This window comes from Microcoleus sp. PH2017_09_SFU_O_A (assembly GCF_020738625.1).
GTDB lineage: Bacteria > Cyanobacteriota > Cyanobacteriia > Cyanobacteriales > Microcoleaceae > Microcoleus.
Genome location: NZ_JAEQCF010000016.1, coordinates 1 through 54,554, shown reverse-complemented (window position 1 = coordinate 54,554; position 54,554 = coordinate 1). Strand labels below are relative to the sequence as shown.

Sequence of the window (54,554 nt, the reverse complement as noted above, 5' to 3'; positions counted from 1 at the left end):
TCTTTCTTAGATATAAAGCAATACAGTTGACTAATATACTGCTATTCGTGAAACTCCTCTGAAAAATAGATACTGCAATAAAGGTACGTAGTTGCGCTTGAGCGCTCTTTCTTAGATATAAAGCAATAAGGACAATCTTAAGTAAACTGTATTGTATTATAAAGAGCGCTTAAGCGCAACAACGTACCTAATAATTAACATCAATATTGACTAATATTAAACTAGAATTCGCTTAACCACGATTTCTTGGCAAAAAAATACAGCTTTAAAAAATCCTTGCTACAACAATTCAGTTAGACTTTTTCAGTGCCATCGGACTTGCATTCCGAACCTTCCTTCTTCTGACTTCACGCTTGACTTCTGTCAACTGTCCACTGTCAACTATTAAAAAAAGTCCCGTTACTTTCAATATGAATTGGCGGTACTCCAGCAGCCCTCAATTCTGTGGCAATTTTTCGCCCCGCCGCCCAAGTTCCTCCCTGCAAAATCTTCACCAGTGGCAATTTTGTCGCACTCAAATCCAGCTTGTATCGCATAGCTGCTGCAATTTTATCTAAAAGAATCACAGTGACCGATCGCCATTCTACTACAACTTCCGAACCCGGCAAATACCTCTGCTCAAAAATAGCCGAATCTTTTGCCCGTAACAGCCCCATATCCAAACACAAACCGCCGTTACGATACCCCGCTAATCCCGTCAACTCGTCCAATCCCACGACGTACAAACCGAGTTCTTGCAGCGGTTCCAACAGCGAATAAGTCAACCACTGCGAGAGTTGGTGAAACGGCACAAATTCATCTCCCAGATTTTCTCCTTGCAAAGCCCGATGCCGCCAAACCTCACCTAAATTAACGCCACCAATGGCATATTTTCCCGGCCAATTTTCCCCAAAACCTGTCAAAACAGCGCTCAATATTTCAGCACAATCCACAGTTTTGACTCCAGAAACCAGACTGTCAAGCAAGTATTGTGCCAAATTGCCGGGACGCTGGTTCTCGCTGCCAAACAATAATGGATGTTGGCAAATTGCATTCCCCAAACGCTGCAACAATTCTAATCTGCCTGTTAAACCAACTAGCGGATTGTCTCGACTTACTTGAAATCCGGCCGCTAAGGTTTCTAATTTTAATTGAGAAAGCCCGCGAAAATCGGCTTGCCAAGGAAAATCTGGATTGCTGGAAAAAATACCCTGACAAAACATCCGAAAAGTGGCTACTGCCAACCCTTCTGAACGGCGATAAACTTCTTTGGTTTCTGCTTCGCAATACTGCCAATCTGCGCCGGTACTGGCATCGAGTAAAACGCTGACAATGGCTAAATCAAATTTTATCTTTGCTTGTTCTATGACTGAAAATTCTGTTAAAGCTGCATCGAATTGAGCGAGGCGCGGTTGGTTGCCGGCTTCAAAATGCCGCCACTGACTGTGAAACGGAATATTAAAATCGGGATACTGTTGGCGGGTTGTGTCGATTACATAATTTGCTGCTTTGTCGAGTTCGGATAAATCGACACAGAAGAAATTGAGTTTATTTTCGGAGGCTAAGTTAAAAAGCCGATCGCACTTTTGGCGAATCGCAGTTGGTGTTCTCAGATATTTTACAGCCTCTAGCTCAATATTATTCAACTTCATCGAAAATTTTTGGTTTGAAACCCCGTGCTTTGAGCATCGGCTTTACATTTTGGCTAGGCTTTTCCTAGACTAGCCATAGTTCTAGGGAAAGCTCTATGTACCTGACTCAAAAAATCAGATACGCGGACTTGCCACCAAAGAGTTTAACACCTTGCGAGAACTCTGTCGGTTGAGTCAAAACCTTTACAGTGTATGGTTTTATACAGTCAGACAGTATTGCTTCCAATCTGGCAAACACCTTCGCTACGAGTGTAACTATTACTACTGCAAGGGAAACGAGGACTATCAATAGTTGAATACTGATATAGCCCAACATACCCTGAAAGTAGTCGATCGAACTTTGCGGAGTTTCTAGGACTTGATAAACGCAGTCAGAGAGGGAAACTATCAACAGAAAGTTCAACTCCCTCACTATCTCCCGACACAGGATTATATCGTGTCCGATCGATTAACCGTAATTACATTCGATCGCACGTGCCCACGAAAGTCCGCAAAATGGAGCGGACTTTCGTGGGCACTACCAACTATCGTAGAACGGCAGCCGAGTGTTAAACAACTAAACATCGGTAAACATCATTTTCCTGAAAAAAGTCAAACTGACTGTAATCTAACAGATTATCTAAAATCGCATTTTTATCGATTTTGATCAGCTTGTATTCCCACTTCGAGCCACTAACTTCGCGTTTTATTTGATCTGAAACTATTACCGAATTTTTTTCTGTACCCGGAGATACTATTTTACTTAAATCTTCCAGCCTGTCGGCGATGTTAATATCTTTTCCGTAAGTGCAAGACCGAAATATATACAAATTTCCTTTAGCAACTCCCACCGACAAACCGCAAGGTATTTTATGGCCGTGTATAAAAAGTTTCCAATTTTCGCACAAACTTTCCATGGCCGCTAGGGCTGAGTGAGCTTCTGGGAAAGTCAACAAATGCGAATCGCCAACAATACTGCGAATTGTGCCACCGTATTCTTCGCAAATGTTTTTTTCAAAAGTATCAAAGTTGGTGAGCAAATATTCAACATCTCTGATAGAATTAGATTCTTGATAAGCAATAAAACCTCTCAAATCCGCTTTAATTATTGCTTGATTTTCCACAATTCGCGTCTTGTAACTTTGGTCAACTTTGTAAACCTTTTCAGGTTCGCTCATCCCTTTCAAGGAAAACTCATTGACAAAAGATGTTTGCACTTCTGCTTTGTTGAGCGCCAGCCATGCTGCTTGGGACAAATATATTTCATCCTGGGGAGTTACTGATTCTATACGCGCTGTTAAATTGACCGTATCGCCAAAGATATCTTTATCTTGATGCAAGACATCTCCCAAGGTAATCGACACGCGAATAGCCAATCGTTCGTCGTTCGATTTGCTAGATTGTTGGGTTCTCAATTCTTGCTGCATTTCTAAGGCTGCCATCGCGGCTGCTGTGACGCTGGGAAAAATCAGCCAAAATGAATCACCTTCGCCTTTGATCAAACTTCCTTCATTTCTGGTACTAATATCTGAAATAAAAGTTTTATGCTCGTTCAACAAACTACTTAAGTCCGACTGAGATAATTTTTTAACTCGGGCGGTATATCCGCAAATATCTGTTTTTACGATCACAGTAGAACGCAAATTAGCCATAACCTACCCTGACTGATCAAAAACCAGTAATAAATTTAATTTGGCAAAGACGCAACTGTTTCCGAACAGTCGTGTCTTTGCCTTCTGAATCTCCTGGCATCGCGTCCGATCGCTTCTGCAAGAATTGTAGCATCTGGCACAGGGTCTGGCGTGTAGTAGGCGGCGGCTTTTTTGGCGACGATTTCGACTTGTGCGCCTGCGGGAATCCAATCTTCGAGGATGGGGAGGCGATCGACTACTTGAATGCCAGAATTGATAATAGCATTGTATTTGAGATGGCTCATGGAAACTAAACGGTCAGTGCGAGGGATACCCAACCAGTGCAGCACGTCTGGCATTAGTTCTTGAAACCGCATATCTTGAAATCCTGCAACACATTGAGTGCGAGTAAAATAGTCATCAGGGCGATCGCCACCTTCGAGCCTTTTGGGAGCATCTCAGTTTTGCAAAAAGCATTTTTTTATTATAGTGCGAGCACGCAAGAGCTCGCGTATTCTACAACTCGCGAGCGGGGACAGCACTTATAAATGCAAAACTGAGATGCTCCCAGCCTTTTTCTGGCATTGTACACCAAAAACTTAGTTACTTCCCCCAAAGCTCTGCCTTGCTTGCGGAAGTAAACAATTACCCCAGAACTACCGGATTGTGCCGTTTGGATGCAAATTTCGATACCCTGTACCAAATCAGGACGGCAACAAGTGCAGATATCCGAACTAAACACGTCAGAACCCTTGCATTCATCGTCTACCCGTACCGCCAACTGCTTCTGTGGGTCAGAAATATGCACGACATTGCCAATAATATAAAGCAACACGGCTCAGTTGATTTTAGATTTGGGGATTGGGGAATGGGGATTTTTCATTTAAGATTTTAGATCGAGTGATATGCTTGGGTAAATGTTAATTTTTTCCGAAGTGAGTAACACCAAATCCGGTAGCATCAGAATGATTCATCTCTCTATTCTCGGACTCTGTGTCCTCTGTGTTCTCTGTGGTTAAATCATTCCGATGTAACGGTCAACGATATAACGCTATATACATGAACGCGATTTTTTATGAAAGCAATCTCTGTGTCTATTTTTAGATTACTTTTGCTCTCCCTGAGGGGCTTATCCCAGCAGCAAAATTTGACAGATATCATGTTCATTAAAGCTGCTATAATGTTATTGTATAACCCAATAGAGTTCATTTAAGGAGAAGAGGGCGGATGAGAGCATTGACACACTGGATTGTTTCATGAATTATTAGCAGATACGCGCCCCTACAATAGACATCTTCAATAACTCTCAACTCAATAAAATATTAACTAGAAAATTTCATGTTGCCAGCTACATCTAATTATTTGCTAAAAAATGGTCGCGTACCCGAATCTCTTCTAGAGATGAAATCGATCGCCAATTCAGCGTCTACTATCACCACAACAGCCGATCGCAATTTTTGTCTGGTGGATCTGGAAATTGCCAACGGCGCGATCGCCCAAATCATCCCCACAGGTACAGAATCTTTATCCCAACTTGCAGATATTCCGATGGTAGACTTGCAAGGCGGCTTAATTTTCCCGTGTTTTGTCGATATGCACGCGCATTTAGACAAAGGACATATCTGGGAACGATCGCCCAATCCCGATGGAACGTTTGCTAGCGCGATCGACACAGTGCACGCTGATGCCCAAAAATACTGGAATGCAGAGGATGTTTACCGGCGGATGCAGTTCGGCCTCCAGTGCAGCTACGCCCACGGAACCAAGGCGATCCGCACTCACATCGACAGCGCAGGAGAACAGGGAACCGTTAGTTTATCAGTATTTACAGCCTTGCAGGCCGAATGGCGCGATCGGCTAATTTTGCAAGCAGTTTCCCTAGTTTCCCTCGACTATTACCTGACACCCGAGGGCGAAAAATTAGCAGACAAAATTGCCCAAATCGGTGGCATTCTCGGCGGCGTCGCCTACATGAATCCCGATTTAGACAAACAACTCGATCGCGTATTTAGCTTAGCCCAAGAACGCGGTTTAAACCTCGACTTCCACACCGACGAAACTGACGATCCAGAATCAACGACACTGCGAGAAGTCGCAAAAACCGCTATTAGGCATGAATTTGCAGGTCAAATAATCTGCGGGCATTGCTGTAGTTTAGCCGTACAACCGCCAGACTTAGTAACAGAAACTTTGACATTACTCAAGGAAGCAAATATTGGCATTGTCAGCTTGCCGATGTGCAACCTTTACCTGCAAGACAGACAATCTGGGTGTACACTTATGCTATGCTTACTGAAAGTAGCTCCCTACTTTAGGAGCCTACTTGGGAAATAGAGTCTACCTAGACTAAATCTAGAAAAAATCTAGAAACCACAGAACCTTGACAAACCAATAGTTTCAGGAGAGAAACACCAATGAAAGCTCAACCCAAAGTTCAGACAGCTTGCGACATCACCATTGGAGTTGACCATGGCTCCCTACGATTACAGTTTCCGTCTCGGCACAGTCCGCTATGGGAAGCGTTAGACGGCAAGCCACTAAAAGGTAAACCCAAGTATCTGCCACTAGGGCGACACGGTTACAAAGACAACCCTGAGGATTGGAAGCGTGCTACTCAAATTGCCATCGCAATGGAGGCTGATTTAGACCATCCTGAATGGGAAAAACTATTTGACCCTACCCTTGCTAAATATGGTATAGGCGGGGGCAAATATGCCAAGCTAGCTGATGTACTTCAGATGCCAGGTGCACAGGCTACAACACCCGAGATTACCGTAGGCGAGATGTGGGAAGCGTACCTTCAGTGGAAAGAAACAACCATTGAAGAGACTACGTTTAAAGTAACTTTCCAGACACAGTTTTCAAACATTATTTACGGTAAAATATGGAACAACCAAACTAAGCAACACGTCCAATCCGACCAGAGTATTAGCGACATACGCTTAAGCGATGGACAGAATGTGATGTTTGCAATCACAAATACCACAATAAACAGAAAGACTTACTTTATCAATGAGTTGCGACTAGCTTTCGAGTATTGCAAATCAAAAGGTATGCTAGTCAATCCCACAACCGAAAACCCTTTTGTCAGCGATAAATTCAGCGCACCTGCTATCACAACTCAGCAAAAGTACGCATCCAAAATAGTAAATGGGGAAGAGAAACAATGGCACGAGGTGACGGACGAAAAAGCGCTAGAAGAGGATAGACGCGCATTTACCAAGATAGAGTGCGACATCATTATCAAGGCTTTTTATGGGTCTAACAAGTCTCATTTTGCAGCCTTGATCGAATTCTATTTTCTAACAGGATGTCGCACATCAGAAGCGTTAGCCCTCTGTTGGCATGATATAGATTTTGAAAGAAATCTAATTCGTTTTAATAAATCATTAGGTGCTTCCACCCACAAAATAAAAGAGACCAAAACGGGCGAGGCAAGACTATTCTATTTCAGTGACAATTCTCGATTGAGAGAGTTGCTGATCCAACTAAAAGGCGAGAGCTTAAGCAATCTTTGCTTTCCGAACAAAAAAGGTAAATACATTCCAATCACCTCTCTACAAGAGGCATGGCGGGGATTCAAAAAAACTAGAGCCCTAGCTGATGGTACAGAAAAAACTTACTACTACCCCGGTGTAGTCACTCAGTTAGTTGAGGAAGGCGTCATAGGAGGGTACTTACCGCAATATCACACTCGCCATACCTACATCACCCTTACTGCTCACGCTAATGCCCACAATAACAACGCGCTATTACATATAGCCACCGCCTGCGGTAATAGCGTAGACGTGATACTGAGGCATTACCTTGGGGTAAGCGAATCAATACAGATAGTTGAGGCAATGTAACCCCCTACCCCCTTTAATCAGGGGGTATTTTTTTGACTATTTTCCTGTACCTACTGTCATTTTACAAAGTAAGGCCCTACTTTAGGAGCCTACTTGGGAAATAGAGTTAGATTTAGCCTCACTAGCCTCACCGCCTAGAGGCGTAAGGCTTTCTAGGCTCACCGGACTAGCCTCACTAGCCTCACTAGCCTCACCGCCTAGAGGCAAGAAATGACCTAAGGCTGCCAGCGCGGCTTCCCAGGTCGAAGTCTTGGATAGATTCCCAAAGCCTTTAACGAATTCCTTTTCAATGCCAAAGGAATTCGCAAGCTCTTTCAGCTTGTCAATCTTGCGTTGCAATGCCATAATTGTTGTGTTCCGACTGTTGCTTCTTAACGGTTCGGGGAAGCCGTGGTTAGGGGGGTTCTGCAAAAACCGCTCTACCGCGCATCAATCTTCCTTATCTATATGAATAACACTGTAGGCAACACTTGTCAATAGCTAGTGAGGCAGGCGGTGAGGCTAGTGAGGCTAGTGAGGCTAGTCCGGTGAGCCTAGAAAGCCTTACGCCTCTAGGCGGTGAGGCTAGTGAGGCTAAATCTAAGGTAGAGTTGGCGGCTTCAGAAAAGGCGATCGCGAAAATGGTTGAGGATTACGCTTCTGATGAAGATTTCACGTACGGGGCAATTCGGAGTTACCAGCAGGAAGCCTTTGATTGGTTATTCAGAAAGAATGACCACATTAATGTTGCCGGCCATTTTTATCGGTTTGAAGGTACGCACTATAAAAAGTGTGAAAAAGCACCGCTAGTCAAGCGGGTATCCACATACCTGAACGGTTATATCGAAAAAGTGAAGGGGATTGAAATCTGTACGCGCGCTAATCCCGAAAGTACAAATAGCGTATTGGCTTGGGCTGCACAGCGCTTGGGCGTCTCGGTTAACGAAATTAATCCTGATGGTTTGAATTGTGCCAATGGCGTTGTAAAAATCAATCCTGACGGCTCTCATTCACTTGTGCCACATGATTCATCTCAGTTATATACATTTGTAGGGAGCAAGTATGACCCCGATATTAACCCTACAGATTGCGATCGCCTTTTGGAGTGTTTGGAACCAGCACAGCGTGAGATATTTCTGAGAACCATTGCTGCTGCACTGTGTTTGCCAACAGTAAGGGCGAAAATAGGAAGAATAAAGGGCTTGCTACTGCATGGTGACGGCAACAATGGTAAAGATGCGCTTCGTGCTGCTGTAGCGTGTATTTTAGGTGAAGGGATGACTGGGAAAACACTAACTGATTTCAAGGTTTATGATAGCGGGCGTAAATTCCCCCTTGCTGGACTTGAGAATTCACTTTGTAACTGGGCTAGCGAAAGCGCAAGTGACATCGAGATCGACAAACTACAGGGGCTGAAACAGGTAATCACTGGAGATCCAATCGACATTGAATACAAAGGAATTGGACAATGGGGCTTGACCCCGAGATGTGTGTTTCTCGCTAACTGCAACAAACTCCCAACTATCTCAAAAAGCAGTGAATCCCTGACGAGTCGCTTCTGTGTAATTGAGTTCAGGAAGACTTTTAAACGCAATGCCAACGCTCGCAAAAATGAGCTAGAAGCAGACTCACGGTTTAAGTATGATGCGGACTTTATCGCTAACAATGTTGCACCTGCGCTACTTAATAAGCTACTAGAAAGGTTGCCACTAATATTACTTGAAGGGATTGACTATGGCGGTACAGAGGGCGAGTTGAAACCCCGTAGTGCGAATCACTTAACCAGGTTTATACACGAGCAAGGTATTACCTTTAGTGCTAATTCTGACAGCAAAATGCGGGTTAAGGATTTATGGGAATTACTGGAGACCTGGTACGTGGATAACGGAATTCTTGAATTTCAGAACAACATACCTGTATGGGATGAATTGCCTGCTGGGGATAAACCTTGCAAACTATCGCAGCACCTATTTGCACGTCTAGCAGAGATATTTCCTGGTATTGGTAAGGGAAGGTTTACGTCTGATTCTGATGCAGGGCTGAAGGGACAAGCTTATTTCACTGGAATTGCGGTAGGGGAACCAAAAGCTGAAACGACTGATTCAGAGGTTGTTGATACCATACCCGTAGTTGATTCGCTTGTGACAGTGCTTGACAGTCCATCAGAAAAGGTGAAGGTGAACAAAGCTGGAACAGGATATGTCGGCGTACAGCTTGAAATTCAAGATAGCTTACCACTATCACCGTACTTAGTGAACCTGCTTTTAGGTGCGCTCGACTGAGTGTTCTTTCATTTAGTAAAGTAGGGCGCTACTTTAGGCGCCTACTTTCAAAAGTGCAAGCACAACAAAAAACCCTTGCTTACCAGGCAAGGGCTAAAACCAAGCAAAAATGATACAGATAGTCCGAAGAGAGAAGCGTTGTATATATTTATACTACACTACCTGGACTAGAACCGATAAAAACTACGGCTATTGCGGTTGAGTAAATAATCAACGTATAAAATATTACCGTCTACGCCCCTTCAGCTTTTTTATCAAGGGCTGCATAAATTCCTTCATATCCCCCTTTGGCGCTAAGCCCAAGTTTTCCCGTTGCAGCATCATATCTAGTTCGCTAGTCCGCACTAATTCTTCTATTTTGGATGCTAGGGCATTTTTAATAGTTCCCTTAGCGCTACCCTTCTCTTTCTTGCCACCGGGGGATTTACCTCCTGGTTTCGGTTTGCTGCTAGATGGTTTCTTGGTAGCCATGATGTAGTACCTATAATTTGCTTAATGCCGCTGCGATCGAAATGGATTCGGGGCGGAACACCCATTTTACAATAGGAATCTTACTAGGTTGCAGCATCGTCCCCAAAACTTTCTCTACCTCATTATCAGTTTTCGGCTTGCTGATATCAATTTGTTTGGGTTGTTTTTTGCCAAAACCTTTATGAGCTTCATGAATCGTAAAACAGACAGGTAATTCCTCTGTGTCTAAGTCAGGTGTCATGCCGATAGCTTCGCTCAAAAAATCTACCTTACGACTAAGTTCTGCAATTGCTGACATCATTTGAACTTGCTGCATAATTGATGAAATTTCGTACTTCTGGGTGGTATCTCCGTTCGACATCGACTCTGCCACCATTTCGTAAACGCCAGACGCCCAAGCAGTAGCATTAACATTTTTCCATTCACTCCCCAATGGCTTGCTGACAGGATTGATTATCAAGCCATTGGCGAGCATTCTGAATAGCGCTTCGCATAGCGCGTAGTAATCCTCACATTCCTCGTTGCCATTACCGCCTGGTACTAAGAATTGCTTGGCAACCTTAAACTTTTTCTTCATTTTGGCGATGCCAAGATATTTGTAAATCTCTTCTACTTTGTCGCAACAATTCATTGGCTTGTACCTTTGTGGATAATTGGGCAAGTTTTGGGGAACTTGTTGTTGGGTAGGGACAGCATCGTATTCTCGAATCTGTTTTATAGTGATGGAAACAAGTGTCCAATCCTGGTCGGTCTCTGCTCTCATATAATATTTTGAGACGAGTTGCGTATACATCCAGCCTGTATGACTATTCGCGCAATAAACATTATATACACTTGAACGTTCAAAGCGTTGGAGTGCTTTACTAGGGTCGTCAGTACCTTCGCTTGCCGTCCTGAAGAACACCTCAGCCTCCCCCGATAAGGTGGGCGTAAAGCTGTCTTCACCAAAGCAATTGCCTACTGTTATCAATGACTGCGGATAAGGACTTTCCCGTTTACGATAATATGCTACTAACTCTCTTTTCCCAGTTTGCGGGTTATATCGAAAGGTAGGTTCATACCAGCCCTCAACATAAGTCCATTCCCAATACCGCGCTCCTTTCTTAAATGTTGGCATCGGAACAGTCGATATAGAATCGGGCTTAGATGTGTCTAATTCAATTGGCTTTTCTATTATGGCTTTCTCGCCATCGGGAGCAAATGTCACACCGCCCCTCGCCCCCGGTATTTCATACCCCAATCTTATAGAAGTTTTGCCGTCTTTGTCGTTGGCAACTTCAATTTTAAATCCTAAAGCTGAAACACCCAATTTACTCGACTCACTGCCATTACCTTCAGCGTTGACGCCAAATCCCAAAACGTTAACACCAAAAGAAACATTTTCTACGGAGACTCCAGTTGGAGTACGTTTTATTTCTCCTCCAAAACTGACGCCGAACCCTTGCTTAATACCTAGGTCTACCTCTGCTTTTGCAGATTGTTCAGCAGGATTAATATTGATGGATACTCCCGGTGCTCCTAATTCTGCTATCCCTGCTGCTGCATCACCCACTGCTGATATACCACCATAGCTACCAAGTTCCCGCGTACCAGACACCCCTAGGCTACCTACCTCGGGTGTCAATTGAGTCGGCTTGCTCCCCATATCAATTTGTTCAGTTGGACGACGGGAGCTATCTTTATCAAGGTTGATTGACCTACTTCTTTTCATAGCACTTAAAATTCCATAATTAAAATGCGTATCCAAAAAGGTGCAGCATCAACAGCGGACGCCGTGTCGTTTTTCACTAATATTGAAACCGTTCCTGCGACTTGCACAATAGCTGTCATAGTAAGCGCCCAATAACCTGTATTGGCATTATTGAGAACAGGTACTACATGACAATAAGCTCCCAGCGTTACACCTGCAACCGGGATATCGAAAGAGAATAACCCTTGGCTGGCAATGCTAGGGAAGTCAACTGCCTGCGCGTGCGATCGAACTGATTTAATAGCTGTGGAAGCGGGCCCAATTTTCAGAGGTTGGGAAATAAGAAACTCTGTTGCAGATGAATACCAACGCCAGAAAGGAGCACCGGGTTGTGCTGCATAAAATCCTATATCCCCTGTGGCAGGGTTGTGCATTAAATAATTTGCATTATACGCCCCTTGAAAATGTATACCCCCCCAACCGCTTTTGAGAATAGCTGAAATAGCTACGCTTCCATATATACCAGTATTGACAACACCGAACCCCCCTTTATCTGTTTCTAATGGCAGTGTCAACCTTTCTACCGTCCCCGCAGCAACACCTCTGCCAAGCAGCGAATTAGCGGGGACATTTACAAGCCTTCCTTCTAATGCCAATTCTAGAGAGGCTATTCTTGCACTTAATTCTGAAAAATCATCGTTTTTTTTTGAAATATCAACGGTAGTCGCAAATTCAATCTCTATGAAATCGGTTTGTTTGAGCAACCCATTGCCGTAGTCAATAAGTTGGATTCCGAGAGCATCGTTGTATTCGAGTAACCGCACCTGAGCTTTTGCTAGATAAGGAATAAGCAAATCGAAATATGATTTGCGTCCGGCGTTAGTAAGAATAATTTCAGCCTTTTCGCGCCATACCCCAGTGTTATTTTTCCGACTCAAGACCCTCAAACCAACTTTCTGACTTGCTAATTCTGCTGCGGTAAACATTGCTAACTTTTCTGCTTCTGATTCATCCCCTTCATAATTAGGAAATTTCATGAGTTGAAAGCTTTTAAGGCTTACGTTGCAGAAGCACGCTTCCAGATATACGGCAGCCTTTTCTCCGGTAAGTAATGGTTCGTCGCGGAAGTGTACTATTTCCGTAACTACGTTTGTAGTAGTAGAGCTAAGTGCAATTGAAAATGTCCGAGTTGATAGTGTCATGTATTTACAAAGTAGGGAGCTAAAGTAGGAGCCTACTTTAGATTAAGTCATTACAATAAAATCCGAAAAGCCATCCCCAAAACCTTCTATAAAACCCTCTAAGAAATTGCCTAATGCAGGATTTTCCTCAGTAATGGCTTCTACTTTGTTGTCAATTGCAGAAGCAATGGTAAATGATTGACCCTCTTGTAGCCCCCAGTTAGCAATGGCGTCGTCGATTCCTTTAATGCCTGTACGAACGTTATTCCTTGCCCATTTGCGAAGTTCCATATAACCTAATTTAGCCGCTAAATTGCGAGCGTACCTGACAAAGGTATTAGCAAGTTGACTTAGCTCCTCGACCAGCTCTTCTTGTATATCACTACCCGCCTGTTGTGCCGTAATACACAGCGCTGCCGATGCAGTAATGTTTATGGTCATTTTGGGGTTGGTTTTGCCACCACCTAGTGCAAAACCAGCAAGCATTCTGCCTGTCGATTCGCCAACCGTGTTTAAGAAAGAAAGGTACATACTTTCTAGTTCGGCGATTATTGAAGCATCCGATTGCTGCCAATCAAGATTGTATAAAACATTCGTAGTTCCTATAATAGCTTGTTGAAGCGTAGGCAACATTAATCCCAAGGTAAAGCCACCAATCTTGACACTACCCAATGCTGACCACATAGAAGCAATACCGCCTGACGCAACTGCGGTGATTCCTGTAGCGCTACCAACAAACCAACCAGCTACCGCAACGGCAGCACCACCGCTAATAGCTCCAATCGGATCGTTTTTAAGCCAGTCACCAAATATTCCCCAGTCACCCCGCATGATTGCAGAAAATAGTTCTTTACCACCTTCTATCATGCGGTTGCCTAAATCTAATGCAGCCTGTACACCACTTTTTATCGCATTCCATACTTGCGATGCAGCGTCCTGTAGCCATTTGCCTGGACTAACCCCTTCGGTGCTAAAGGCAAGCGCTGAATTTTCGATCGTCACGCCGTATGTTTTTTGAGTCATCTACTGTTCTCCCTAGGTCAGCAACCATTCTGTTGCTGCTTCAGCAACACTACCACCTGCAACAATTGTAGTAATATAGGGCAATTGAAATGTACCGGAATACACGCGTGTATTTGCGTTAAAAGTACAGGTGACATTAGTCAATGTTTGAGTGTTTTTAGCACCGTTGTTTTGCCAAGCAATGATGTATAACACCACGTCAATGAAATACTGAGACAGTGTGGTTGATTTGATTGTTCCCAAGGGGTTGCCTGCATTGAAAGTAGTGTTAGGCAGATAAGGCATGGTAACATCGGTAAATGTACCTGTCGCAGGAGTCCAAATAAGATTACCTGGAATGGTGAATTTGCCATCCATTACAAATGAATCATCTTTTGTTGATTCAAATCTATTAACGGATTCGGTGTCTGCGCGTTCAGCGTTTTGGTACAGATGTACCAATTGCCAAAGTTGCCCTTCTATGGTTGTAGCATTAATCGTACTTCCTGTACCAGGTGTTATTACTGCCATAATATAAGTAGGGCGCTAAAGTAGGGAGCTACTTTGTAAAATGAGTCTACTTATATAAAATAACATTCTTTTTTACCAAAGGAATGGATTTATTCATAAGTGGCAGTCTTAAGGTGGCGGAGTCAAAGTAACAATCGGCAATTGGTCTTTTTTCGTCAGGTCTAACAGGCTTACCTACAACAATTATTTCCTTCTCTTTTTTATATTTTGTTGTAGAAGTGCTGGCAGAAGAGTTAAATCCATCTTTGTCGGGTATAGTATCGATAATTTTCAGAATAGCCGTAAATAGGTCAATACCATCTTTTTGATTTTTTACATAAGCATAGCCTTCTAATCCTTGTAAACGGGCAATTTGTCCAGAGTAAGACAAACACTCTTTACCTTTTTTCCACAAATATTTAGTGTCACCAAAAATAGTTTTTATTTTGTTAGCCCACCGTTTTATATCAGCAGGAGTAACTTGCTTGGCTAATTTAATCTGAGCAATTTTTGCATCATCAGTAAACCCAGCAAGTCGTAGCCACTTTTTCCCAACTTTTTTATCTTCGCTGATAAAAGAAAGTTCAATTAAGGGAAATCCTTTAAGCGGTGGTTTGCTATTTTTCCCACTCACAGTATTGTCGCCAGCAGCGTTTTGATACCCAATCGCGACAATATGTGCAATTAAATCGCGAGTAGTACCAGCTAAAATATAACTTTCCGATTCATTATCCCTGTCTGGGAAATATTCAATGTAACGAACACCCGATTTACTATCTAATTGAGTAAGCTCTAAATATTTTGGTTCAACCCAATCAGATATTCTAAAATTGGTAACTGCTTGATTGCGATTTGGAATCCCCCGCCTCCATTCGTTCCACCATTCGTCCCAATCTATGCCCCCAGTGCGAATAAGCTCCTGAATAGCAAAGAGTAGTGATGGCTCTTCATTGGTAAGTTTCAGATTCTCCGGTTTAGGTGCAGGTTGTTTGGGCATAAAATAAGGTTTAAGGATAATGTGGTGAAATATTTGTAAACCTAATAGGTTTCTGCTTACAATAATACTTGATTTTATTGTAAATTTTACTGTAATACTATTTGTATATAATTAAAGGACGCAAAAATGGCTAGACGATATACATGGCAACAACTCGAAAAGCGCGCTGCAATATCAAAAGCTCGCGAGACTTATTTGGATGCACAGAAAAAATCGCCTACAGTATCCAAGCCCTACAAACCAGAGGGCGACAAAACAGAATTAGCAGCATATTCATTTGAAGACCCGGGCGTTATAGTTACAATTCCAGTGCTAGCTGCAACGGCAACAAAAATTAGTTCGATCATGGCTGATGCGGGTGTTCTTACTGCCTCTGCTGCTGCTGCGCTACCACTGACTGTATCATCACAGTCATTCAAGGAAGCACATAAACAAGTTTTGCGAGTAACTATCCACGAGGCAAAAGCGACGCCAACGGTAAAAAATACTCCGTGGGGAACAAGAGTTGTAGACATGATAGACAACAGTTATAGTTTCCCCTTTTCGTTAGGTGCTGATTCAAGCCCAACGGTAAAAGAGGCAAAAACTGTTTTTAAAGCATTATTCTCCACAGGGGGGGGGAAGGGGCTGTTGAACAAGAAAGGTAGTTATGCCACGCTTTCTTTTCGGGGAAAAGTGCTCGCTACTGTAAAACCTTAATATCATGGTTAAAATATCAGCAGTAGCAGAAAACTGGAATATTGTTTGGCAAACGAATCTTGATGCCACCGGGACAATACCTTACTCGCGAGTCTTTTCCCCAACCATTTTAAGTTCACCAGTTGTAGCGCTTTCGGTGACAACTACTGCTGATTATTGGAAAAACCAAGCTATTGGGTATGCCAATCAACAAATAGAATCAGGCTTACTAGGAAACGGATTGGCTAGAGTCAACAGTAAACGAATAATAATCTCAGGCGAATTAAGTATAATACATTTTCCGTTTACTGTTGACTACCGCCTATCAATCGATTTATTTTCTAAAGTAGCAACTACCGTTGCAGTCAGTGTTTACGAATATACAGGAATAATTACATGAAAGATATAATGCTCAAAATCGATATCGCTCTACTAGGTACAACCGTGGCTATTTTGACTGGCGTCCTGAGTGGCTTAAACGTTGTTTGGCAAGCAAAGCGTCAAGCGATTGTTGATTCGCAAAAAATATTACACGCACTTGATTTGATCGAACAGCGACTAAACCATATTGAACAGCGACTAGATAAAACGGATAATTTTATTGCCCAGAACAGTGGATTTACCGGAAGAGACCTATGACAAATAAGAGAATGTACAACATAGTCGTAACAGGCGTTGGCTCTACAGCTATTATTTCGAGCCTTGGGGTGGTGCTGCTAGCCCAGCAAGGTAAATCTGTGTCGGGATGCTTAGAGCTTGCTTTAGCAGCATTAGCGAGTCTAACCGGATTGCTGGTTACACCGCCTGAAAAGTAAATCTTTGTGTTTCAAGTTTAATACTTTTACATTTTACAAAGTAGGCTCCTAAAGTAGGGAGCTACTTGAAGGAATACATAAAATAATATATATTTATATTTATATTTATATATATATTTATTTATATTTATTTATATTTATTCCCTCCCTCACACCGCCCTTTATTATGTTTTTTGGATTGAAAAGCGTGGTGTGGTGTTATTTGTAATGTCCCATTTTTGAAATTAGGTGTCAACCCCCTTGTAACAATTATTTACATACAAGAGGGTTCATTTTTATTTGCTTATAAAGTGAATCCAGAATAAACCATCGGGTATGCAGGTACGCTCGATCAAGTCGTAGCTGTAATGCAGGTATTCACCACTTAAATCAGTTCGATAGCCGTCTGAAAACCATTCGCCGTAAGGGTCATGAACGATAAACCCCTTTTCGTCGTAACCAGTCAGCACAATAATGTGCCCGTATTCCGTAAAGTATCCATGCGTAATACAAGGATTACCCTCGCTTAAATGTGCCTTTACGGCGTCTATAGTTGCTGTTGCGGTGTAAAGGCAATTTAAGCCGTAATCGCGCACCACAGTAGCTAAATCTTGCGGTGAATGCCTGTCAAGGCGTCGCTTCTCCATGTATCCGTACAATTCATCTTCTAGCTGTATCCCTTGCTGATGTGGTGTCACACCCCCCCACAGCAAGCACATCGCAACAGAAGTGACGTTACAACTACCAGTTGGGTTACGTTTGTTGTCCAATTGTGAAAGGTACGGTACATCAAGCTTTACAAAGTTTTTCATAAGTACGTAGTACGTTTTGCGTTACATTGGCTACGCCTTAATTGTAACGAACTGTAACAATCCAGTTCGATTTGCTCGATGAAACTAATATCGCATTTCATCGAGCAAATCGAACTGGATTGGAGAAACATTATTGCTAATACTTCAAAATCTAAATTCAACAACACCTCTATCTACTACTGCACTAAAGCTGGAATTGTTTTAGATCAACGCCCAACTACGGGCGCTCTGGCTAAGCATATTGTCCGATTTGCCAGTAAATGGGAATACAGGGTTTATCGCGAATTAGTCCAGATGGTTGGTGTTGATAATGTTGGACTTCAATCCAAAATTATCCTTAAAGATACGACGGGAAATACAGGGCGCCTAACATATGTGTGCGACTTCCTTGTTTATAACTTCTTTTATGTAGAAGCCAAGGGATTCTTAACACCAGAAGCACGCTGCAAATTGAAAGTATTGGAGCTTCTGCACCCTTCTATCGCAGCACGATTACTGATAGTCACGGAAAAGCCTCAACGCTTATTTGGTGCAAAATGTCCGCCTACATTGTCGGTCGCAGAATTGACAAAGACAGTCAAAAACTTTGAAAAATATCGTATCCAAAACAATGACAAATGACACCGCAGCGCCCGCAATTGCCGATGTACCAGTTTTTAACTGGAGAGAAATTCGTTTAGTTTCTCACCAGTTAAATTTGACGATGCTAGAACCCGACGGATATCGGCATATCAAAGTTTGTCACCTACTGGATGAGAACACGCACACAGAACCGCAACAAGCACGAATCGTCGTTTTCGATGAAGAATATGTTCGGCAAGTGATTGCAGGTCTGATTGTCCCGCTAGTATTTGATGCAATAGAAAGCAATAGACTAACGGAATTTCGACACAGAATAGTCCTCTTAGTAGGTGACGTTACAGCATCGCTTGAGGACATATTCTTTAATGCGCTAGCCGAGGGGCAGAAGCTCACAAAAAAAGAGTGTTTGAAGAGTTACAAGAATAGCTAGTAAACTCTTTGACTCTATTCTTCAAGTAGCTCCCTACTTTAGGAGCCTACTTTAATACATCAACAATCATCAACAATCATCAGCAATATGACAATTTGGATGTTTGCAGCAACAGAAAAGTATCCAGCTAGATTAGATGTCAATGAAAATCTAGTTGAGGCAGATACTATCGGTGTAAAGGAAATGATTGCACACGTAACACCCGACAGTGTTGATATGTGTATGATACTGTCGGCATCCACAACCGGCGTCATCACAAAAGAAAAAGGGTTTTTACCTGCTGGTGTTAAGTGCAATCTCTCGTTTAAAAAAGACAAAAAACAAGTATACGACCAAGACAGCAAAAAGTACGTTGAAGCCCCTGTATCCAAAAACGAAAACTATTTGTTTGTAGTGTTAAAACAATACTTTGAAAACAATCCTGCTACAGGATATACAGGTGTTATCAAGCCGTGGTTAAATCCTTACTTCTGGAAATTAATTGACAAGAATACTGAACAAAGTAGCATAATGGCGGAGGAATTCAAGGATGGATTATTCAACCTTGAACCTTTAACAAGCAATCTAGCCATCCTGACAGAAGATGACAAAAATAAACTGACAGCAAGCTTCGGGTCAGGTAACGCTTATAACAAAAGTGGCTACACAAAAGCTGAATCAGAAGCAGAAAAATTGCAAGCACGGTTAGCTTTTTTAAAGGCTCAGACTAGCTGCTTATTTGAGTGGCAAACATTGGGAGAATTAGCTTTGATAATAAGGGCTGATGCGGACAGCGACATCGGGCTTAGTACGAAACTAGCAATTGAGCTAACAGTAAAATTGATGGGAAATAAACAATGAATGATCGACAATTAGAAATGATTGATTTTGCTCGAAAGCTTCATTCTGATACAGAATCGGGAGTCAACTATTTTGAAACAGAAAGTGACGAAACCCTTGGTGATGCAATTACCAGGCATCTGAGGCTCGTAACCGCAGGTTTACACGAAGCCGAATACAAGCTACTTGCAAGCTTCGCAATGATGCAATCCACGCTATGCAGCATTATTCCCGTAATCCAGCTTTTGGGTGATTCCGGCTCCGGTAAATCTCAAATGTTGTTAGCCATTGAATTACTAAGCGGTCAAGAGCCGATAGCAGGGGGTTCTACGGGGGCAAGTCTAAAAAACCACATCAACCTCATACGATGGGTTGACCCTACAGTAATGACTTACGAGAAAAACTGCTTGTTACTGGTTGACAATACTAACTCTGACACGTTTGATTCAAACGACTGTTTGGCAGCCTTCCTAAATGGCTACAACCGGAAAACCGACAGGCAATTCATTAGCAATGGCAAAGGTGAAAACATTGAGTTCCGTACTTTTTGCCCCAAATTATTTACTAGCGTTTGGCAAATCGAAAGCAAGGAGTTGTTGCGCCGTACCTTGGTAATCAGAACCAGAAAAACTAAAGATTTGCAAAACACTCTAGAATTGGATGCTATTAATTGGTCAGTTCCCGCAGCGGAAATCAGAAACTTTTGGGAGCAACCTAGCAATTGGAATGAATTTGCCGCCACTAGGAAACAGTTGCAAGCAAGTCAAAAGCCTCGACACAGTAAAGAGTATTGGACATTACTGAGAGACTTGCTTGCAACTGGCGTTACTACAGGGGTATGGCATGACATTGAATCAGCAATATCCGAAGTTGCTGACTGGCTTGACATCAGCACAAAAAAGAGAATCCAAATAGTCGATTCTGTTATCATCGAGGCAATTGAGCAATATTGTGGCAAAAAGCGCAACGATTGGGGAGTTCTTAGCTCCATAATCAACCTAGATATACCTCCGAAAATAATCAAGCAAGGTATTGATTCAGCGGTGTCAGACGGCATTCTAGAGCGTCCAAAATTAGCAGCAGTTCAAGAATGCCTAAAATCACTAAATTTTAAGCCTTTTAGGGACGAATCCGATAAGTTTGTGTATCGTTTTATCGGCGAAAACAAATGAAGCCTTTTATCGATATGTACAACGAGTTGGGTATTAATCCTACGGATACTTGGCAAGAAAAATACTTGGGGTTTTTTGTCTCCTCAAGTAATGTAGAAGCCCTAGAACGCTTAAACTGGCTGGCAAATTACTTTGACTGCTTGACCACAGAGTTGAAGACTGACTCCGAATTTAACGAGTTTGCCTCAGGTCTGTTATCGGTTAATGTCCAATTGTCTGAGAAAATAGCTTGCCTCCTATCTACGATTGTAGGTAAGTAGGCTCCTACTTTAGCTCCCTACTTTGTAAAATGAGTCCGAAATGACTTTAAACTATGCCTTGTCTTCTTCGGTTTATTTACAGGAGTTCAAAAATGAGTCAATTACTGGGGTCAATCAACGTTCTTTTGGATGCTCAAAATAGCAGGTGCCGGATTGAATGTGTCTTGCCGTTTGATGAAGATGGTCTCTACTATTACTGGACGATCGACAACTATGAACCAGGAGGCGTAGACAATAAATTTGCCACCGTGGAAGAAGCTATCGCTTCACTCATCCAATACCTCGAACCGATTTTACCGCCTAAAAACGAAGATTTTTATGAGGATTATGAGTACGAACAGGAGGTAAATGATGAGTGAAGCGCTGGGCAAATCAATCAATACTCTCTTAGCTGCTCAAAAAAGCAGGTGTGAGCTTGAATATCTCACTTCAATAATGCCGGTCAACAACAAATATGGTGTCATTTGGTACTGGTCAATCGACCGCGCTGAACCAGTAGACGTAGACAACACATTTGCCACCGTGGAAGAAGCTATCGCTTCACTCATCCAATACCTCGAAACTTTTGTCCCGCCCAAAGAGGACGATGATGATGAGGATAATGATGATGATGAGTATGAGTATGAGTATTAACAGGCTCTGCTATCCAGGAAACCCTTTACATGATGAGTGAAGCACCAAATAATACCGATGGTGACAACTCTTCATCGGTATTGACACTAGACGATATCCTCAAGCGACTAGCTCATCTGGAGGCGATTGTTGGAGCCATTAACGCAACACCTGTTCGGCTAGACAATCGCTTGAGAAAAGTTGCAAGCTTTAATGTTTCTATCTTAGTTTTTGAAAGCTTGTCGGTGATAGCAATAGAACGAGAAATAACTCGCTCAGAACTGTTGCGCCACATTGTAGAAACATGGCTTGCAGCTACAACTAACAACGGTCGCCCAAAAGTCACTAAATCTAAGCCGGTTGGTTTTGATAAAAAATCAAAAACACCTACTGACACAATCACTGAACTGGAGTTTTAACCGCGTGAACATCAAAGACTTTGTTGATCAAATCAATGAATCAGACGCCATAGGATTGGTTATTCATCCTGTAATTCTATCTCTAGACTCTTCTTGGGATTTAGCGGGGGCAAATACGAAATATTACTGGGCTACTCAGTATCGAGAAAGCATCCCTTTCGATACTGAGTGGGAAGCATTCCTCGACTTTCTGGCATCACTGAACTGGGAAACCCCTGAGCTTTGGAATGCGGACAATACCTATGCCTGTGACGAGTCTGAGCCACCATTCTAGGAAGGCCTGTGTCAACGTAACGCCTCGACCTCGACTAGAACAATACATCAAATAAGAGAGTACAAATCAATGGCAAATCAACCACCGGGAAACCCATCGCCTTCTTTCGTGCCTTTACCACAGCTAACAATGGTTGTCATCAAATCTGCTGCAAAGCATCGGAAAATTACACCGCAGGAGTTGATCGAAAACGCGGTAGCATTATACCTGAAACCTAAAAGCACAGAAGATAAGCTGATTGAATGCTTGGAACGAATAGCATTGTTAGAGGAGTGTCAACGTGCTGACAAGGCTAAGATAGCTCAATTGTCCAATGAATGCTATCAATTGGCGGAGCGAATAGCTGCTGCTACTCACTATTTAATGGACGAATTGGGGTAATCAAAATGATGCAAATTCTATTGCGGAATCACGATCAATCTCAGCGTCTCAAAAAGATAACGTGTACCGAACTCAGGCTTCCCGAGGTGATTGAATGGCAAGGTAGATTTTACCGCCATAACGGTCAGCGGAGTCTCTTCGTAACAGACAAACAGACAGGTAGTAGACAATGGTGTAACGTACCCTTCTACCGCGAGTGTCGAGGAGCTAGGCTAGCAAAACTCATCTTTACACCCGCCAAGGATTAGAAGTCATAAATAGATAGGACATACCCCCTTTAATCAGGGGGTATTTTTTTGACTAGAATCCTTCTAGAAACTGCGGGCTTACAAGTAAGCTACCTCAACGGCTGTAATGACGCAAATACGTTAAGTAAATAGAAAGTGTCTAGAAAGTACAGGCATAATGGCTGGAAGGGTAGAAAAGTCGTGCTTTCTCCTATTCCAGACAATCTGGGCGTACACCGAGGTGGCGCGGAGTGACTGTCTTGCATGAACTAAAAGCAGCAGGAATTCCCGTCGCAGTTGCTAGCGACAATTGTCGCGATCCGTTTTACGGATTTGGCGATCACGATGTTTTGGAAGTCTTGAATATGGCAGCCCGTATCGCCCATTTAGATCGGCCTTGGGAAAATTGGCCGCGCACAGTCACAACCACAGCAGCCGACTTAATGGGATTGCCGAATTTGGGACGAATCGGAGTTGGTTTACCCACAGATTTGATTTTGTTTAAGGCGCGGAATTTTAGCGAATTGTTATCTAGATCGCAGCGCGATCGCACAGTTTTGCGGCAGGGTAGAGCAATTGATACAACTTTGCCGGATTACCGGGAACTAGACGATTTGTTGCAGGAAGACTCGGCGGTTGAAACCGCGTCTATAGAAACAAAACCCGCCTCCGCGGGTTGAAGAAAACTCGACGGTTAAAATTATTTAATCTTCTTCAGTCCGCGGAGGCGGACTTCGTTTTTGTAGACGCGGTTTCAACCGCCGTCTTATGCGGTTAAAATTATTTTATCTTCTTCAGTCGGCGTCCGGCTGACTACCCTTCGGGAAGGCTAACGCCTACGTTTTTGTAGGCGCGGTTTCAACCGTACTTCCTATCTTGTCAAGTGACAACAGATTTGATATAAATATAAAACCTGATGCAATCGAGGATGTTTTAAGTGAAAGCAGTTATTTTATTGTCGGGAGGGCTGGATTCCTCAACTGTTTTGTATCAAGCGAAAGCCGACGGCTGCGAATGTTACGCGATATCCTTTGACTACAAGCAAAGACACCGGCGAGAGTTAGAATCAGCACGGGCGATCGCACTTTCAGCACAGGTTAAGGTGCATCAGGTGGTAAACTTTGACTTGACGCAGTGGGGCGGTTCGGCTTTGACAGACAATCAGATAGAATTGCCGATCGATCGCAATCTGGCAGAAATGTCGCAAAACATCCCCGTTACCTACGTTCCAGCTAGAAATACCATTTTTCTCAGCTTTGCCCTCGCCTACGCCGAAACCCTAGGAGCTCAGCGAATTTACATCGGTGTCAACGCTTTAGATTATTCCGGCTATCCCGACTGCCGCCTCGATTACATCCAAGCCATGCAGGAAGTATTTCGGTTGGGAACCAAGCAGGGAAGGGAAGGAGAAGCTATTAAGATTTTCACACCTTTGATAGAACTTAAAAAAACCGAAATTATTCAATTGGGCAACAAGTTGGGAGTGCCTTGGACACAAACTTGGTCTTGTTATTCAGGTGGCGAAAGTGCCTGCGGCGTTTGCGATTCTTGTCGGTTGCGGCTGGCTGCTTTTGACGAATTAGGATTAAAAGATCCGGTGCCTTACGCTTAATATTGCAGGTTTGCAAGGAAGCATCTGAGTTTTGAAGAGGGCGAAGCATGACCGCATATAAGTTATTAGTTATAATCTCCTATTTTCTACGGTCATGCTTCGCCCCTACGGATATATTTGCCTTGCGCCAGATGCACCCTTTCAATCCGCACTAATTGATTGTTTAACTCACTGAAATTAACCAATTTGTAGGGTTGGCAATGCAGATAGATTGATTTTGAACACCGCGAGTCTCGTCAAGTTTAAGGGTTTTGATTTTGAAATCAAGCTCTCGATCAATTTTCTTTGCTTGAAATATGAAAAAATCTCAAGCAAAATAGCGATTTCCTGCTTTTTGTGCAATTTAAATTTATTCCGCCGAACAGTGCTGGGTAGGGTGCATGTCACTTGGGCAAATATGTTTGTAGGGGCGAAGCATGACCTCCGTCAATATCGGATGATAACTAATAACTTATATGCGGTCATGCTTCTTCAGGCTTCAAAAACCAGATGCACCCGCTGGGTACATACAGCCAGCACTGTCTAGCACGATCGTTAAATCAGGCAATTTTAGGCTAATTTTGAACAATAACAGTCTCTAGCTTCGGTATTTCGGCTAAGGAGTTCGGTTCCAGCGACAAGTGCCGTTTTTTGACCTTACCAGCGTGGTATATAGGCGTTGCACAAAGTCAGCCAACTATTTAATTTGAAAGTCTACCTACAAGTACGGTATTGACTCGGAAATGGCTGCGAAGTTTATTATATTTATCAGTATTTATACGATTGAATCCTGGAGTTTTAGGAGATTATAGTTAAGATCGAATGCTTCAACAAACAATAGCGATCGCTATTATCGCCATCATTTGCTACCAAATTCTAGATTAAATCTACTCCGGCATTCGCACAATTGTCTCTCGCAAAAAATGAATGTGTGACTGAAAAGCCATCAGCATCTAACCTTGACAGAATAAATACTAAATCAATGACTACTCATCCTTCTTTGCTCAGCTCCATATCATTCGATCCGCTATCACCATCGGTAGACTTATCTGTTTCCTTCGCGCAAAAGTATCTACAACAGATGAAAAGCGGTACCCCTGCGGTTGTGGGTGAGGATAAATTTATCGAACGACGGCGTATCAGTATGGCAAAACAAATGTTGACATCGCTGCGTTCTGTGAGTGCAAAATCCTGGACAAAAACTGACTACCTATTGGCAGAAACGTTAATTGAACACGGTATAGATACGGATCTGATCGATCCTTGGTATATTTCTGGTGGTATTCATCAAGTTTATAAGTTTGCGATCGAAGCATATAGCGAGCAATTGTCGCCCTATCGTATAGTCAACAAGGTGAGCCCAGTTCTCGGACAAGTCCGACAGCACGTTACAGCAATTGATCCCCGCGTGATTGGCTTTGTGGCGATGCAATATCACTACACGGGAACGCAGTTGATGGACTTGCTCCCTGAGGGAGAACAGGAAAATTTTGGTAACTACGTCAAGATGCTAGACGATCATTTATATATGCCACTGCAACGCGCATACCAAGCTGCTGCAAAGCATCCACCGAATGCGATTCCGGTGCAATCTGTTCGCCTGCTGATGTCGAAGATGAGCTATATTGCTGAACGGGTAGTCGATCGAGTGAATCAACTGTACCCACGCTATCGCTGTTATTCTGGGCCCCTCAACAGTCAACATATCCGTACATCAAGTGTTCGTGATGTCGAGATGTTTCAGGTTTATATGTGGGTTTGTTTGCTCGAAGGCAATTTGCACGCGCTAGAAACCGAACTATTTCCCCTGTGCGTGATGATTTACCCTCGACTGAATGTCAGTTGGGAGCTCGTCAGCCAGATGACTCACCTACTTCGTAAGGAGATTGGGGCTTGTCTGTCACCCGAACAAGCGCAGTATTGTGAACCCTTCTATGAGATTCTGCGCCGTATGTTTTCAGAGGAAGTTTTCCCGAATGCTTGATACCGCAAAAACTCTTACGAACAGCACAAAGCTTGATATTAAAGGACTTTAGCTTGTTCCTCCAACATTAGTTATTGTCCTGTTTATTTTGAATTTCGTGTGGCAGCGCATTCATTCAATGGGACTAAAAGCATATCAGCTATTTGCGATCGTCCTCCCCATCAAAATCCAAATATAATACCAATTCAAAAAAATGTTTCTACAATAATTCAATACGGTTTACTTAATATAGTCCGAAGAGAGGAACGAAGCAATCTCCGTATCTATTTTTCAGAGGGTTTTACCCCCAGGGCGGTCTTAAGTAAACGGTATTGTACAATAATTGAGGTTGAGTTTGTTTGCTGAAATCTTGTCGGTGGTGCGTCGCCATAGCTGATTGTTCATCTCTTTTAAGGTAAGCTTTCTGGCGACACACCCTACCAATATTGTTGCATTTATTTTTTTAATTGGTATTAACTAGAAAACTTCGCCGCACCTCTCAAACCGCCATTCGATCGCCCTTTTCCCCCAACTTCCCCGCCCGCCGCTGCAACTTCACCCAAAACTCGATCGCCCGCCGTCGCACTCAACAACTGAATTTGAATCTGATCCAACCGCGGCCCGCACACAGAAACTACTGTAAGTTCCGCATTTTCGCAGCGCCAAACTTCCCCAACCGCCGGCATTCTTTGCAACTGATAACTCAGAAAACCTCCGATTGTCTGATATTCGTCTGTCACCTGCAAGTCCAAATTCAATATTTGATTGACATCATCTACATTTAACTGCGCTTGCGCTAAAAAAGTGCGATCGTCCAATACTTGCAAAGCTATTTCTTTGCTGTCGGGCGACTCGTAAGTGCGGCCGATAATTTCAGCGATCAAATCCCTCAGCGTCACCAAGCCGGAAATGCCGCCAAATTCATCGACGACGATCGCAATTTCTTCCGACGAACCCTGCATCAAAGGCAGTAATTCCCCCAGCAGCATCATTTCCGGCACAAATCTCACCGCACTAATCCAAGTTACAATCGGCGTGTCGGGAGATAGCAAACCTTCAGCTAAGGGTTTCGCCAGTTGTTTGAAGCCAATAATCCCGATAATATCGTCTAAAGAATCTCCCGTGACGGGATAGCGGGAATGGTTGGAAATCGCCATTTCCGAAAGCAAAGTTTGAAACGTAGCCGTCTTGGGAAGTGCCACAATGCTGGGCCTGGGTACCATCACTTCTTCTACGCAAACTTCGCCAAATTCAAACACGTTATTCAGCAATTCTCGCTCTTCTGCTTCCAAGCCGCTTGATTCGCTGGAAGTCGCTATAATTAATTGCAGTTCTTGGGGCGTAACTGGCTGGTGCGTGCGCTCGTATTCGATTCCCGCAAGCTGCAATAGCGATCGCGTGGATTGATTGAGAAACGACACAAAGGGATTGAACAAGCGGGAAATCAATAAACTCGGAGGCCCTAAACTTCTGGCTAGCTGTTCGGAATAAACCAAGGCTACAGATTTGGGCAGGATTTCGCCGAGTACGATTTGCAGGTAAGCTAGCAGGAAAAAAGTTACTATTGAGATGCTGGCAGAATGGGCGATCGCCGATTTGATATAGATTGGTAGCGGCAAATAGCCGATCGACATTCGGATCAGTACGGCGATCGTATCTTCTCCAATCCAGCCGAGAGCTAAACTAGAAAGAGTGATTCCCAACTGCATTGTTGAGAGCAATCGCTCGATACTGTGTATCAAAGATTGAACAGTTATCGCCGGAACATCGCCGGCCTCGACTAATTGATTGATGCGCGATCGGCGTACCGTCACCATCGAAAACTCAGCCGTCACGAAAAAAGCATTGATCGCAATCAGCAGCAGCACTGACAGCAACCGCGACAGCACCTCTGCCCAACTCATCGCAGGTAAATCAGCTATCTCCTGAACTCTAGCCCCTAAAAGTGACACAATTCTCCCTAGAACAACTTTCTCGATCGAACCTGAGAATCAGATACATTTAACCCGGTAAATCCCGGACTAAGCCCAGAATAGCCGTGTATGGCAAAACAGAAAAAGCAGCAAGCTCTCCTGTCAGGGAGGTATCTCTCAAGGCTTTCAACAAAATATTGAAAGCGCCATTTTTATCCCTGTCCAGAGTGTGTCCGCATTCTGGACATTTAAAGATTTTAGCTCCACCCAATTTAGCGTGGATATGCCCACATTTTGAGCAAGTTTTCGATGTGTACTCTTCTGTTACGTCTACTACAACACCACCATGTTTGGTGGCTTGATGCTTCAACATTTGCTTAAAACGATAATGGCTCAACGTGACCATCGCTCTAGCAGTTTTAGTCGCCAACCTACGCCTACCTTTCTTAACCATTTGCTGTGTTTCAAAGGTTGGCAAGAAAATTAGTTTGTACTTGGCTGCAAAATATTTTGCAGCTTTTTTGTGCAATTCATTAACTAAGTTCTTGATTTTGATTCTAATTTTTGCTGCCGATTTCCGCAAGCAATACCTCAGTCGCTTGAATTGCCTCCCTTTACTTAGTCCAATGCGGGACATTAATTTGTCTAGATGTCTTGCTAGCCGATAGATGCGACCAATATCGTTTTTTCCTATTTCGATAAAGTCACTGCCGTCAAAACCAGTAACAAAAGTCCTAACACCTGGATCCAGTGCGACAGCTAAATCACTATCGATCGGCTTTATTTTTGGTTCGTCAATCACATAGCAGATAAACCACTGCCTGTCGATCAAACTGAGTGTTGGCTCGTGTTGCATTACCTCAACGATTGGTTCGGACGCTTTAAAGGTTAGCCCTTTAGTAGCAAGCGGGTAAAAAGCCCCGAACTTCCAGTTAGATGTTTGAAATCGGATAGTTTGAGATGTGTCTAAACGGCTTCTAAATTTTGCCGTTCCTTTTGCCTTTTTAGCAGCTTTGTGTGCTTCAAAAGCTTGAAACACTGCCATCTGTCGCGGGTTGTAAGGTTGTTCGCAAACCCAGTCGGGAGCCGAATCCATTATCTTTTTTCTTAAATCATACTTGCCTATTTTTTCGTCCTTAAGAATAGCAATTGCTTGGTTGTAACACCACCTACTTGCCGCAATCCAAGTCCTCCATTTTGCTGCTAGCTTGGCTTCCGGGTAAACTCGAATCTTCTTTGATAGCAGATTTGTATTTTCCCAGACCGTAGAGTCGGCTGCTAAAGACGTGGATGATAGCAAGGATGTCTTCAACCATTTCTCGTTCACAAGACAACTCGTTTCTGCTGAGAACCATGAGTTGGCAATTGTTTTGTTCGCAGATCCATTTGATGAGCTCACCACCGAACCTTGCGAGTCTGTCTTGATGTCCGACCACAACTGCTGAGATATCTCCCGACATGACTTGTCCCAAAAGGGCAAGCAGCGCTTTTCTTTTGAATTTGAGTCCGCTTCCGATGTCTTTGAAGACCTTGGCTTGCAGGTAGATACTTTGGAGGTAGCTGACTTGTCTGTAGAGGTCTTCTCGCTGTTTATAGCTGCTAACCCTGGCGTAGATGGCTGTAATTCGGTCGTGTCTGCCTCCGAGAACGCTGTCGATGTCGTAGCGTCGCTGGTTGGATGGGGTTCTGATTGCTGATATTTTGCCGACAAGTTCCCAGTTTCTAAGGGTTTTATCTGAGACTTGCAGGATTTTGCAAGCTTTTCGCGGTGTGACATATTTTGTCATCGCTAGGTGGTATTTTTGTTTTCAATCCATAGTGCCAGCTTTTACAATGATTTACTAGGAATTTCTAGGAAATTATTTACTTTATGTCAACAGTCTGGAGGTTTGGTCTCCTTTTGTCTCATACCATTGTCCGAAAATAATGCAAATGTAAGCCCGTGCTCCAAACACTTAATTCATCAGCCATTCCAAATCCCAAATCCAATAATTACTTTGCCACTGGAATGCCAGATATTTGCAACTGTAATTTTTGGCCTGGATAATCTGTTAGCGTCAGCGAAACTTCCTTAGCATTTTCCAGCAAAGCTGTGGGAATACTCACCGTACCGTAATACACCTGCCCGTTGGGTGGAAGTTCCGCCGGCAAATCCTCAGCAGTCGCCGAAAGAGCCCGCCCTTGATTGTCAGTGACGTTCAAGAAACTGTAGAGAAACCTCACAGCTTGGGAACCTTCGTTTTTCATGCTCACGTCTAGCAGCATCGAGTTGCTGCGCTGGCTGGCGGCGCTCACTTCCAGAGTTACTCCCCCGTCGCGACTGTTTAGGGGAAACTTGGCGCTGGTATTTGCCGCAGCCGGTTTTTTGGCTGTGGCAGGTTTAGAGCTTGCCTTGTCTGCTTTAGTATTTGTCGCGGCTGTTTTTTTGTCAGGATCGCGACCTTCTACCCGCGCTTTGACGGTTTTAAGAATGTCTTTTTCTTTCAAAATGCTCACTTGGTCTTTGCTAGCCGCAGCTCCCTGCTTACCGCTGCCAGCATTGTTGCTGGGGCGAACATCAGGTTGAGTCGTTCCTTTCAACGCTTCGCGACCTATAGTAAATCCCCAAACAGAACTCGTCACACCTGCTCCAAACATTAGAGTTAGCAGAATAAGAGTCAGCACTACCGTCGAATTCACCTTTCTTCCTCCCTAGAGACTCCCGTCATAACTATACTCGGCTTGGCGGTGAGAGGAAAGGGAGGCCAGGGTCTATACTGCATTATTATGTATCTCCATAAAAGGAAACCGTTGCGCCTCAAAAGTGGTTATTCTCCCTGGCATACCTGCTGACATTACAGGATAGAGGCTGCTGATATTGTTCTTTCGCTTACCCGCCTCAGTGGGGGGTTTAATTTGGGGATTGCTCCCTCTCGGATTGCTCCGGTAATGTTAGCTTCGACAAAGTTAGTGGTCGGTACTTTCTCGCTTGGCACTGTCTCCCAAATGACTGTTTAACCTAAGAGTTTTAGAGCTACGGACTAGCTACGCATCCGTAGGTAAGAACGTGACATACCCGACACTCATTTTGTAAACAAATAGAGTGCGGGCTTCCTCTTTCAACGGGAGAGCCTTATTCGCAGCCCTCTCTAAGCTGGTCTTATCCTCCCTCCGTAGGTTTTACTCACCTTTATGTGGTACTCACTAGCAAGATAATTACTTATCTTTTCCGGCAGACTCCCTGTGTCCCAAGGAGTAGAATTGTTGATTTTTTCACCCATCCATCAGCTCTTTTACGGCTTAGCTGGATATTGGGGCTACCAGTCAGAAACTGATAGGTGGTGTCTAGCCTTTATACAACGGAAAGTTCGCCCACCACGGCTACTCTTATCATCCCCGCTTAGTTCGAGCCTATCATGGATTCGCTATCGCTCAATTTGTTTGGTGCTCGTTTTCATCCCGTCACTCATCCTGTAAACGGATAGAGTGCGGGACTTCCAACTCGTATTAGTTAAACGCCTTGCCACTAACGCAGGCATTACTGACTGAGTCTGGTCAACTAGGGCTATGTTTCAAGCCCCCGTTATAGTCGGTACTCCGATTTAACGGTGGGTTGTTGACTGCCTATAAGTTGATTCCAAAATCGTAGAAACTGCTAATTCCGGTCGATCGACTCCAGCACAGAGGTGATACAGGCGATCGCGGGTTCGGCAGATCTAAAAGATTTTGATTTTTGTTCTCTAGTTCTAGCACGGACTGGGAAATTATGTTATACTACTTTTGAGTTGGATCGACATAAGTCGATCTAACGGCAGTTGGCCGAGCGGTTTAGGCAGCGAACTCATAATTCGCCCCAGGCAGGTTCAACTCCTGCACTGCCGATTTTAAGGTACGTAGTTGCGCTTGGGCGCTCTTGTCTATACTACTGATTGGAAAAACTGAGAATCTGTTTCGGCCGTTAAGGTACGTAGTTGCGCTTCAGCGCTCTTTCATGAAGCAAAGAGCGCTAAAGCGCAACTACGTACCTAAGTCAGTTGTGTCCCGGATGTTTCGAGGCTAACGAGCGACATCAACCCTTAATCAATTCCACTCCGTCGCGCCCGTCAAGTTCTTGAACATAAACCTTAACTTGTTCTTCCTTGGCTGTCGGCAACTTTTTACCCGTAAAATCCGGCTGAATCGGTACTTCTCGGTGGCCGCGATCGACTAATACCGCCAACCAAATTTTCTCCGGCCGCCCGTAATCGTTTACCGCATTCAAAGCCGCTCGAATTGTTCTACCTTTATATATAACGTCATCTACCAACACCACCGTTTTGCCGGTCAAATCGAAAGGAATTTCTGTTTTAGCAGGTGTCCGCATCGCAACTCGATCCAAGTCATCTCGGTAAAACGTAATATCCAAAGCACCCACGCATACTTTGACTTGTTCGAGGACTTCAATTTGAGCTGCCAACATTTGAGCTAAAGGCACTCCTCTAGTATGAATCCCCAACAGCACTAAGTCCGAAGGAGCTCCTGATTTTTCGACAATCTGGGAAGCGACGCGGGTGAGAGTGCGCCTCACTTCATCCGGGGATAAAATCTTAATAATTTTAGTCATTGCTGGCTGCGAGCTAATGGTTGGCTGTTGGCGAATCGAACAATTTTAGATTTTAGATTTTAGATTTTAGATTGACTGGACAAATTAATCTCAGGGTTGGAACAATTATTAGATGTGAGACTTCGGCGTTAGTGTCAGCGTCGAACGATTTTAGATTTTAGATTGACTTGACAGTTGAATCTGGGAGTAGAACTACTAACGTCGAAACTTGTTTGGCTCTTCCAGAGGGAGCATCTCATTTTTGAAAAAAGCATCTTTTATTATAGTGCTGTCCCCGCTCGCGAGTATTATACCGCTCGCACTATAAATGCAAAACTAAGATACTCCCCTTCCAGACTCCTGTCGGAGGGCTGTATCTGTCTGCGGGTCAGGCCCATTGTTAGGGAACAAAACATAATAAAGTATAAACAAGCAATGATAGTCCCAACCAAATCAGAAAGCAATACCGAGTTAATTGCAATGCTTGGTCAATTTGCTGCGGTGCGATCGCACGAATCGACTCGCCTAACAGCGGTTTGTGTTTGATAACTCCCCGATAGGAATTTGTACCTCCCAGTTGTACTCCCAAGATGGCGGCGTAGGCGCACTCGCTCCAACCGGAATTGGGACTGGCATCTTTAACAGCATCTCTCTGACAAATCTGCCAAACGTAGATCGGTTTGCCAGATATCAGGGCTAAAGTAATCACTGTTAGCCGACAAGGAATCCATGTCAGCACGTCTTCTAGTTTGGCGCTAAACCATCCTAAATCTGTGTATGGTGCTTCTTTGTAGCCGACGGTAGAATCTAATGTGCTAGCTGCTTTGTAGGCGATCGCACAGGGAACTATCGCCAGATCCCACATCGAGTCAGGAGCGATCGGTCGATCGATAACAGTTAATAATAGATGCGGCAGAGCGAACCCAACTAATCCATAAAATAGCGGGGCACTCACGCCATCTACTGCATTCTCTGTTACAGTTTCTAACAATGCTCGCAGAATTTCTGGCTCAGATAAGTTTTCGGTATCCCGACCGACGTAAAGGCTCAACCTTTCTCGCGCCTTGACTAGATCTCCAACATTTAAAGGCGCTAGCACGTCCTCAGCAGCAGCCCTCAAACTGCGACCGGCAAAACAGCTAGCCAGCAAAATGGTTTGTAGGGCAATGCCTAAAACAGGATGCACCCAACTAGCAGCAAGGACGATCGACCAACTGACAGTATAACTGCCTATAATCAGCCCGATCGCTAGTATTGTACCAGCACATCGTAGCAGCAGTTGGTGCCGCTCGCCTGGGGGACGATCGCCAGAGAGAGGCATTTTGTCTGCGGGATTGTTCCATATATTAAAGACAAATCGAGTATAGCGGTCGATCGCCCAACCCATCGCCTGCACGGGATGCGGCCAACCCCAAGGATCGCCGATCGAATAATCCAATACCGCAGCTAAAATCAAAACAGTAAATTCATCCGGCATTATTATATATGGTGTTCAACATGATAGTCCCTTCGATCGCTAGTGAGCGATCGGGTAGCTGCTGTTTTAACTGCTGCTACATCGAGCGGAGTGTGATTTTTTAGAGCCGATTTTAACTGCTGAGATGACTTTCGTCGTGCAGTTCGTGTACGTTCTGTTCCCAATTAACACCGTCAAAGGGTAGAATCTGAAATTGGGAAACGGCATAGTCGTCAAGACAGCGGACGTTGACATCGAATTGATCGGGATGCGATCGGGGACGATAGAACGAGTGAATCCCACAAATCCGGCAGAAAGTATGTTTAGCAGTGCCTGTATTAAATGTATAGGTTGTCAAAACATCTTCCCCGCAGAGCAAGGTAAAACGTTCGGGCGGCACAATCAGGTGCAAAAATCCTTTCTTTTTACAGATAGAGCAGTTGCAGTCAGATGACGAGTGTTTGTCAACCGTGACTGTGAAGCGGACAGCACCGCAACGTGTGCCACCAGAGTAGGTAACAAGTGTTGCGTCCATGTGAGTTGGCGATCGAATGAATGAACTTACCATCTAAATGATAAAGCTAGTTTCTTCTCCGAGAGCAGCTTGCCAACTGCGGACATCATAGTATAAGTCTTCGAGGGAAATACTGTACAGCGCTTCGGCCAGTTTTTTGTGCAATCGGTTCCACAAACTGAATGTTACCCAGTCCTCTGGTTGGGTAGCGTCAGGAGAATGTCGAGGTAAAGGTTCAATAGTTTCCCCTACAGCCTCTAAGATTTGTCCTAAAGAGATTTGAGCTGGCTCCCGAGCCAATTGATATCCTCCCTGGGAACCCCGAACAGATTGGACTAAACCGGCTCGTCGCATTTCAATCAGCAATTTTTCTAGATATGGAGCGGGTAACTCCTGTCGGTTCGCAATCGATTTCACCGATGTCGGCCCGAACCGAGGTTGCAAACTTAGATCCAGTAGAGCTTTGACACTGTAGTGTCCGCGTGTGGTTAACTTCATGGGATTTTAAGAGCGGGGCAAATATTCAGCTAGCTGATAGCTGATAGCTTATGCTACCTAGTTTAGAGATTGCTCGCACGCTCCTGGCAGCTACTCCTCAAGAAAGACTCCACCTTGTTAAAAATATTTAGACAATAGTGGTTAACAATTGAGCCGATCGGTGTAATATAGTTTTATCAAACAATTGGGTTTAAAGCCCCATCCTAAAAAGACGGCTTTCATGATAGAGTAGACTTTGTTGATTCGCGAGATATAAAAATCCGGTCTCAACTCTCTTATTTCAAAAAATCTCAAACAGGTTGGGGCATCAACCTGTGGGCGAGGTGATGTTAGACAGGTGAAGAACCTGCAATCGCTGTTTGAACCCAGAATCCCAGCGCCTTTAGGTGGGGGAGTATGTCAAGACCGGCTATAAAGCTAAACTTTCTTGGTCAAACCAAAAACCAACCGAGAAAAAATCCGTACACCACTTGAATATTTCAGGACTCAGTAAATGGCTAAAAAGAAAAATATCGAACCCCTTGAAGGCGAAGATCTGATCAAAAAGGTCAAAGACCTAGAGAATCTGACCAAGGAAGAAAAAGCTAGAGCCTGTGGCTACTATACCGTTACCAAGAACGGCGTAGAACGGGTCAACATGATGAAATTCCTGAATGCGCTGATTGATGCAGAAGGCATTCAGCTAGATGGGAAGCAAAACGGCAACGGACGCGGCGGACGCTCGGCTAGCTATCGGATTAGCGTTCAATCTAATGGCAACTTACTGATTGGAGCTGCCTACACCAAGCAGATGGAACTCCAGCCAGGAGATGAATTTGAAATTTCTCTGGGACGCAAGCACATTCACCTGCGCCAAATCGATCGCGAAGAAGTATCCTAGGTCTTTACAATTTGCTTTGAATTCTTGCTTGAACGGGTTGGTTTGACTTCAAGCATTGACTGCTGGCAGAGAGTGGGCTCTGAAATTTTGTTCTGAAATTTTTCAGTGCGCCTAAAACAGTATGGATTCTATAGATGGCAATGGCTCGATAAAAGTCAGTGCTACTACTTTATATTTTCTGAGAATACCTATTCTCGCCCCTCGCTATATCCGTTTGGACAAGCGGGGGATTTTCCGCGTAGCTGTTGATAGTTGACAGTTGATAGTTGACGGTTGACAGTTGCTCGAACAACGGGGTGCAGCGGCTTGTGCAAGGCGAATATATCCGTAGGGGCGAAGCATGACAAGAGTCAATATGAGATGATAACTAATAACTTAGGAACGAAAATTTAATAACTTACACTCTTAAAAGTGGGATGGGCGTCCCGCCCGTCCCTTATAGACGGGCGGGACGCCCATCCCACAATCATTAAAATTGTAAGTTATTTAATTCTCATTCCTTATAGGGAGCATCTCAGTTTTGCAAGAAGCATTTTTTATCGTAGTGCGAGCGTCCCCGCTCGCGTGCTTGTACAAACAAGCACGCGAGCGGGGACGCTCGCACTGTAAATGCCAAATTGAGATGCTCCCTCCTTATATGCGGTCATGCTTCGCCCTATTCCAAAACCAGATGCACCCGAACAACGAAGAGGGAAGAAGGAAAAGGAACAGGTTCGAGGGATTTCAGGATGAAGTTTGACGGACAAGCAGATGTATTTCCCGATTGGAGAGTGACTTTTCCAATCTTGTCTGATGCAACTCTCGTGCTGGCGATCGCCAGCACGAGCTCGTTCATTCCCAAATCTCAAATCTCAAATCTCAAATCTCAAATCGACTGACACCGAAGCAACCAGCTTCGATCGCCCTACGTGAAATTATGGGTCGAAACAGTTACAGTGTTAGGGAGCAATTAGTCAGCAGCCTATGCCTTTGTCCCGATTCGCCTTTCAAACTGTCCGACAACCCACAAAAATACCTCTGCGCTGCGTTCTAGTCGGCTCTTTTGTGGTGCAAATCGTCGCAGCAGTCGGGATGGTCGGATATTTTTCCTTTCGCAACGGACAAAGAGCAGTCGAAGAGCTCGCCCAGAAATTGATCGGGGAGACGGGGAAAAGAGTTGAAGAAAAGCTGAGTGGTGTTCTCGAAAATACTCACTGGGTAAATCAACTCAACGCTGAAGCGATCGATCGCAAGGAATTAAACTTACAGTTAGAAAGCCGCCAGCCTCGGGCAGAAAAGTTCCTTTGGCAGCAAATGCAATCGTTTAAAAGCATTCAGTGGATGTCCCTCGGTTCTGAAAAATCAGGAGAATGTCTCGCCATTTGGCGCAACCCTAAGGACAAGAGCTTGCAAATTGTCGTCGCTAACAAATCTACCAACTCTCAGAACATTTACTACGCTACAGACAACAGAGGAACTCGCACGGTTCAATTAAAAGTAGAAGCAGGAACCTACGATGCTCGCCAGCGCCCTTGGTACAAAGAAGCTGTCGCAGCTAACAAACCAATTTGGACGAGCATTTACCCCGGTTTTACTCCGGGGACTGTGTTTATTGCTGCGAGTCAACCGATTCGCGATCGCAATGGTAAATTGCTGGGAGTTAGTGCGGTAGACTTTTCGATCTTGGAAATTCAGCAATATCTCCATCGCCTCAGGTTTAGCAAAACGGGGGAAATTTTCGCGATCGAACGATCGGGCTTGCTGGTTGCCAGTTCGAGTCAAGAATCACCCTTTAGAAAGTTGTCGGGAAAGCACCAGCCGGAGCGGCTGAATGTTTTAGACAGCCAAACTCCTGTTATTCGTACCGCAGCTAAGCATTTGTACGAATACTTCGGGGGCTTTGGCGAGATTAAGCAGCAGCATCAACTGAAATTTAACCGAGACGGGCAGGATTATTTTGTGGCAGTGGTGCCTTTTTCTGATAGTTACGGTTTGAACTGGCTGATTGCGATCGCAGTTCCCGAATCCGATTTCATGGGGCAAGTTAACAGAAATACCCGCAATACGATTGTACTTTGTGTGGCCGCGCTACTGCTATCGACCATTGCCGGAGTTCTGACAGCTAGGTGGGTAACGCTGCCGCTGCTGCGTCTCAACGCAGCAGCTAAAGATATTGCCCAAGGAGAATTCGATCGCACTGTTGGTGTGAGCAGGCTGGATGAAGTCGGTAAATTAGCCCAGTCTTTTAATGAAATGGCCGCTCAATTGAAAAAATCTTTTGAAGCTTTGGCGTCTAGTGAAGAAAAATTTGCCAAGTTGTTAGAAAGCTTGCCCGTTGGAGTCACAGCCCTGACTCCCACAGGTAGCACTATTTTTATGAATTCGGTGGGAGAAGAGCTCACTGGCAAAAGGGCAATGCCAAGTACAACCGCAGCAGGGCTCTCAGAAACTTATCAGCTTTATGTAGCAGGCACCGATCGGCTGTACCCGATCGATAAGTCCCCGTTTGCACGGGCTGTGAGGGGTGCAACAATGATTGTTGAAGATATGGAAATTCGCCTCGGTGGGAAAATTATTCCTTTGCAAGTGCGATCGATGCCGGTGTTTGACGCTCTTGGCAATGTCCTGTATGTGATTATTGTTTTTCAAGATATCACCGATCGCAAACAAGCAGAAAAAATATTGGCTGACTACAACCGGACTCTGGAAATTGAAGTAGCTTCGCGCACAACCGAGTTAGCCGAAATCAATGCCCGCTTGGAAATCGAAATTGAGGAGCGCAAGCAAGCTACAAAAATTATCCGCAAAGAGCGCGACTTTAACTTCAAGATTATCGAAAATTCTCCGATATTTTTTGTGGCGATCGACTGTGAGGGTAAAATCCTGCGGGTGAATGACTGTATGCTGCAAGCTGTGGGCTATACTGCCGCAGAAGTTATCGGCAAAGATTATTTAGCTATATTTGTACCCGAGGGCGATCGAGCCGGATTGCACTCGATTTTTAAGGCCGTCAAAGCCAGCCCGCAAACGGTTAATGAGCACCGGATTGTCACCAAGTCGGATCGGGGTTTGTTAGTCGAGTGGCACGGTACGCCCGTTTTGGATGAAAATGGCAATTTTGACTTTCTTTTTGGATTTGGGATTGATATTGGCGATCGCAAACAAGCACAATTAGCCTTGCAAAAAAGCGAAGCTCTGTTTCACAAATTAGCGATCACGGTTCCCGGAGAACTTTACATATTCGTGCAACATCCCGACGGCTCAGTCAAGATGGAATATATCAGTCCTATGTGCCGAGAAATTCAAGAATTAGAGCCGGAGGAAGTCAAAAACAACTCTGCTTTACTCTACGAACAAATGCACCCGGACGATCGCCCCAGCCACTTCGAGGCAATTGTCAACAGCGCCACAAATCTTGAACCATTTTCCCACGAGTGGCGGATTGTGACAGCATCGGGAAAACTCAAATGGCTGCAAGGCTATTCTCGCCCAGAATTGCGCGAAAATGGAGATATCGTCTGGCACGGCATAATACTTGATATTAGCGATCGCAAACAAGCAGAACAAGAACTCAAACAAGCCAAAGAAGCCGCAGAAGCTGCCAACAAAGCTAAAAGCATCTTTCTTGCCAACATGAGCCACGAATTGCGAACACCCCTCAACGCCATTCTCGGCTTTGCTCAATTAATAGAACCCAGTGCTAATTTAACTTTGCAGGAACAAGAGAATATTAAAATTATTCGTCGCAGCGGAGAACACTTGCTTCAACTCATTAATCAAATATTAGACTTATCTAGAATTGAAGCTCGACGCATGACACTCAACCCAAAAAACTTTGACTTGTACCGTTTGCTGGGCGACGTGCAAAATATGTTTCAACTTCCCGCACAAAATAAAGAATTGCAATTAATTGTCAACCGCTCGCCCGATGTTCCTCAGTACGTACAAGCTGATGATGTTAAGTTGCGACAAGTGCTGATTAATTTGTTAGATAATGCCGTTAAATTCACCCAAAAAGGCTCAATTTCAGTAACAGTAAGACCCAGAATAGAAGTAGCTATATCTCCAGAACCAAATAATAATATCAATCTATCAGAAGCTCAAAAAAATAATGCTTTTATTTACTTTGAAATTGCCGATACAGGGTTAGGAATTATCCCCGAGGAATTAGACAGTATATTTGAATTATTCGTGCAAAGTTCATCTGGTCAAAAAGTTCAAAAAGGTACAGGTTTAGGATTAAGTATCAGCCGCGAGTTCATCAAATTAATGGGCGGTGACATTACCGCCCAGAGCGAAGTTGGACGCGGCACAGTCTTCAAATTTGATATTCAAGTTGTGACGGGAGTCGGCCCTGTTGAACTTATCAATAAATATGTTACAGTAAATAATGTATCGGAGAGTTCAACTATTGTTACCGAAAAAATATCTGATAGTGCTGCAATATTTACGTTGGACTCTAAGCCGCAAGTTTCCCCAGAATGGACGCGCAATCTCAAACAGGCAGTCCATCAGGCTGACTTCGATTTTATTGCCAAAACAATTGAGGAAATTCGCAGCGATAATCCTATTTTTGCCGAAGTTATGATGAATTATTTAGATAATTTTGATTATCAAAAGATACTGGATTTGATTGCAAAATTTGAGCTGTAGGGTACACCTAATGACTAATGACTAATACCAGTTCTCCCCGAAAAAATCAACATTTGCTCTCCTCTACTTTACCATGTATGAGCGTGTACCTTCATAGTGAATTGGTATAAGGTGCGTCGCTATCAGATTGCCGATTAAGTTTAGGGATTTTTCATGGCGACGCACCCTACGAATACATCGCTAATAATGTTCGCGAGCGGGGACAGCGCTAATGACTAATCTCGATTTTTGGGTGTTTGTTTGTGTTGAGAAAAAACTCGACAGTTATTGAGGTCGATAAACAAATGTTCCTCTTGATTGTTGTCTGACATATTCACTAGATTGTATTGAACATTGTCTCCATAAATAGTTAGAGCAATCTGGCAAACTTCTAAAAATTTAATTAGCCACTGACATTCAGCAGCGGAGTTATCTTGATAGTATTCAATTAATCGAGCAAAACAAAGTTCTAAGTAGGTTTGGGAATACGGTGAGATTAAAATTATCTTTAGCATCAAAATCGCTAGCGTTAAAGGATTTAGTTGAGTCACGAAAATTAGAAATAAGGCGGTTGGTTCCCCAGAATTTTCCACTGTCAAACATTTGATTAGATAATTGCAAGTTCTGAGCAACAGGCTACTGTTCAAACTTTCTTCGTCATTCTGGGGATGAAAATTATCTAAAATATTGATGAGTTGTTGGTGATAAATATCAGAACTATTTTTTTTTTCATTGTAATAACATAAATACTTAATCAGAGATTCCTTGAACTGCTTGTAGGTAATATTTTGACTGTGACTGATAAAAAGATTGGCTAAGCTGCGATAGTTCAACGAGCCTCGGTTGACCAAAATTATTTTGATTAAACGCAGGGCTTCCTCTCCTAAAAGTGTGGGATTATGATAATTTTTAAATTTGAATGTGGCTGACTGAGAGCGAGATGTATACATTGCTAGGTCAAACTTATACTTGTCTTTTAACTTCTGGGACAAGAGTTTGGCAGTTTGGCGTGCTTCGAGGGTGTTTTTAGTATCGAGATATTGAGTGGCTAGCAAATAAGGCTGATAGCGAGAAGTCCAGTGCTTTTCTACGGGCCGGTAGTCGCCGTACTTCAATACAAATAATTTGATGTTTTCATAGTCTTGGCTGCTGACAAAGTTTGTCAGCCACACTTTCAGTCTTTTGAGAATATTGTCTGCGTGAGGCTCGCTGAGGGTTCTCTCGCTAATAATTGTAATTAATTTCCGAGCAAGTTCGTATTGTTTGTTGGATATCCAGTTATTTAATAAGATGTAAGAGCAGCGTTTAAATAAGTTGTTAAATTCTTGTTGACTGTTAAATTCAATTATTATGTATAGGGATTGAATTAATTTAGGGTTAACTGGAGCAATTAGTTCTATAAAGATTTTTTTGAATTCCTGGAGACTAACTTCTGGTTCCGAGTTGTTGATGTGATATATGAAAAATTTGTAAACGATCTCTTGAGCTGCGAAAACTGTCAGCTCTGATTTTTGTAATTGAGCTGTTGGTTGAGACGATCGCGCCTCGGGCAATATATTGTTTTTTAGAGTAGGTAGAACTTTTGACTCTTGGGTTTCGGATTGAGAGGTAACGTTCTGAGATGGCATACCGTCCTCGCTCAGATGATCAATACACTATTATAGTTATTTATTGCTGCTTTGCAGCTAATAATTTAGTATTTTACTTGACTTTTGGGTAGCTACAGTTAAGCCCCCCGATCGCCCTTTTGGTAAGGCAAATCGAGGGGGTTAACTGTTATTTGTCAAGTATCTGAGGGTGTCAAGCAGGGTTTGCTTGAGCTCGTCTTTGCAGGAGGCGGGCAATCTCAGCTTTTTCTACAAGCCCGACTAGGACGCCGTTTTCGCCTGTGACGGGGAGTTCTTGGACTTTGAGTTGTTCGAGGAGGGTGACGACTTCGAGGAGGGACAATTCGGGTTTGACGGTGGTGGAAAATTCGATCGGCTTCACGAGCTCTTTAACTTGAACTTGGGGCCAGCTTCCGGTGGGGATGGTTTTCATGTCGTCAAGGTCGATCGCACCTACCAATTGTCCGGCATCATCGGTAACTAGGAACCGGCGCCAGGTGTGAGTGCTACCGATGACGTAGTTGTTGGCAAATTCTCTGAGGGATAAGTTTTCTGGGACGATCGGGCTTTCGGCAGTCAAAGCATCTGCGGCTGTGAGTCCTGCGAGTTCATTTTGGACTGTGGCATACTGTGCAGACTGACCGGCATTTTGCAGCAAGAACCAACCGATTACTAGATTCCAAATATTGCCGAAGATGCCTGTAGCAATGGCAATCCAGCCAATGATTTGACCGACGCGGCTGGCAAAAATTACGCCTTTGTAAGGGTTGCCGGTAATCTTCCAGACGATCGCTTTGAGGATGTTGCCGCCATCGAGGGGCAAGCCGGGAATTAAGTTAAATAAGGCTAAAGCTAGGTTGATGGAAGCTAAAAGTTGAACGATGGCTGCGGCTGGGCCTGTGAGGGCTGCACCGACGCCGATAACTGTTAACAAACCAGCCAAAAATAAGCTGACTAACGGGCCTGCAATGGCGACCCAAAATGCTTCGGCTGGGGTTTTCGATTCTCTTTCTAAATTAGCCAGTCCGCCAAACAGAAATAGCGAAATCGATTTCACGCCAATTCCCTGTTTGATAGCTACCCAACTGTGTCCTAATTCGTGGGCTAAGACGGAAGCAAATAACAGCAGGGCTGCGAGTAATCCTAGCAGCCACGGCGCTACGGGGCCTAATGTGGGAAACAGGGCTGCTAGTGCGCCGCCGTATTGCCAAGTTACTAAACCCAGGACTAAAAACCAAGAAGCGTTGACAAAAAAGGGAATTCCAAACAGGTTGCCGACGCGAAATGTACCGTTCATAATGGCTACCTCTGATATTATGGGTGAGAGTTTTTTGCTCTCTGTTTCCTTATCGTAACGAAATGTAACTGAGATGTTAATGGTTGAATTAGGGTGTTATCCGTCTGGGGAGGTTCGGTTTGCGGAATAATCACCGTCGAGTAAGGTTCGTAGGGTGCATCTCCATGCAAGCGAATATATCCGTAGGGGCGAAGCATGACGGCAGAAAATATGGGATTATAACTAATAATTTATATGCGGTCATGCTTCTTCAGGCTTCAAAAACCAGATGCACCCGGTTTGATCGTTCGGACTTCAGTCCTCTGAATTAAGGACTAAAGTCCTTACTACGAACCGAAATTCAGTTAATTATCGATCGCATCTTCACCCAGCGGCCGGCTGTAACGCTTCAATTCATCAATCAATCGAGTATCGTTAGAAGCTGTTCTCGCACCTGCTTCGGCAGCCCAGTGCTTCAAATCTTCAATTTGCGATCGCGCGATCGCAGCTAATGGTACTGTATCCTCGATCGACCTCAAAACATCCTCCGTCATCAAATCCCGGCGCTGCCCGTTCACAAAAGTGCCAAAAGCCCGGTACAATCCATCAATCACCACTTGCTCAATTTCCGCACCGCTAAAATTCTCAGAAGACTTCGCCAAAATTGCCAAATCAAAGTCGCGGAATCTAGTGGGGCGCAAACGCTGTAAATGCACCTTAAAAATATCTTGCCTTTCTGATTCCGAGGGTAAATTCAAAAAGAAAATCTCATCAAACCTGCCCTTTCTCAGCAACTCAGCGGGCAAAATCCGCACGTTATTTGCAGTTGCGACGATAAACACTGGGCTAGTTTTTTCCTGCATCCAAGTGATCAAACTGCCGAATACCCGGCGCGAAGTTCCCGAATCGCCGTCGCCGCCGCTGATGATGTTGCCGAAGGCTTTATCTATTTCATCGATCCATAAGACGCAAGGTGCGATCGCCTCTGCCAATTGTATCATTTGCCGAACCCGGCTTTCGCTTTCCCCGACAATGCCGCCGAACAATCTGCCAGTATCCAAGCGCAGCAGCGGCAAACGCCATTCACAAGCAATAGTTTTCGCCGATAAAGATTTGCCCGTTCCTTGAATTCCTACTAACAAAACGCCCTTAGGATTGGGTATACCGTAGCGGCGGGCTTCGTCAGTAAAAGCATCTTGCCGCATCTTTACCCACTGTTTCAAATTCTCCAATCCGCCGACATTTTTTAAGGATTCTCGGGAGTTGCAAAACTCCAAAATTCCGGTTTGGCGAATTGCTTGCTGTTTCTCTTCCAAAACTCCGTCAATATCTGACTCGTTAATTTGCTGTTTGGCGGCCAAAGCTTTAGCTAAAACCCGCCCGATGCGAGCGCGGCTCAAACCTTGACAAGCTTTAACTAATTGTTCCTTTACTAAGCCGCTAACTTGCAACTGTTCCGGCTTTTCCACAACGTGGGAAATTAAATGATTGATTTCTTGGATGTTGGGCAAAGGGAAATCAATTACTGTTACTTCTTCTTTCAATTCCTCCGGCAATTCTAGCGCGTGAGAAGTGAGGACGATCGTTTTTTTGCTGCGCTTCAATTCCCTGGTTAAATTACGTAATTCCCGGATTACAGGAGCACTTGTACTGCTGTAGGGATATTTCAAGATTGGGTGCAAATCTCGGAGTACAAATAGAGTATATTCTTCGACAGCGGTCTTGCCGATGCGATCGAGCGCTGCCATTACTGAACCTTTTCCAGAACCGTTATCTTCCCAGCCGCGCACGATATCCCAGAACAATACTCGGCGCGCGGGTGTTACTTGCAGCGCTACTTGGGCAATTACAGCTTCGACTGGTTCTTCTTCGGCGCCGACAATGTACAGCAGGGAGTACCGGGCGCGAATCATCAAATCCAGTCGCTTGATTAGGGCATCGAAAGGGTTATTTTTACTGCCATTTCGGGCATCTAATTCTTTAGAATTGGGGTATTTTTCTGTCATTTTATTTGATATCTTAGATGTAAATTTAACTTGATTAAATATTTTGTTTGGAGTAAGGACTTTAGTCCTTATTAATCATTTCACCAGACTCAAGGTTTGTAGTAATGACTTTAGTCCATATCAAGGATTTAAACGGACTAAAGTCCGTACTACGAACGAACTTTGAAATTATAACAGAATAGGGATAATTTGGCTACTTAGCAACTTTTCGGGCTTGTTTCACCATGTCAATGAGAGTGTGGTGAGCATCTTCGGCGTCTACTAAAGTGCGATGGCTACGCCCCGGCTTACGCCTACGAACTTTACTCTGACTGGCACTATTTCGTCATTGACTTGAGCGGTTAAATCCATACCGTTGGCATCAATAGCGAGCATTTGAGCTGATGTCGCCTCGGGTTGGCCACCGTAGGCTTGAGCGTACAAAACTACGGCGCTAGCGCGATCGTCGTTCATGTGAGTGCAGATGCGATCGCTAATTTCGGTGGAAAACTTTTCTGACATAGGGATTCCTCATATGCAATATTGCGATCGATTGTACTGTGAATCGGAGTTGACAAGATACTTCGCAATTTGCTAAGATTAAATTCAAATGATTTTAGCGAGTCAAATCGATGCGTAAATTTGTTTGTTATCCACGAACTGTATGCACGTTATCTCTCAATCCGCGGGATTATATGACTGTATGCGATTTAAGGGCGATCGGGTAAATAGCTAGTTTCACAAAAATTCGAGAGTTAACAACACATTTTATAAATTCTGTCAATATCCTGAAGATATATTGTTTGATAGTTAAGAGAGCGATCGGTGCGATCGACTAGATGTTCTGCGTAATTTCTGTAATTATTGCGATTTAATGCTGCAATTTAGATTTAACTCTATTACAAAAATCGACAAAATGACGAAAAGTCGTCAATTGTTCTGGCTTCTCTTCAATTCTTTTCAATAGCTGTTCCAAATAAAAGGGCTTGAGTGCATCTCCGGGTCTTGTTTTAGAATATGTGGTATGTTTAGCTGCCAATAATGCTCTCAAATAAGCTCCGTGAAACTGAGCGTGAGTATGAAATTTGTGATATCTTCCCATCTTTTCAGGACACTCAATGGAAACATCGTAATACTTATTATAATCTAATAAATCTAATAAAAGTTGGCTTTGATGATCTCTTAAATGTTGAGGATGTCTTGAATAAATATTGCGATTGCCCAGAAGCCAACTTTCCAAGCAGCGATTTTGAACAATTAGCACAAGTTCTGTATTTTTTAATACTAGCTTTTCCTGATTTAAAAAATCATAAATTTCTGCGTACCTTTCCGCAACAGTATTTTCTTCCGCATCAAAGCACACTACAAAATAGTTGTATTTTCCACTTAAGTTAATTTCCTCAATCGAAGGAGGAATAAAATCATATAATGATGGATATCCTTCACCACTAATCAGGTAATAATTTTTTTCATTCACCTCATCGTAACTCTGAACTCGTGTTAATTCAGGCAACAGATGACTTAGCCAAGCTGGATAAACTTTTCTCTCCGATTGCATCCCTTCGACTAAAAAATATAAATTCATTCAACTTTAATTCCTTCGCTATATTCTTCGAGATTAATCAATTGTGTAAAAGCCTGATGCCTAGATTTTCCCAGGTTCAAATCTTTCGCATCAGTTACCGTTACTACACCTCCCTTGCGAGTTACTATTTTCCAGTATTCCATGCTGATATTGTTGATTATGTACGGGTGATGACTGGTGAGGATAAATTGAATATTTCGGTTTTCCGTGAGCAAATCGGTAACAACATCGATACAGTTAATCCCCAAGCTGTTTTCAAATTCATCGATCAGAATTACAGTTCCTTGTGGCGACAAGTACAGTTCGCTAATGAGAATTAGCGTTTTCAACATTCCCGACGAAATGTTATTTTGCAAAATCCAATCATTGATACTTTTCTCTTTGATCTGAATCGGAAAATTCGGAAATAATGGATTGTCATCATTTTCGACTGCTTCTATTTTAATATCTTCAATTTGAGGAAATATATCTATAAATTTGCGTTTGATTTCATGAAAAGTATCTGGGTGATGGCGAGCAATTAAAGCAATTTTGATTAAAATTGGTAAATTACTTGATTTGATATCATCTAGTGAGAAAATATTAGTTGAAAATATCGATATTACCCTGTGAGGCATACCAAAAACTTCATTAAAAGAAACACTAAGATTGTCACTATAAATGATTTTATTAAAACCTTGCTGAACAGGTAAAATATCTTCCTCTTGATTTAAGATTTGTACTGCGCTTTGAAAAGGTGATAATTTGGGCGTTGTGTTACCTTTAAACTTGATTTCAGTAGAGTTTCTTTCGATAATTGTATCTCCATTTCTAGATAAATGCTCGCGGACAATCCTAAAGTTACTGGCTTCGTCTGCCTGATTAGGAATTATGACAGGATTTTTTTTCGTTTCAAACTCGCCTTGCCATTGGTACTCCACATCATCATCTATTGTCGAAAATGTGATATCCCACGCTAAGCCATTTAATGAAGCACCATTTGCTATCTCTTTTAACCTCGAAATTCCTTTGAGTATTTGAGTTTTGCCAACGCCAGATACCCCAACTAGCAAGGCAAGATTGGAAAAATAGATTGGTTCAAAACGCCACTCTAATACACGATCGCAAAAAGCTACTTTCTTAATTCTCATTTTCCGCTCCTATCTATTAATCATCTGCGTCCATCAGCGTTAATCCGCCGACATCTGCGGTTAAAAGCTGACATAATTTTGCCGCCACCAAGCGCGGACAAACTTAATTTCCTCAAACGTATAACGTTCTTGCAAATACTCATAAATTACTCTCAATCTCTCATCTCCAACAACTTCAATTGCTTGTACAATTGCCTGTTGGCTTTCCGATTCTACTAACAAATTTATATCAACTTCCCGACCCATATCCATCAATTCTACCAGATGTCCCGCAATAGTAGTCGGACTCATGCCCCGCGCATTGGCTATGGCTTGAACCGTCAAACCTTGGCGGTATAATTCCCAGGTTTGCATCTGCGAATAAGATGGAGCATTAGCAAGAGTGGGAAGATTTGCGACATCAGCAGATGCTGTACCGATTGGCAATCCTTGTTCTTTGCAAAAAGTGTGAATAGCCTCTAAGAAAACTTTGCCGTACTTATCTCGCTTGTTGCTACCAACGCCGTAAACTTCCTCAAATTCGGTGAGATTTTGCGGGCGTTTTTCTGCCATGTCTCGCAAGCTTCTATCGGCAAAAACTACGTAAGGCGGTACAAATTGTTCGTCGGCAATTTGTTTGCGGAGACTTCGTAATATGGAAAATAAGCCTTCTACTTCTACTGCTAAAGAGCGAGTTCTTGCCTGTACTTCCCGCGGCGCTTCAATGGCGATTTCAACTGTGCGCTGGCGTTTCATGATTTCCCAACTTTTCTCGTTGAGTTTTAAAATGGGAAAGCCGTCTGTTTTTTCGTCTAAAAAACCTTGGTTGATCAGCGAACGACTTAACTTTTTCCACTCGTCGGCAGTTCTATCTTTGCCAATGCCGTAGGTGGAAAGTTGGTTGTGCTGGTATTGCAATATTTTTTGACTTTTGGAACCCCGCAGCACGTCTATAATGTGATTCATCCCGAATTTCTCTTGACATCTGGCGATGCAGGAAAGAAATTTCATGGCTTCAAGCGTCCAGTCTTCTACGGGTTTTTTGTTGCAACAGTTGTCGCAGTTGCCGCAATCGCCGGGAAATGAATCGCCGAAATAACTTAGTTGGACTGTGCGGCGGCAATCGCTGGATTCTGCATAGTTGATTACTCGCCGTAGTTGTTGGCGGGCTATTCTTTGTTCTTGTTCGTCGGGTTTTTGTTCGATGATGTATTCGATGGTTTTGACATCGCCGAATCCGAAAAATAAGGTGCAGTGGGATGGTTCGTTGTCTCTGCCTGCGCGGCCTGATTCTTGATAGTATCCTTCTAGGTTTTTGGGTAAGTCGTGGTGAATTACAAATCGCACGTCTGGTTTGTTGATTCCCATGCCGAAGGCGACTGTTGCTACCATTACTTGTACGTCGTCGCGGATGAATCGGGTTTGGTTGGTCGATCGATCTACATCGCTCATTCCGGCATGGTATGGTAGGGCTTGGATGCCACTTTGCTGCAATTTGTAGGCAACTTCGTCAACTTTTTTGCGACTGAGGCAGTAGATGATTCCTGAACCGCCTTTTTTTTGGATGATTTGCAAGACTTCGGCAAAACTGTGCTTGGTTTTTTGGCGGACTTCGTAGTATAGGTTGGGGCGGTTGAAGCTGGCGACGTGGATGTAGGGATTTCGCAGGTTTAGCTGCTGGATGATGTCTTGGCGGACGCGCTCGGTGGCGGTGGCTGTTAGTCCCATAATGGGGATGTCTGGGTAGCGATCGCGCACTCGCTCCATTTGCCTGTATTCTGGTCGAAAGTCGTGTCCCCATTCTGAAACGCAGTGGGCTTCGTCGATCGCAAATGCCGAAATTCCTAACTTAGAAGCTACTATATCTAAAAACGGTAAAAATCTCTCGCCCAGCAAGCGTTCGGGCGCAACGTACAGTAGTTTAATTTTACCTTCGAGAATTGCTGTTTCGCGCGATCGGGTTTCCATCGCGCTCAAAGTGCTGTTGAGAAAAGTCGCCCCAATCCCATTATCCTGCAAAGCTTCCACCTGGTCTTGCATCAGGGCAATCAGCGGCGAAACCACCACCGTCAATCCCGGTTTCAACAAAGCCGGTAATTGAAAACACAAAGATTTGCCACCGCCAGTCGGCATGACAATCATCATATCGCGTTGTTGTAAAGCAGCTTCGACAATTTCCCGCTGGCCCGGGCGGAAAGAGTCATAGCCAAAGAAATGTTTGAGGGATTGTTCGAGGGATGAGGGCGCGAGAGATGTTGGCGGATTCGACCCTGACATTTGCAGTAATTGGTTGTTGACTTCAACCTTATTCTAGGTCTTTTGAGCACAAATACAGTTACAATATTTGAGAATCTCAATTTAAGCAGATAAACCGATGCCGAAAGCAATTTGGAATGGTGCCGTTTTGGCCGAGAGCGATAAGTGCGAAATGGTAGATAATAACTATTATTTCCCGGCGGATGCCATCAACCGCGAGTATTTCAAGGATAGCAGCACTCACACTACTTGCGGTTGGAAAGGTGTTGCCAGTTACTATAGTGTTGAAGTCGGCGGACAGGTTAATAAGGATGCTGCTTGGTACTATCCTACTCCGAAAGATGCTGCTAAAAATATTGCAGGATATGTTGCTTTTTGGAAAGGAGTTAAGGTGGAGGCTTAGGTCTTTTTCGCAGGTTTCTTAGCCACGATTTAGACAAGTCAAGATAGAGGACACAACGTTGTTGTGTCCCTACGGGTTATTTGAATTAAATTTGATATAATACCGGGCGGTTGAAACCGCGTCTATACAAACCAAACCCACCTCAGTGGGTTGAAGAATGATATGATACCGGGCGGTTGAAACCGCGTCTATACAAACCAAACCCACCTCCGTGGGTTGAAGAATGGACGGAGATTAATTCAAGATAATTTGCGAGTTTTGCAATTCAAGTCTAATTCCTCTTAATTTTTAATCTTGTTCCCAAGCGGCGGCCGCTTCCCATCCCAAACCGCGACGAACGACAATTGGTTTGTTTTCAGTTAAATCGAGAATGGTAGAAACTTGATATCCTGGATCGGAATCATCATCGACAATGATATCTACTAACTTTAAAAAACAGTCAAATAGTTCAGCTTTGCCAAAGCTTTCTGCTTTTGCAGCAGGTACTGGTGCAGCACCTTCATCATCAGTGGTAATGTGAGCAGATGTGGAAATAATCGGATTTCCCAAAGATTCTAGAAGTGTAAAACAAAGCGGGTGGTTGGGAACGCGAATTCCCGTGGTTTTGCGTTTTGGGTTCATTACCAATTTGGGCACTAATTTGGTAGCTGGTAGCAGAAATGTGTAGGGCCCGGGGATTAACCGCTTGATGATTCTGTATGCTTCATCGGTGACGGCAGCATACTCGGTGATATTTGACAATGAGGAACACATAAATGTTAAAGGCTTATCATTGGATAGTTGCTTGATCCGCCTGACTCGTTCTACGGCAGATTTGGAGTTGAGATCGCAGCCGATCGCGTAAACTGTATCTGTGGGATAAAGCATCACGGCCCCATCTTTGAGAGCTTTTGTAATCTTCTCGATTCGGTCTTTCTGGGGTGCAACTGGATGGAGTCCGTAAATAATTGCCATGTTAATATATTCCAGGCTAAGTGGGCGATCGACAAATGTGCTAAAACAATCAATGTTGAAAATTAATTGTTAATAATGAATAAAATAGCTTATTTTGACTGCCCAACCGGCATTGCTGGCGATATGTGCCTCGGAGCTCTTGTACACGCGGGCGTTCCCTTAGAGTACCTAATCGAAAAACTCCATTTACTAGGCATTTCGACTGAGTACCAATTGCGGGCCGAATTAGTTCACCGGAATACTCAACAAGCAACTAAATTTTATGTCGATTTAGCTGCGGATTTGCCTTTAAAATCAAACAATCTGGCTGCTGACTCCGCCCTCGATCCCTCGGAAACTGAATCGCCGACTTTCGATGCGCGCCACCACCATCACGGGGAAGAACATTCTCACACTCACGGCGAAGCAGATGCGGAAATTAGCCACACTCATCACCGCCACTTACCAGAAATTGAGCAAATTATCGTCGCTGCAAAATTGCCTCCGCGGGTGGAAGCTTGGAGTTTGGCCGTATTTGGCAAGTTAGCAGATGCAGAGGCTGCCGTACACGGTATTCCCCCCAGTGAGGTTCACTTCCACGAGGTGGGGGCTACGGATGCACTTGTTGATATTGTCGGTACTTGTTTGGGTTTGGATTGGTTGGATATTGATGAGTTTTACTTTTCGCCGATGCCGACTGGTGGGGGTACGGTGAAGGCGGCCCACGGTAGGTTAGCTGTACCTACGCCTGCTGTGATGCGGTTGTGGGAAACGCACCGAGTACCGGTTTATAGTAATGGAATCGATCGCGAATTGTGCACTCCTACAGGAACTGCGATCGCCTGTACTCTCGCCTCTGCTTTTGGCCCGCCGCCACCGATGCAAGTTCAGCTAATTGGTTTGGGTGCAGGTTCGCGAAATCTGGCAATTCCTAATATTTTGCGCCTCTGGATTGGGGAGAAGGAAGAAGGAAGAAGGAAGAAGGAAGAAGGAAGAGGGAAGAAGGAAGAAGGAAGAGGGAAGAAGGAAGAAGGAAGAGGGAAGAAGGAAGAAGGAAGAAGGAAGAAGGAAGAAGGAAGAGGGGAGAAGGAAGTATTTAACCAATTCCCAATGCCCAATTCCCAATGCCCAATGCCCCATTCCCAAGAAACAGTCTGTGTTTTGGAAACGCAAATTGATGATTTAAACCCGCAGGCGATTGGGTATGTTTTTGATGCTTTGTTTCTCGCCGGAGCTCTGGATGTTTTTACTACACCAATTGTGATGAAAAAGTCGCGGCTGGGGGTTTTGTTAAGTGTGATTTGTCATCCCGAATTTCAGGATGCTTGCGAAGCTGTGATGTTTCGAGAGACTACTACTCTGGGAATTAGGCGATCGACTCAACAGAGAACTATTTTGGATAGAGAAATCCAGAAAGTTCAAACAGAATACGGCGAAGTGCAAATAAAAGTTGCTAAGTCGGGAGAAACGATTGTTAACGTACAGCCGGAATACGAAGATTGTGCGGAAATTGCCAGACTTAAAAATGTTAGTTGGCGCGAAGTTCATCGGTTGGCGCTGCAACTTTGGTACGATCGTTAAACAGTTGACAGTTGACAGTTGACAGTTGACAGTGGGTGCAGCGACCTGTGCAAGGCAAATATATCCGTAGGGGCGAAGCATGACCGCAGTCAATATGGGATTATAACTAATAACTTATATACGGTCATGCTTCTTCAGGCTTCAAAAACCAGATGCACCCTTGGCAGTTGATTTGAGTAGGTACACAATGGACACCTTACATAAAGGTTTTTTACAGGTTTTTACAGCAGTCTGCGGGTTTGTAAAATTTGTTGTTGCAATTCCTCGAAAGCGGGCAGTTTTGAGTTAGGATTTTTGTCAATGAGATCCTTTATTTGGTCGATTAGCTCGATCGCCAGCGGTACGCCAAGTTGCAATTGTTCCAAGACATCCCGCTGGGCAAAAACGGCTTCGGGTGTGCCTTCTAGAATCAGTTTTCCGCAATCCATCACAAACACCCAATCGGCCCAGCGGTAGATGAAATCGAGGTCGTGACTTGCTAAAAGTATGGTGGTTCCGGCTGCGTGAATTTGTTGCAGCAAACCGATCAGTTGTTTGGTGTGGCGCGGATCGAGATAGGCGGTAGGTTCGTCTAGCAGCAGCAGTTTGGGTTTGAGTACCATGATATCGGCGATGGAAACGCGCTTTTTTTGTCCTAAACTAAGGTTGTGGATTGGTTCGCGGGCGAGTTCGCTTAAGTTGAATTGCTCGATCGCCTTTTTTACCTGTTGAGCAATTTCGGATTCTGGCAATCCTAGATTGTACAATCCGTAGGAGATATCCTCTTCGACTGTGGAAGCAACTAACTGATGTTCGGGATTTTGAAAGACGAGTCCGATTTGTTGGCGCAGTTTCATGAGAGATTTGCGATCGTAACGAAACGGTTCGCCTTCCCAGCGAATGATTCCCTGTTGCGGTTGGTACAAGCCATTTGCTAGCAGAAACAAGGTGGTTTTGCCGCAGCCGTTTTGACCGATGAGCCCGCAGCGCTTCCCCGCCGGGATTTTGAGGCTTAAATCGTGAATTGCTACTCGCGAAGTGCAGGGATATGAGTAAAAAGTGCGATCGAATTCTAGAATTGATTGAGACATATATTGGTAATTGGTAATTGGTAATTGGTAATTGGTAATTGGTAATTGGTAATTGGTAATTGGTAATTGGTAATTGGTAATTGGTAATTGGTAATTGGTAA

55 protein-coding genes, 1 tRNA gene and 1 pseudogene are annotated in these 54,554 nt (G+C 43.8%); 26 read left to right on the top strand and 31 right to left on the bottom strand.

Going from position 1 to position 54,554, the window contains the following annotated elements:
- Positions 1-377 precede the first annotated feature (377 nt).
- The 4 genes from JGK16_RS08700 to JGK16_RS08685 all read right to left on the bottom strand — a co-directional run bounded on the left by JGK16_RS08700 (position 378) and on the right by JGK16_RS08685 (position 4,076).
- Entirely contained in the window at positions 378-1,631 is a 1,254-nt protein-coding gene (locus tag JGK16_RS08700; protein ID WP_293190249.1) for a URC4/urg3 family protein, read from the bottom strand.
- 548 nt (positions 1,632-2,179) lie between these two features.
- Positions 2,180-3,262, bottom strand: coding sequence for an adenylate/guanylate cyclase domain-containing protein (locus tag JGK16_RS08695; RefSeq protein WP_293190251.1), 1,083 nt, complete (start codon positions 3,260-3,262; stop codon positions 2,180-2,182).
- Positions 3,263-3,297: 35 nt separating this feature from the next.
- The gene (locus JGK16_RS08690; protein ID WP_293182423.1) at positions 3,298-3,618 is read right to left on the bottom strand and encodes a hypothetical protein; all 321 of its coding nucleotides are present in this window, start codon (positions 3,616-3,618) and stop codon (positions 3,298-3,300) included.
- 107 nt (positions 3,619-3,725) lie between these two features.
- Positions 3,726-4,076, bottom strand: coding sequence for a hypothetical protein (locus tag JGK16_RS08685; RefSeq protein WP_293190253.1), 351 nt, complete (start codon positions 4,074-4,076; stop codon positions 3,726-3,728).
- A gap of 503 nt (positions 4,077-4,579) precedes the next feature.
- Here JGK16_RS08685 and JGK16_RS08680 point away from each other — a divergent pair.
- Complete coding sequence (locus tag JGK16_RS08680) at positions 4,580-5,575, top strand: cytosine deaminase (protein ID WP_366517155.1); 996 nt, start codon at positions 4,580-4,582, stop codon at positions 5,573-5,575.
- Between the two features lie 80 nt (positions 5,576-5,655).
- Complete coding sequence (locus JGK16_RS08675; protein ID WP_293190254.1) at positions 5,656-7,089, top strand: site-specific integrase; 1,434 nt, start codon at positions 5,656-5,658, stop codon at positions 7,087-7,089.
- Positions 7,090-7,170: 81 nt separating this feature from the next.
- On the opposite strand, the gene JGK16_RS08670 is transcribed toward JGK16_RS08675, so the two are convergent.
- Positions 7,171-7,434 carry a hypothetical protein gene (locus JGK16_RS08670; protein ID WP_293202962.1) on the bottom strand — a complete coding sequence of 88 codons (264 nt, stop codon included), beginning with the start codon at positions 7,432-7,434 and terminating at the stop codon, positions 7,171-7,173.
- Between the two features lie 125 nt (positions 7,435-7,559).
- On the opposite strand from JGK16_RS08670, the gene JGK16_RS08665 reads away from it, so the two are divergent.
- On the top strand, positions 7,560-9,350 hold the full coding sequence (locus JGK16_RS08665; RefSeq protein ID WP_293202960.1) for a DUF5906 domain-containing protein: 1,791 nt from the start codon (positions 7,560-7,562) through the stop codon (positions 9,348-9,350).
- Between the two features lie 225 nt (positions 9,351-9,575).
- Here the strand turns inward: JGK16_RS08665 and JGK16_RS08660 are convergent, their stop codons facing one another.
- The 6 genes from JGK16_RS08660 to JGK16_RS08635 all read right to left on the bottom strand — a co-directional run bounded on the left by JGK16_RS08660 (position 9,576) and on the right by JGK16_RS08635 (position 15,201).
- Positions 9,576-9,821 carry a hypothetical protein gene (locus tag JGK16_RS08660; protein ID WP_293190258.1) on the bottom strand — a complete coding sequence of 82 codons (246 nt, stop codon included), beginning with the start codon at positions 9,819-9,821 and terminating at the stop codon, positions 9,576-9,578.
- 10 nt (positions 9,822-9,831) lie between these two features.
- On the bottom strand, positions 9,832-11,532 hold the full coding sequence (locus JGK16_RS08655; protein ID WP_293190260.1) for a hypothetical protein: 1,701 nt from the start codon (positions 11,530-11,532) through the stop codon (positions 9,832-9,834).
- A gap of 5 nt (positions 11,533-11,537) precedes the next feature.
- On the bottom strand, positions 11,538-12,548 hold the full coding sequence (locus tag JGK16_RS08650; protein ID WP_293202958.1) for a hypothetical protein: 1,011 nt from the start codon (positions 12,546-12,548) through the stop codon (positions 11,538-11,540).
- Positions 12,549-12,755: 207 nt separating this feature from the next.
- Positions 12,756-13,715, bottom strand: a complete 960-nt coding sequence (locus JGK16_RS08645) for a hypothetical protein (RefSeq protein ID WP_293190262.1) — start codon at positions 13,713-13,715, stop codon at positions 12,756-12,758.
- Between the two features lie 12 nt (positions 13,716-13,727).
- Complete coding sequence (locus JGK16_RS08640; RefSeq protein WP_293190263.1) at positions 13,728-14,225, bottom strand: hypothetical protein; 498 nt, start codon at positions 14,223-14,225, stop codon at positions 13,728-13,730.
- Between the two features lie 46 nt (positions 14,226-14,271).
- On the bottom strand, positions 14,272-15,201 hold the full coding sequence (locus JGK16_RS08635) for a hypothetical protein (RefSeq protein WP_293190264.1): 930 nt from the start codon (positions 15,199-15,201) through the stop codon (positions 14,272-14,274).
- A 126-nt stretch (positions 15,202-15,327) separates the two neighbouring features.
- On the opposite strand from JGK16_RS08635, the gene JGK16_RS08630 reads away from it, so the two are divergent.
- Genes JGK16_RS08630 through JGK16_RS08615 form a run of 4 tightly spaced genes read left to right on the top strand, consistent with a single transcriptional unit; the run spans position 15,328 to position 16,694 of the window.
- On the top strand, positions 15,328-15,900 hold the full coding sequence (locus JGK16_RS08630; protein ID WP_293202956.1) for a hypothetical protein: 573 nt from the start codon (positions 15,328-15,330) through the stop codon (positions 15,898-15,900).
- A gap of 4 nt (positions 15,901-15,904) precedes the next feature.
- A complete protein-coding gene (locus JGK16_RS08625; RefSeq protein ID WP_293190266.1) occupies positions 15,905-16,279 on the top strand; it encodes a hypothetical protein in 375 nt (124 codons plus the stop codon).
- Positions 16,276-16,518, top strand: a complete 243-nt coding sequence (locus tag JGK16_RS08620) for a hypothetical protein (RefSeq protein WP_293190267.1) — start codon at positions 16,276-16,278, stop codon at positions 16,516-16,518. The genes JGK16_RS08625 and JGK16_RS08620 overlap by 4 nt, the downstream gene beginning before the upstream one ends.
- Complete coding sequence (locus JGK16_RS08615; protein WP_293190268.1) at positions 16,515-16,694, top strand: hypothetical protein; 180 nt, start codon at positions 16,515-16,517, stop codon at positions 16,692-16,694. Before JGK16_RS08620 ends, JGK16_RS08615 begins: the two co-directional genes overlap by 4 nt.
- 275 nt (positions 16,695-16,969) lie before the next feature.
- On the opposite strand, the gene JGK16_RS08610 is transcribed toward JGK16_RS08615, so the two are convergent.
- On the bottom strand, positions 16,970-17,485 hold the full coding sequence (locus JGK16_RS08610; RefSeq protein WP_293190270.1) for a C39 family peptidase: 516 nt from the start codon (positions 17,483-17,485) through the stop codon (positions 16,970-16,972).
- A gap of 78 nt (positions 17,486-17,563) precedes the next feature.
- Here JGK16_RS08610 and JGK16_RS08605 point away from each other — a divergent pair, with 78 nt between their 5' ends.
- The 14 genes and pseudogenes from JGK16_RS08605 (at position 17,564) to JGK16_RS08540 (ending at position 26,236) form a co-directional block, all read left to right on the top strand.
- Positions 17,564-18,106: a hypothetical protein gene (locus JGK16_RS08605; protein WP_293190271.1), complete on the top strand. Its 543-nt coding sequence runs from the start codon at positions 17,564-17,566 to the stop codon at positions 18,104-18,106.
- The gene (locus JGK16_RS08600) at positions 18,096-18,497 is read left to right on the top strand and encodes a hypothetical protein (RefSeq protein ID WP_293190272.1); all 402 of its coding nucleotides are present in this window, start codon (positions 18,096-18,098) and stop codon (positions 18,495-18,497) included. The genes JGK16_RS08605 and JGK16_RS08600 overlap by 11 nt, the downstream gene beginning before the upstream one ends.
- Before the next feature lie 87 nt (positions 18,498-18,584).
- On the top strand, positions 18,585-19,337 hold the full coding sequence (locus tag JGK16_RS08595; RefSeq protein ID WP_293202955.1) for a hypothetical protein: 753 nt from the start codon (positions 18,585-18,587) through the stop codon (positions 19,335-19,337).
- Entirely contained in the window at positions 19,334-20,488 is a 1,155-nt protein-coding gene (locus JGK16_RS08590) for a hypothetical protein (protein WP_293190275.1), read from the top strand. The genes JGK16_RS08595 and JGK16_RS08590 overlap by 4 nt, the downstream gene beginning before the upstream one ends.
- Positions 20,485-20,748 carry a hypothetical protein gene (locus JGK16_RS08585; protein ID WP_293190277.1) on the top strand — a complete coding sequence of 88 codons (264 nt, stop codon included), beginning with the start codon at positions 20,485-20,487 and terminating at the stop codon, positions 20,746-20,748. The genes JGK16_RS08590 and JGK16_RS08585 overlap by 4 nt, the downstream gene beginning before the upstream one ends.
- Positions 20,749-20,840: 92 nt before the next feature.
- Positions 20,841-21,107: a hypothetical protein gene (locus JGK16_RS08580; protein ID WP_293190279.1), complete on the top strand. Its 267-nt coding sequence runs from the start codon at positions 20,841-20,843 to the stop codon at positions 21,105-21,107.
- On the top strand, positions 21,097-21,381 hold the full coding sequence (locus JGK16_RS08575; RefSeq protein WP_293190281.1) for a hypothetical protein: 285 nt from the start codon (positions 21,097-21,099) through the stop codon (positions 21,379-21,381). Before JGK16_RS08580 ends, JGK16_RS08575 begins: the two co-directional genes overlap by 11 nt.
- 29 nt (positions 21,382-21,410) lie before the next feature.
- The gene (locus JGK16_RS08570) at positions 21,411-21,779 is read left to right on the top strand and encodes a hypothetical protein (RefSeq protein WP_293190282.1); all 369 of its coding nucleotides are present in this window, start codon (positions 21,411-21,413) and stop codon (positions 21,777-21,779) included.
- A 4-nt stretch (positions 21,780-21,783) separates the two neighbouring features.
- Positions 21,784-22,053 (top strand): hypothetical protein, encoded by a 270-nt coding sequence (locus JGK16_RS08565; protein WP_293190283.1) that lies wholly within the window; start codon positions 21,784-21,786, stop codon positions 22,051-22,053.
- Between the two features lie 69 nt (positions 22,054-22,122).
- Entirely contained in the window at positions 22,123-22,434 is a 312-nt protein-coding gene (locus JGK16_RS08560) for a hypothetical protein (RefSeq protein ID WP_293190285.1), read from the top strand.
- A gap of 5 nt (positions 22,435-22,439) precedes the next feature.
- The gene (locus JGK16_RS08555) at positions 22,440-22,682 is read left to right on the top strand and encodes a hypothetical protein (RefSeq protein WP_293190287.1); all 243 of its coding nucleotides are present in this window, start codon (positions 22,440-22,442) and stop codon (positions 22,680-22,682) included.
- Positions 22,683-22,885: 203 nt separating this feature from the next.
- A pseudogene (locus JGK16_RS08550) lies at positions 22,886-23,341 on the top strand (amidohydrolase family protein); the annotation flags it as partial.
- A gap of 257 nt (positions 23,342-23,598) precedes the next feature.
- Positions 23,599-24,273 (top strand): 7-cyano-7-deazaguanine synthase QueC, encoded by a 675-nt coding sequence (queC, locus tag JGK16_RS08545; RefSeq protein ID WP_293190288.1) that lies wholly within the window; start codon positions 23,599-23,601, stop codon positions 24,271-24,273.
- A 961-nt stretch (positions 24,274-25,234) separates the two neighbouring features.
- On the top strand, positions 25,235-26,236 hold the full coding sequence (locus tag JGK16_RS08540; protein WP_293182431.1) for a hypothetical protein: 1,002 nt from the start codon (positions 25,235-25,237) through the stop codon (positions 26,234-26,236).
- Between the two features lie 452 nt (positions 26,237-26,688).
- Here the strand turns inward: JGK16_RS08540 and JGK16_RS08535 are convergent, their stop codons facing one another.
- The 5 genes from JGK16_RS08535 to JGK16_RS08515 form a co-directional block, all read right to left on the bottom strand.
- On the bottom strand, positions 26,689-28,119 hold the full coding sequence (locus tag JGK16_RS08535) for a hemolysin family protein (RefSeq protein WP_293182467.1): 1,431 nt from the start codon (positions 28,117-28,119) through the stop codon (positions 26,689-26,691).
- A gap of 97 nt (positions 28,120-28,216) precedes the next feature.
- Positions 28,217-29,359, bottom strand: a complete 1,143-nt coding sequence (locus JGK16_RS08530; protein WP_293202977.1) for a transposase — start codon at positions 29,357-29,359, stop codon at positions 28,217-28,219.
- Complete coding sequence (locus JGK16_RS08525; RefSeq protein WP_293182433.1) at positions 29,298-29,915, bottom strand: IS607 family transposase; 618 nt, start codon at positions 29,913-29,915, stop codon at positions 29,298-29,300. The genes JGK16_RS08530 and JGK16_RS08525 overlap by 62 nt, the downstream gene beginning before the upstream one ends.
- Before the next feature lie 205 nt (positions 29,916-30,120).
- Entirely contained in the window at positions 30,121-30,765 is a 645-nt protein-coding gene (locus JGK16_RS08520) for a hypothetical protein (RefSeq protein ID WP_293190294.1), read from the bottom strand.
- A gap of 966 nt (positions 30,766-31,731) precedes the next feature.
- Entirely contained in the window at positions 31,732-31,860 is a 129-nt protein-coding gene (locus JGK16_RS08515) for a hypothetical protein (protein ID WP_293202954.1), read from the bottom strand.
- Between the two features lie 56 nt (positions 31,861-31,916).
- On the opposite strand from JGK16_RS08515, the gene JGK16_RS08510 reads away from it, so the two are divergent.
- A tRNA-Ile gene (locus JGK16_RS08510) sits at positions 31,917-31,989 on the top strand.
- A 187-nt stretch (positions 31,990-32,176) separates the two neighbouring features.
- Here the strand turns inward: JGK16_RS08510 and pyrR are convergent.
- From pyrR to JGK16_RS08490, 4 genes are all read right to left on the bottom strand, one after another.
- Positions 32,177-32,710: a bifunctional pyr operon transcriptional regulator/uracil phosphoribosyltransferase PyrR gene (gene pyrR / locus JGK16_RS08505; RefSeq protein WP_293182435.1), complete on the bottom strand. Its 534-nt coding sequence runs from the start codon at positions 32,708-32,710 to the stop codon at positions 32,177-32,179.
- Positions 32,711-33,089: 379 nt separating this feature from the next.
- Entirely contained in the window at positions 33,090-34,166 is a 1,077-nt protein-coding gene (cbiB, locus tag JGK16_RS08500; protein ID WP_293190289.1) for an adenosylcobinamide-phosphate synthase CbiB, read from the bottom strand.
- A 112-nt stretch (positions 34,167-34,278) separates the two neighbouring features.
- Entirely contained in the window at positions 34,279-34,680 is a 402-nt protein-coding gene (locus JGK16_RS08495; protein ID WP_293182473.1) for a GFA family protein, read from the bottom strand.
- 33 nt (positions 34,681-34,713) lie between these two features.
- Complete coding sequence (locus tag JGK16_RS08490) at positions 34,714-35,157, bottom strand: Rrf2 family transcriptional regulator (RefSeq protein WP_293182439.1); 444 nt, start codon at positions 35,155-35,157, stop codon at positions 34,714-34,716.
- 493 nt (positions 35,158-35,650) lie between these two features.
- Between JGK16_RS08490 and JGK16_RS08485 the strand changes: the two genes are divergently transcribed.
- Positions 35,651-36,037 (top strand): AbrB family transcriptional regulator, encoded by a 387-nt coding sequence (locus JGK16_RS08485; protein WP_293157313.1) that lies wholly within the window; start codon positions 35,651-35,653, stop codon positions 36,035-36,037.
- A 655-nt stretch (positions 36,038-36,692) separates the two neighbouring features.
- Here the strand turns inward: JGK16_RS08485 and JGK16_RS08480 are convergent.
- Positions 36,693-36,872, bottom strand: a complete 180-nt coding sequence (locus JGK16_RS08480; protein WP_293190290.1) for a hypothetical protein — start codon at positions 36,870-36,872, stop codon at positions 36,693-36,695.
- 128 nt (positions 36,873-37,000) lie between these two features.
- On the opposite strand from JGK16_RS08480, the gene JGK16_RS08475 reads away from it, so the two are divergent.
- Positions 37,001-40,669 carry a PAS domain S-box protein gene (locus tag JGK16_RS08475; RefSeq protein ID WP_293190291.1) on the top strand — a complete coding sequence of 1,223 codons (3,669 nt, stop codon included), beginning with the start codon at positions 37,001-37,003 and terminating at the stop codon, positions 40,667-40,669.
- Positions 40,670-40,884: 215 nt separating this feature from the next.
- On the opposite strand, the gene JGK16_RS08470 is transcribed toward JGK16_RS08475, so the two are convergent.
- The 7 genes from JGK16_RS08470 to recQ all read right to left on the bottom strand — a co-directional run bounded on the left by JGK16_RS08470 (position 40,885) and on the right by recQ (position 50,487).
- Positions 40,885-42,276, bottom strand: coding sequence for a hypothetical protein (locus JGK16_RS08470; protein WP_293182445.1), 1,392 nt, complete (start codon positions 42,274-42,276; stop codon positions 40,885-40,887).
- 172 nt (positions 42,277-42,448) lie between these two features.
- Positions 42,449-43,552, bottom strand: a complete 1,104-nt coding sequence (locus JGK16_RS08465) for a site-2 protease family protein (RefSeq protein ID WP_293182447.1) — start codon at positions 43,550-43,552, stop codon at positions 42,449-42,451.
- A 344-nt stretch (positions 43,553-43,896) separates the two neighbouring features.
- Positions 43,897-45,537 (bottom strand): AAA family ATPase, encoded by a 1,641-nt coding sequence (locus JGK16_RS08460; RefSeq protein WP_293182449.1) that lies wholly within the window; start codon positions 45,535-45,537, stop codon positions 43,897-43,899.
- Positions 45,538-45,798: 261 nt separating this feature from the next.
- Positions 45,799-46,038: a DUF2470 domain-containing protein gene (locus tag JGK16_RS08455; RefSeq protein WP_366035287.1), complete on the bottom strand. Its 240-nt coding sequence runs from the start codon at positions 46,036-46,038 to the stop codon at positions 45,799-45,801.
- Positions 46,039-46,387: 349 nt separating this feature from the next.
- The gene (locus JGK16_RS08450) at positions 46,388-47,101 is read right to left on the bottom strand and encodes a hypothetical protein (protein WP_293190292.1); all 714 of its coding nucleotides are present in this window, start codon (positions 47,099-47,101) and stop codon (positions 46,388-46,390) included.
- Positions 47,098-48,231: an AAA family ATPase gene (locus tag JGK16_RS08445; RefSeq protein ID WP_293182453.1), complete on the bottom strand. Its 1,134-nt coding sequence runs from the start codon at positions 48,229-48,231 to the stop codon at positions 47,098-47,100. The genes JGK16_RS08450 and JGK16_RS08445 overlap by 4 nt, the downstream gene beginning before the upstream one ends.
- A gap of 60 nt (positions 48,232-48,291) precedes the next feature.
- Positions 48,292-50,487: a DNA helicase RecQ gene (gene recQ, locus JGK16_RS08440; protein WP_293182455.1), complete on the bottom strand. Its 2,196-nt coding sequence runs from the start codon at positions 50,485-50,487 to the stop codon at positions 48,292-48,294.
- Positions 50,488-50,584: 97 nt separating this feature from the next.
- Between recQ and JGK16_RS08435 the strand changes: the two genes are divergently transcribed.
- A complete protein-coding gene (locus tag JGK16_RS08435) occupies positions 50,585-50,869 on the top strand; it encodes a DUF427 domain-containing protein (RefSeq protein WP_293182457.1) in 285 nt (94 codons plus the stop codon).
- Between the two features lie 288 nt (positions 50,870-51,157).
- On the opposite strand, the gene JGK16_RS08430 is transcribed toward JGK16_RS08435, so the two are convergent.
- Complete coding sequence (locus JGK16_RS08430) at positions 51,158-51,823, bottom strand: L-threonylcarbamoyladenylate synthase (protein ID WP_293182459.1); 666 nt, start codon at positions 51,821-51,823, stop codon at positions 51,158-51,160.
- 75 nt (positions 51,824-51,898) lie between these two features.
- Here JGK16_RS08430 and larC point away from each other — a divergent pair, with 75 nt between their 5' ends.
- The gene (larC, locus tag JGK16_RS08425) at positions 51,899-53,383 is read left to right on the top strand and encodes a nickel pincer cofactor biosynthesis protein LarC (RefSeq protein WP_293182461.1); all 1,485 of its coding nucleotides are present in this window, start codon (positions 51,899-51,901) and stop codon (positions 53,381-53,383) included.
- 221 nt (positions 53,384-53,604) lie between these two features.
- Here larC and JGK16_RS08420 read toward each other — a convergent pair whose 3' ends face one another.
- The gene (locus tag JGK16_RS08420; protein ID WP_293190295.1) at positions 53,605-54,453 is read right to left on the bottom strand and encodes an ABC transporter ATP-binding protein; all 849 of its coding nucleotides are present in this window, start codon (positions 54,451-54,453) and stop codon (positions 53,605-53,607) included.
- Positions 54,454-54,554: the final 101 nt, after the last annotated feature.

What these genes read in the sequence shown, in the direction of transcription:
- JGK16_RS08470 (WP_293182445.1), bottom strand. Translation starts at nt 42,276, where the DNA reads ATGCCATCTCAGAACGTTACCTCTCAATCCGAAACCCAAGAGTCAAAA.
- JGK16_RS08625 (WP_293190266.1), top strand. Translation starts at nt 15,905, where the DNA reads ATGGTTAAAATATCAGCAGTAGCAGAAAACTGGAATATTGTTTGGCAA.
- pyrR (WP_293182435.1), bottom strand. Translation starts at nt 32,710, where the DNA reads ATGACTAAAATTATTAAGATTTTATCCCCGGATGAAGTGAGGCGCACT.
- JGK16_RS08630 (WP_293202956.1), top strand. Translation starts at nt 15,328, where the DNA reads ATGGCTAGACGATATACATGGCAACAACTCGAAAAGCGCGCTGCAATA.
- JGK16_RS08585 (WP_293190277.1), top strand. Translation starts at nt 20,485, where the DNA reads ATGAAGCCTTTTATCGATATGTACAACGAGTTGGGTATTAATCCTACG.
- JGK16_RS08580 (WP_293190279.1), top strand. Translation starts at nt 20,841, where the DNA reads ATGAGTCAATTACTGGGGTCAATCAACGTTCTTTTGGATGCTCAAAAT.
- JGK16_RS08600 (WP_293190272.1), top strand. Translation starts at nt 18,096, where the DNA reads ATGACAAATGACACCGCAGCGCCCGCAATTGCCGATGTACCAGTTTTT.
- cbiB (WP_293190289.1), bottom strand. Translation starts at nt 34,166, where the DNA reads ATGCCGGATGAATTTACTGTTTTGATTTTAGCTGCGGTATTGGATTAT.
- JGK16_RS08450 (WP_293190292.1), bottom strand. Translation starts at nt 47,101, where the DNA reads ATGAATTTATATTTTTTAGTCGAAGGGATGCAATCGGAGAGAAAAGTT.
- JGK16_RS08445 (WP_293182453.1), bottom strand. Translation starts at nt 48,231, where the DNA reads ATGAGAATTAAGAAAGTAGCTTTTTGCGATCGTGTATTAGAGTGGCGT.
- JGK16_RS08610 (WP_293190270.1), bottom strand. Translation starts at nt 17,485, where the DNA reads ATGAAAAACTTTGTAAAGCTTGATGTACCGTACCTTTCACAATTGGAC.
- JGK16_RS08640 (WP_293190263.1), bottom strand. Translation starts at nt 14,225, where the DNA reads ATGGCAGTAATAACACCTGGTACAGGAAGTACGATTAATGCTACAACC.
- JGK16_RS08495 (WP_293182473.1), bottom strand. Translation starts at nt 34,680, where the DNA reads ATGGACGCAACACTTGTTACCTACTCTGGTGGCACACGTTGCGGTGCT.
- JGK16_RS08540 (WP_293182431.1), top strand. Translation starts at nt 25,235, where the DNA reads ATGACTACTCATCCTTCTTTGCTCAGCTCCATATCATTCGATCCGCTA.
- JGK16_RS08430 (WP_293182459.1), bottom strand. Translation starts at nt 51,823, where the DNA reads ATGGCAATTATTTACGGACTCCATCCAGTTGCACCCCAGAAAGACCGA.
- JGK16_RS08455 (WP_366035287.1), bottom strand. Translation starts at nt 46,038, where the DNA reads ATGTCAGAAAAGTTTTCCACCGAAATTAGCGATCGCATCTGCACTCAC.
- JGK16_RS08490 (WP_293182439.1), bottom strand. Translation starts at nt 35,157, where the DNA reads ATGAAGTTAACCACACGCGGACACTACAGTGTCAAAGCTCTACTGGAT.
- JGK16_RS08675 (WP_293190254.1), top strand. Translation starts at nt 5,656, where the DNA reads ATGAAAGCTCAACCCAAAGTTCAGACAGCTTGCGACATCACCATTGGA.
- JGK16_RS08535 (WP_293182467.1), bottom strand. Translation starts at nt 28,119, where the DNA reads ATGAGTTGGGCAGAGGTGCTGTCGCGGTTGCTGTCAGTGCTGCTGCTG.
- recQ (WP_293182455.1), bottom strand. Translation starts at nt 50,487, where the DNA reads ATGTCAGGGTCGAATCCGCCAACATCTCTCGCGCCCTCATCCCTCGAA.
- JGK16_RS08575 (WP_293190281.1), top strand. Translation starts at nt 21,097, where the DNA reads ATGATGAGTGAAGCGCTGGGCAAATCAATCAATACTCTCTTAGCTGCT.
- JGK16_RS08635 (WP_293190264.1), bottom strand. Translation starts at nt 15,201, where the DNA reads ATGCCCAAACAACCTGCACCTAAACCGGAGAATCTGAAACTTACCAAT.
- JGK16_RS08645 (WP_293190262.1), bottom strand. Translation starts at nt 13,715, where the DNA reads ATGACTCAAAAAACATACGGCGTGACGATCGAAAATTCAGCGCTTGCC.
- JGK16_RS08570 (WP_293190282.1), top strand. Translation starts at nt 21,411, where the DNA reads ATGATGAGTGAAGCACCAAATAATACCGATGGTGACAACTCTTCATCG.
- JGK16_RS08480 (WP_293190290.1), bottom strand. Translation starts at nt 36,872, where the DNA reads ATGAACGAGCTCGTGCTGGCGATCGCCAGCACGAGAGTTGCATCAGAC.
- JGK16_RS08700 (WP_293190249.1), bottom strand. Translation starts at nt 1,631, where the DNA reads ATGAAGTTGAATAATATTGAGCTAGAGGCTGTAAAATATCTGAGAACA.
- JGK16_RS08605 (WP_293190271.1), top strand. Translation starts at nt 17,564, where the DNA reads ATGAAACTAATATCGCATTTCATCGAGCAAATCGAACTGGATTGGAGA.
- JGK16_RS08660 (WP_293190258.1), bottom strand. Translation starts at nt 9,821, where the DNA reads ATGGCTACCAAGAAACCATCTAGCAGCAAACCGAAACCAGGAGGTAAA.
- JGK16_RS08520 (WP_293190294.1), bottom strand. Translation starts at nt 30,765, where the DNA reads ATGTTTGGAGCAGGTGTGACGAGTTCTGTTTGGGGATTTACTATAGGT.
- JGK16_RS08420 (WP_293190295.1), bottom strand. Translation starts at nt 54,453, where the DNA reads ATGTCTCAATCAATTCTAGAATTCGATCGCACTTTTTACTCATATCCC.
- JGK16_RS08525 (WP_293182433.1), bottom strand. Translation starts at nt 29,915, where the DNA reads ATGACAAAATATGTCACACCGCGAAAAGCTTGCAAAATCCTGCAAGTC.
- larC (WP_293182461.1), top strand. Translation starts at nt 51,899, where the DNA reads ATGAATAAAATAGCTTATTTTGACTGCCCAACCGGCATTGCTGGCGAT.
- JGK16_RS08485 (WP_293157313.1), top strand. Translation starts at nt 35,651, where the DNA reads ATGGCTAAAAAGAAAAATATCGAACCCCTTGAAGGCGAAGATCTGATC.
- JGK16_RS08620 (WP_293190267.1), top strand. Translation starts at nt 16,276, where the DNA reads ATGAAAGATATAATGCTCAAAATCGATATCGCTCTACTAGGTACAACC.
- JGK16_RS08615 (WP_293190268.1), top strand. Translation starts at nt 16,515, where the DNA reads ATGACAAATAAGAGAATGTACAACATAGTCGTAACAGGCGTTGGCTCT.
- JGK16_RS08465 (WP_293182447.1), bottom strand. Translation starts at nt 43,552, where the DNA reads ATGAACGGTACATTTCGCGTCGGCAACCTGTTTGGAATTCCCTTTTTT.
- JGK16_RS08590 (WP_293190275.1), top strand. Translation starts at nt 19,334, where the DNA reads ATGAATGATCGACAATTAGAAATGATTGATTTTGCTCGAAAGCTTCAT.
- JGK16_RS08695 (WP_293190251.1), bottom strand. Translation starts at nt 3,262, where the DNA reads ATGGCTAATTTGCGTTCTACTGTGATCGTAAAAACAGATATTTGCGGA.
- JGK16_RS08560 (WP_293190285.1), top strand. Translation starts at nt 22,123, where the DNA reads ATGGCAAATCAACCACCGGGAAACCCATCGCCTTCTTTCGTGCCTTTA.
- JGK16_RS08435 (WP_293182457.1), top strand. Translation starts at nt 50,585, where the DNA reads ATGCCGAAAGCAATTTGGAATGGTGCCGTTTTGGCCGAGAGCGATAAG.
- JGK16_RS08655 (WP_293190260.1), bottom strand. Translation starts at nt 11,532, where the DNA reads ATGAAAAGAAGTAGGTCAATCAACCTTGATAAAGATAGCTCCCGTCGT.
- JGK16_RS08555 (WP_293190287.1), top strand. Translation starts at nt 22,440, where the DNA reads ATGATGCAAATTCTATTGCGGAATCACGATCAATCTCAGCGTCTCAAA.
- JGK16_RS08595 (WP_293202955.1), top strand. Translation starts at nt 18,585, where the DNA reads ATGACAATTTGGATGTTTGCAGCAACAGAAAAGTATCCAGCTAGATTA.
- JGK16_RS08680 (WP_366517155.1), top strand. Translation starts at nt 4,580, where the DNA reads ATGTTGCCAGCTACATCTAATTATTTGCTAAAAAATGGTCGCGTACCC.
- JGK16_RS08690 (WP_293182423.1), bottom strand. Translation starts at nt 3,618, where the DNA reads ATGCGGTTTCAAGAACTAATGCCAGACGTGCTGCACTGGTTGGGTATC.
- JGK16_RS08475 (WP_293190291.1), top strand. Translation starts at nt 37,001, where the DNA reads ATGCCTTTGTCCCGATTCGCCTTTCAAACTGTCCGACAACCCACAAAA.
- JGK16_RS08670 (WP_293202962.1), bottom strand. Translation starts at nt 7,434, where the DNA reads ATGGCATTGCAACGCAAGATTGACAAGCTGAAAGAGCTTGCGAATTCC.
- JGK16_RS08650 (WP_293202958.1), bottom strand. Translation starts at nt 12,548, where the DNA reads ATGAAATTTCCTAATTATGAAGGGGATGAATCAGAAGCAGAAAAGTTA.
- JGK16_RS08460 (WP_293182449.1), bottom strand. Translation starts at nt 45,537, where the DNA reads ATGACAGAAAAATACCCCAATTCTAAAGAATTAGATGCCCGAAATGGC.